This is a genomic window from Streptomyces sp. NPDC053076 (genome assembly GCF_044546845.1).
Taxonomy (GTDB): domain Bacteria; phylum Actinomycetota; class Actinomycetes; order Streptomycetales; family Streptomycetaceae; genus Streptomyces.
In genome coordinates this window covers 225,610-283,280 of sequence record NZ_JBITZL010000002.1, presented here as the reverse complement: position 1 = coordinate 283,280, position 57,671 = coordinate 225,610, and the positions used below count along the sequence as shown (strand labels likewise).

Below are 57,671 nucleotides of genomic sequence, written 5' to 3'. Positions count from 1 at the left end.
AGCCCAGATGTGTCGGGGCGAACATTCGCAGCACCGCCGGGAGGACGACCACCGAGGGGCCGGGCGCAGACAGTGTCTTCGCCAGGTCCGCCTCCAGGGCCTCCGGCGTCGTACGCACCCCCGGCACCCCGAAGGACTCGGCCAGCGCCACATTGTCGGGGCGGGTCAGTTCCGTCGCCGTCGCCTCGCCGAACGCGTCGGTTATGTACTCGCGCAGGATGCCGTAGCCGCCGTCGTCGACGATCAGCCAGGTGACGTTCAGGTCGTACTGGCGGGCCGTGGCCAGCTCGGCGATCGAGTACAGGGCGCCGCCGTCGCCCGACACCGCCAGCACCGGGCGGGTCGGGTCGACGGCGGTAGGAGTAGGGGGACGCGATATGGCAGCCATTGCTATACCGGAACGCCCTGTCCATGCATCATGTTCAGCCAGGGACTACCGAATATCACCCATCCAGAGCCGCCGCCCCAGCTCGTCGAGGTCCGCCCGCCGCTCTTCGTACTCGGGCAGCGCGATCCGCAGCAGTCGCCAGAAGTCCTCCCGGTGCCCGGACACTTTCACGTGGGCCAGTTCGTGGGCGAGGACGTAGTCGATCAGATGCATGGGCAGCTGGAAGAGCGGCCACCCGAGACTCATCAGCCCCTTGGCGCCCGCCGCGTCCTGCGGCGGCCGATAAGAACCCCACCGGTCCCCCAGGTCCCGCACCTCGAATTCCGGCTCGGTCACACCCATGCGGGCTGCCCAGGGCTGAAGCCGGTGTCCCGTCCAGTTCCGGCCGGCCCTGCAGTACCAGTCGATCAGCGCCGCCCGTCCCGCCTGGGGCTCCGCCGCCAGATCCGGGCCCATGACGAGGCGCCCCGCGATCAGCCGGACTCCTCCGCCCACCCCCTCCTCACCGGACACGGCCAGTCGGTACGTCCTCCCCAGGTAGCGGAAGACCTCTCCGTCGGCGAGCTGCTTGACGGGGCTGAGCGGGCGCGTGCGCTCCCGCTCCCGCCGCTTGGTGAGCAGCCAGTCCCGGTGCGCGCGGACGAACTGCTCCGCCTCGGCCGTCGAGCGCCCGGCCGGGGTGTGCAGGGTGAGGGTCGCGTCGGTCTCGACGGTCAGTGCGAACCGTTTCCTTCGCGCGCTGGCACACACCCGAAGAGACAGCCCGTCCACAGTGAGGTGGGATTCGGGGGCGGGGTACGTCGAGGGATCGGCAGGCGCGGTCACCCGCCTATTCTCCCCTCGCCCTGCTCCGGAACTGCCGCAGGTTGTCCTGCGCGAAGGACGCCAGGCGCTCGGCCGCATTCTCCAACGACGCCCAGTCCCCGCCCACGGGCCGGACATCGGTACTGAGCAAGACTTCCTGGAGGTCCCCGGCCAGCATGCTGATGTCCTGGTGCTGCCCTTGGTACGACGCCCTGGCCATGACCCCGGTGGCGACGTCGCACACCTTGCCCGTGAGCCGCCTGACGTCTCCGCCACCGGCGAGCCTGATCCCGGGGGTGTCCTCCAGGATCTGCTCCACCAGTCGGTACACCCTCTGTTCGAGCGGCGTGAGACCGGCGAGTTCCGGGGACTCCTCCTGCTCCTGCCTGGCCTCCTCGATCAGCGGGCCGAACTCCTCGATCTGCTCCTCGAAGCGACCCGGCATCGTGCGCAGGATCTCTTCCAGGCGCTTGGAGAGCCGCTCGTACTTCGCGGGGTCCTCCCGCTTCGTCCGCTCCTCCAGGTGGAAGCGGAGCGCATGGCCCATCTCCGCCGCAGCCTCCTGCGGCGGCAGCCGTCGCACGGCATCGTCGAAGGTGAGAGCCGTGAGCGAGACCGGCGGGATGACCTGGTCGATCTCCGGCCCTTCGAGGTGATCCGCGATCATCGCCCGGACCTTGCGCCCGTACCGGCGCAGGGTGAACGTGCCGCCCTCATCGTCCCGGCACAGCCGCCGCACCCGCTTCTGGAGCAGGCTCCAACGCCGGGCGTCCGCCACGTAGTCCAGGGCCTCCTCGTGCGGAAGGACGCGTTCGAGGGTGGCGAGGAACTCGTGCAGCACCTCGTCGAAGCCGAACCGTAGGTCTTCGGGTTGCAGTGCGAGGGCAGCGGGCCCCAGCTTGGCGAGCTGGTCGAGCTGCGCGTCGTCGATGCCGTTCTGCCGCAAGAAGTCGCGGACCTCCTGGGCGGCGGGGCCGAGTTTGTCCACCTCGTAGGACAGATCGCGCATGGTGTCGGTGACGTCGGCATTCCGGTACCCGGCAAGTGCACTGGAGAGGTGCTCGAAGACGCCGTAGTAGTCGACGACGTAACCGACCTCCTTGCCGGGTGAGGTGCGGTTGACACGTGCGACGGCCTGAAGTAGCTCGGCGTCCCGGATCGGCCGGTCCAGGTAGAGCACCTGTTCGCGCGGGGCGTCGAACCCCGTGAGCAGCATGGACTTCACGATCAGAAACGCGATGGGGCTGTCAGGGTGCACGGGGTCGGGCACCGAGGTGGGGAGCGACGGCGGTTCGCTGTTCGCGGCCTCGGACCACGGGGTGTGCATACCGCCGGCGGGACCGGTGGGCGGAGTCGAGGTCTGCGGTGGATTGAAGGGGGTGACCGCGACCCACTCCGGATCGGGCGCCAGCTCTGGGAACGCCTTCTGGAAGCGCTCGGTGTACGCCTCCTGGCGACCGGCGTCCGTCCACTCCCTCCATTCCCCGCGCTTGTGGCCGGAGCCCGGGGAGATGACGGGAACGAAGTCGATCCGCCGCAGCAGCGCCCGGAACCGGTAAGCCTGGTGGAGATAGCGCTGTCTGGCGGACAGCTTCTCCGGAGGTATCCCCGTCACCGACTCGGGGTCGAACTCGGCCAACCGCGCGAGCAGTTCGTCACGGGCCTTGCGCAGAGCGTGGTGGTACTGCACGGCCGCCTTCCGGCTGACGGCCGCGACCTGTGCCTTGAAGCCGCCGGGCAGCACGGTGGTCACCCAGTGCTCCAGCATGTCCTCGGCCTTCGCCTCGATCAGGGGAACGGACTCGGCGACGTCCCGCTCGGTGGGCCACCGCTTGAGCAGCGCGGCCCGCTCCTCGGGGGTGCGGTCCCGGACGAGGTCGTCGAACCCCCTGTCGAGGACCTCCCCGTCACGGACCTCGCCCTCCCCGGTCCGCCCCTCGTAGCGGATGCGGACAACGACGCCGTCGTGCTCGGCGTCCTCCATCCGGTACTCGTCGAGGAAGCCCCGCGGCGAGTCCCCCCGCCCGAAGATCCGGCGCGTGTCCTCCTCACGCCCGGTGATGATCGGCGTACCCGTGAACCCGATCTTTGCGGCGTTCGGGATCGCCTTGCGCAGGGCGGCGTGTAGGACGCTGGTGTGGGAGCGGTGTGCCTCGTCGACGAGGACGAGGATGTCCGGTGAGGTGTTGCACTCGGGGAAGTCCGGTACGGGGCCTGGACCTTTGTCCTCGCTCGGGTCCGTTCCCTCTCCCGTCAGGTCCCGGTCGTCCCCGCTGCCTTCGGCGTCTCCGGCGAAGGTGAAACCGTTCCCGTACTTCTGGATCATGCCGAAGACGACGCGCCGCCCGCCGTCGCGCAGCAGCCCCTCCATCTGCGTCCGGGTTTCCGCCGTCTCGACGTCGGACTCGCTGAGTTTCAGCGTCCGTGAGAGTTGGGTCTGCAACTGGGTGCGGTCAGTGACCACGACCACCATGAACTCGCTGAGCCGATGGTGTAGATGCACTCGCCGCACCAGGAACGTCATGGTCAGCGACTTGCCGGAGCCCTGCGTGTGCCAGATGACACCGCCGCGCTCGTCCTCGGTGTCACGCCCGGTCCGGACTCGTCCGGTCAGCAGTCTGCGTACGGCCTTCTCGGCGGCCCGGTACTGCTGGTGCCGGGCGACGGCCTTCACGGTCCGCACGGCCCCGCCGTCCGCCCCCGACTCGATGGCCATCGGGATCACGTAGTGCCGTACGACGTTGAGCAAGGCGGCCGGCCGCAGGACCACACCGACGAGCTTCTGCTGCTCGCCGAGCGGCGCGGGCGCGGCCGGGTCGGCGCCGTCCGCGAGCAGCCCCGCGGCACGCAGCTCCCGCCGCAGGGTGCTCTCCTCCTCCGGTTCGACGCTGCGCCACGGGTGAAAGTGCTCGGGCTCGGAGGTGACGGTGCCCAGGTGGGCGGTCTCGCCGGTCGCGGCGACCAAGAGCTGCACCGTCCGGAACAGTTCCGGCACACCGGCGGGGACCGGGGCACCGGTGGCGCCGAGGTCCAGAACGGGATTTCCGGCGTAGTGCCGGAGATCGAGCACGGCGCTGCGGACGGGCTCGGCGAGATCGGGGCTCTTGCACTCGACGGCCACGAGCGGAATGCCGTTCACGAAGAGGACGACGTCGAGTATCGACAGCTCACCGGAGCGGCTGCGCACGCGGAGCTGGTCGACGACGGTGAAGGTGTTGCGCGTGACAAGGTCCGGATGCCACTCGACGTACTGGACGGTGGCGGACGGACCGCCGTGCGCGGCGGAGGGCGAGGGAAGCGTCCAGCCGTGGAGCAGCATGTCGGTGGCGGCGAGGTTCGCATGCACGACGCCCTTGCCGAGGGAGAGGGAGGCAAGTTCGCCGACCGCCCGCCGGATGTCGTCCTCGCCCATCCAGGGCTGGCCGTCACTGCCCCGGAGGTTGATCCTCCGCAGCGCGGGTCCGAGCTGGTCGACGAGGAGCGGCACGGCCGCGTCGAGCGTGTCCAGCTCCACCCCCGGGACGTGCGTCCATCCCATGGCCTCCAACTGCGCGATTAACGGCCGCTCCACCTCGTCCCGCTCGACGTGCACCACCACAGCCCCGCGCCTCTCCGTATGTCCAGCAATTCCCGGAGATCCATTCTGCGCCCAGGAGGCGGGGTGAGGGGAAGAGCGTCAGCCGTAGGACGTGGCTGAGCGCGGACGTACGGGGCTTTGTGCTGGTACGGCCGCACGTTCGGCGCGGGCGGGCGGGTCAGGTGCCGAGGTCCTCTTCCGGGACGGCGCCGGAGGCCTCGTCGTTCCGGGGCGCTGGGAGACGCGCTCCCCTGCTGCGGGCGATGCGATGCACGTCGTGGAGCGATTCGACCAAGCGAGCAGCCAGGAAGCGGAGTTGTGGCGCAGTGGCCTTGTCGTCACTCAGGAGGTCGGCGGCATGGCCGAGAAGGTCGTCGGCCATGTCGAGCTGGACGGCTTCGACCTTGTCGGCAACGCGGGACAGATAGCCAGTGCCTGCGTTGTCGGTGAGGAGATAGCACGGGTTGCCGTCGAGGTTGGACCAGGGGAGGAGGCGGGGCCGGCTGACCGTCGTGGCGGCGGGGTCATGGCTCTCATAGATCATGCAGCGACCACCTCGGCGCTGCGGCTTAGGAGCGGGCCGACGTCGACACCATGGATGCGCCTTGGCCCTGTGTCGACGCCGTGCACGGCGATCCAGAGGGCCCGGCGCCGTGGGCGCTGCCGCCTGGCCTGCTCACGGCGTTCGTGGGCGAGGAGGTAGGGGCGGACGAGCCGGGAGTCCTCGCCGTGAAGGAGGGTCTCGTGCGGGGAGGGGCGGCGGCTGGGCTCGACGGGGACGGTCGGCACAGGGGTGGGCCGCGCCGCTCCCCCGGCGCGGTGCCGGTTCCGGTGCCGGTGCCGCCCGGAAGCGGGCCACAGCAGCCGCAGCATCGGCTCGACGAGGCGGGCGATACGGTGCAACACGTCTTCAACTCCGGTGAGATTGAGGGCCATGCCCCCGGGCCGTCGGTAGCGGACGCGGGGGTCTTCCGTACCCGAAGGCAAGTCGACATGCATGGACATCGCTGTGTAGCGATCCACTCACAGAGTGAGACCGGCCGGACTAGGCTCGCCAGGGGGTCGGAGGTGACAACGCATCTGTCACACGGGAGTTGACGATGAGTAACATCTATGGGGAGTGGTTGAAGGCGCAGCGCGAAGCGGCCGGGCTGACGCAACAGGAGCTGGCGACGGCCGCCGTCATGACGCGTTCGCACATCGCCCACATCGAGGCGGGCCGGCGCACCCCGTCCAAGGAGGACGCAAGACGCCTCGACAGGGCGCTGAACACGGGCGATGTGCTCAGCAGCTTCCTGCCGGATGCCGACAGCGCGGTGGCGAAGCACTTCGAAGCGGCCCACGCACTCGAACAACAGGCTGTCGAGATCCGAGAGTTCGCTCTCTCCTTCGTGCCCGGCATCCTCCAGACCGAAGGGTACGCGCGTGCGGTCCTGAGCCCCTCTTACCCACCAGTGAGCGAAGAGGAATGTGACAGGCTCGTTGTCACACGGCTGGAGCGGGCGAAGATCCTTGAGGACCCCGTGTCACCAGTAGTGTGGGCGCTTCTGGACCAGAGCGTCCTGGACCGGCCGATCGGCGGCCCAGAGGTCATGGCCGAGCAGATCACACACATCGTCAGGCTGGCGGAGTCAAGACGGGTACGCGTGCACGTACTACCGCGCTCTCTGGGGTTCCACCCCCTGTTGGAGAGCATGCTGACGCTGATGTGGTTCGACGATCAGCCGCCGGTGGCATACAGCGAGGGGGTTCGCATGGGGAAGGTGCACGACTCCCCGGCCATGGTTCAGGAGCTGCAAGGCCGTTACGATCTTGCACTGAGCGACGCACTGCCACTCAAGGAGTCACTGGCCCTACTGAGGGCGACAGCAAAGGATTACGGACGTCATGACTGAACCGATCATCTCGAACACTGCTGCGCTGACCGGCTGGCGGAGGTCCACCTACAGCGGCAGCGAGGGCGGCAGCTGCCTGGAGGTCCTGGACAACCACCCCGCAGGTGTACCTGTTCGCGACTCCAAGGTCCCGGCGGGGCCCGCATTGGTCTTCCAGTCAGCTGGGTGGGTGTCGTTCGTCGCAGCGGTCAAGGTCGGAACCCTTCCCTCCTGACCACTCCCCACCACTATGCGTGCAGCCTTTCGCCCCACAGCTAGGGCCGGACGTTGCTCAGGCCGCCACAGCGGAATCCACGGCCCGGCCCGACAGCAGGTCGTCCATGAGCCCCTGCTTCAGTTTGCTCAACTTACCGAGTTCACTAGTTTCACGGCTGATCTGCTTGTCGCAAACAGCGAGTGCTCCAACCACTCGCTCCTGCTCGGGCAGTGGCGGGTAGGGAACTGGCATCGCCTTAAGTTGCGAAGAACTAATGGATGCCAGGTTAGTCGTCTGCTTCGCCACGCTTAGGAAGTAGGCGCGCCCGACCTGAGATGCCATGTAGGCAGCAAGGAAGTCCGGAATTACGAGCTTATCATTACAGCGAACACGGAACACGTGATTCTGATGCAGACACGGTTCAATTCGCCCGTCCCAAACCGCCCCACGACCGACTTTGTCGAGATCCCCTCCCTCTGTTACTAGTACATCACCAGCCTGCAGCCGGTACCTCTTCGCGTCACCAGGAGTAACGCGAACCCTCTTCATTTCAGCGGTTGAAACAAATCCGTCCTGAACATTCGCAACTCGCAAATACGGAAGCTCAACCGAGCCGCCAGCCGCCGTTCCTCCGAGAGCAAGACCGCCACCTACCTCAGCAACTGACTCTAGGGGCCTCACGGCCCAGGCGCCCTGCCCTGCCCCAGCGGGAGAGAACAACGATGACACCAGTCCCTGGCGAACGCTGCGGAGCTTGGCGACCGATGCCGCGATAGCCCGCTCCAGCGCTGTGACGCTGTCGAACACGTCAACGATTCGCTTCTGCGCAGCCACCGGAATCAACGGGAACGGCAGCGCCCCGAATCGGTCGCCTCCCAGGTGAGCAATGCTGGTCGTCTGTTTGGCGATCGCCGCGAAGACCCCGGTTGCTAGCCAGCGCTCGAAGACCACCTGGGCATACGCCGGAATAACATCAGCACTTGGCCGGAAGCGGATAAGAGTGTTCTGAAAGCAGAAAGCTCCCTCCGCTCGGTCGTAGATTGCGCTGCGGCCAACGAGCTCCAGACTCTGCCCCTCATTCAGCAGGATATCACCAGGCTTGAGTCCATATGTCTCGCGCTCCGCATTAGTGAATCCCATCGTATTCACATTCGCATAGTCGATCCGCCCCAGATGAACGTTCGCCACGCGCAAATAAGGGAATTGCCCAGGAAGGTCCCGAGCTGCCGGTGAGAGCTGCTTTCCCATGCGCACTTCACCAACGTCCCGAACTTTGGGCCACTGGATCTCGACGCTATCCCGCATAACCCAGCTCCTCCAGGTAGCTATCCAACTTCCCCGCCGCAGCTTCCCGCCCCGCTCGAATCTCCCTCAACGAAACGGCGTACTTCTGCTCCCACGTCTCATAAGACGCCGCCAGCTCCCGCTGCCACCGCACCACGTGCCCGTCCAGCTTCGCCGCCAGGTCGTCCCGCAGCAGGTCGAGCACCACCCGGCGCTCCCCCTCCGCGTCCAGCTCCGCCCGCGCCCGGAACAACCGCGGCGACTCCTCCCCCAGCGTCGGCGGGTCGCTCGGGTACGGATAGCGGTGGAAGTCCGCCTCAAGGCGTTTGATGTCGGCGCCCGCCTTCGTGCGCGCCTTCTTCACCTTTGCCAGCTCAGCCGTGAGCTTGGCCAACTCCTCTGCACTCAGCACGACTTCCTCCGCGTTGACCTCGCCCTCGGCCTGGTCGCCGTCGGCCTCCGCTTCCTCCCCACCCCCCGAAAGTCGCGCGCTCAGCTCCTTGAACCGTGCGTCCGCCTCCGCCTTGCGCGCGTCCGCCTCCGCCAGCTCCTCCAGGAACTGCGGGACGATCGCGGCGACCACCTTGTGGTCGTACGCCTGACGTCGTTCCGCGGCCGTCCGCGGCCGCAGTTTCTTCGTCCGCGCGTCCTGTTCCGGCGAGAGCATCGTGTCGACGTTCTCGACCCACCCGTCGACGACGCCCCCGAATCCGTTCTCCGACAGCGCGAGCAGGTCGTACTTGGCGTCGTACCACCAGCCCGCGACCGCGCCCGCCAACGCATACCGGTCCAGCAGACCGACCCGTCCCAGCCGTTCCCCGAACGACTTCATCAGCTGTCCCCGCACCGCCATCAGCGCGGCCTTGCGCTCGGAGGACGTAGACGAAGCGAGAGCTTCGGGTTTGGCCGCCACCGCCTCCAGCCGGAGGGCGGCCTCCTCCTCCCACCACTTGCCGAACTCCGCCCGCAGCGCCTCCTCCCGGGGCCGGGCCAGTTCGCCCAGATCGGGACGGCCGCCCGCCGCCTCGTCCCGGAAGTCGACGTAGGCCGGGTCCGCCGGCTCCCGTTCCATGAACAGATCGGTCATCCCGATCCCGTACGAGTCGAGCAGCGGCTTCTTCGCCTCGATCTCCGCGCGCGGCACCCCGCCCACCAAGTGTGCCCGCACGTCCTGCGGCTCGGGCGGCGGCGTGTTGTCTACGTACCGGCGGATGTTGAGGTTGTCGTCGTTGGCGGCGAGTTCCTCGCGGGTCATGATCCGCGAGAAGCCGGGTACCTCCTCGTACGCGTGGAACGTCGAGACGATCTTCTCGGCGTGCTCGGGGAGCAGGACGTTCTGCGCCCGCTCCGCGTGGAACTCGCGGTCGGCGTTGATGAACAGCACCTTGCCCTCCCGCGCCGGGTCCTTCCGGCCCGGCGGCCGGAGCACCAGGATGCAGGCCGGGATGCCGGTCCCGTAGAAGAGGTTCGGGGCGAGGCCGATGACCGCCTCGATGGTGTCCTTCTCCAGCAGCTCCGTGCGGATAGTCTTCTCACCGCCGCCACGGAAAAGCACCCCGTGCGGCATGACCGTGATCACCATGCCGCCGCGGGAGCCCTCCCGCTTGGTCTCCCACAGCATGTGCTGGAGGAACATCAGGTCGGCCTTGCCGCGCTCGCTCGTCGCCCCGTACTTGCCACGCTCGGCCGGGTGCGCCAGGTCCGCAAGGGTGTAGTCCAATGAGAACGGGGGATTACTCAGTACTCCGTCGAAGCGGTCCTCGTCCGAGCGCGGAACGTGCGCCGGCTGCGAGAGCGTGTCCCCGGTGGCCAGGTCGAAGCGGCGCACCCCATGCAGGACCATGTTCATCGTCGACATGATCCAGGAGCCGGAGTTGGCGTCCTGCCCGGCGAAGAACATCGACGACGTGTCGCCGCCGTGCTCCTCCACATACTCTGCCGCATGGATGAGCATGCCGCCCGAGCCGACGCACGGGTCGTAGATCCTCATGTTCTCGGTGGGGGCGAGGAGCTCGACCATCATGCGGACCACGGCGCGCGGGGTGTAGAACTCGCCGCCCTTGCGCCCGGCGGTGTCCGCGAACTCCTTGATCAGGTACTCGTACGCGGCACCGATCAGGTCGGGGAACTCGAAGTCCTCCGTGCGCAGTCGGATCCGCCCGAAGTGCGCGATGAGGAGCTGCAGGCGCTGGTCGGCGAGCTTGGCCGCGCCGGACGCAGCGCCCGATCCACCGATGCGGTTGAAATCGAGGTGATCGAAGAGGCCCTTGAGTTTCGCGTTCTGGCTCTCGAGCGCTTGCAGCGCGGGACGCAGCGCCTTCTCGTTGATGTTGTAGGGGACGGCGGAGATCCTGCGCCAACGAGCCTCCTCCGGCACGTACAGCACATCGCGCTTGCGGTAGGGGCCCGGCTGCTCCAGGTAACCGGGAACGTCCTCGTCGGCAAGCTTCAGCTCCTCGACGGCGTACCGCTTGATCCGTTCCCTGGCCGCCTCGAACTCGTCGTTGGCCCGCTTCAGGAAGAGCAGTCCGAAGATGTAGTCCTTGTACTCGGAGGCGTCCATCGTGCCGCGCAGAATGTCCGCAGCAGCCCACAGATGCCGTTCCAGCTGGGCGAGCGTGAGCTTGGCCACTTACGAGACTCCCTACGACCAGACCTGAGATGACGGAGAGACCCTATGACCCCGCCGGGGCCATACCGAAATCAGCTCGTGATCATGGCCGGGAAGGGTCAGTACGTGTCGATGTGCAGCGCCTTCTCCACGAACTCGTGCACGTCCGTGTACGGATCCTTGTCCCACTTGTTCGCATGTGCCGGGTGCTGGTTGTTCATCCGCTCGGCGTTCTCCCGCGCCGTCTTGTAGCGCTTCAGAATCTGGTGCGGCAGGACGACCTTGGGAGTCTTGGCATCCTGAGAGCCCCGCTGGAACGGGAGCCGCTCGGCCGCCCCGTCGCACACCCCGGCAAACGAGCCGCTGACCGGCTTGTAGTGCGCGAGGCGCCACACCTCGAAGCACGGATGCGAGAAGGCGACGCCGATGCCCGCCTTCTCCGCCTGCTTCAGCGCGTCGCGGATGTACTTGTAGTTGTCGTGGTCGAAGAGGCACCAGACCTGAGGCAGGTACTTCTCCTCCAGCTTGGCCCGCTTCGCCTTGCGGTCCTCTTCACGCTTCAGTCTGATCGCCTGCTCCACGAGGTCGAGCGGCTTGCGCCCACTGTCCGCCCTGCGGTTGGCGATGTGCATCTCCACCAGGACTTCGTCGGCGAGGGGGACGCCCTGGTCCTTGAGGATGTCGAGATACGAGGGCTCGGTCACCTTGCCCTCGGTGAAAATGAAGACTTGGCGCTTGCGCTGTCCGCCCCGCCGGGCCGGACGCTCCCAGGAGTCCTTGCCTTTCTGCGCCCGCCCCATCAGTCGCGCCCCGCCCCGTCCGCTCGCTCACCTGTCTCGTCGTACGTGCCGGCCTCGCGCGCCACCAGCAGCCGCCGCGCGATCTGTCCTTCCAGAAGGGCCGGAACCCCACCGAAGGCCCCCGCGAGATAGGACTGCGTGAGGTCCTCGTCCTCACCCGGCTCCACATCGGTGAGCGGATACAGCTCGGTCGCCCCGTCCTTGTCCTTCTCCGTCAGCCACACCTGCGCCGGGTCGAGGAGCCGCTCACCGCTCGGGGTGGTGAGCACCGTCGCGTCGTGCGACGTGAAGACCAGCTGGGCGCCCTTCGGGTTTGCGTACGGGTCGTGGAAGAGCCTGACGACCTCGGCTGCGAAGCGGGAGTGCAGGCTGGCGTCGAGTTCGTCGATGAGCAGGACCGCGCCCTCGTCGAGGGCGAGGAGCAGAGGGCCCAGGAGGGCGAACCAGGACCGGGTGCCGTAGGACTCCTCCTGCCAGTCGAAGGACACGTCCCCGGCGGCCGAGTGGTGCGTCAGCTTCACCGTGTCCTGGCCCGGGCGCTCCTGGACGACCGTCGCTCCCGTGATGCCGAGGTCGGCGACCCTCAGCAGCTCCTGGATCCTGGTGGCCCTCGGACCGGACAGTTCCTTCGTGGTGTACCGCGCGCGCTCGTCCCGCTCGACCTCCGGGCTGATCATCCAGAAGTTGCGGCGGAACCAGTGGAAGAGCGGCGAGAGCTGCGGGTGGTTGTCCGTCCCGGCCGTGGAGAGCAGCAGCGCGTTCGGCCGCGTGCGCCGTACGAGCTGGGCGCGGTCCCTGACCCGTCCACCGGGCCACTTGAAGACGTCCGGACGGGAGGCGTCGCGGTCGAGCCATTCCTGACGGCGACCGCGCGGGTAGCTGTGCAGCCATTCGGACTCGACACGGGTGGCGCCGAGCTCGAAGCCGTACGTCCAGCGGACCGAGTCCATGACGACGTCGACCTCGAAGAAGGAGGGTTCACTCTCGCTCTTGGGACTCAGGGCGAAGACCTGGCGCGGGATGCCGTCGTAAGAGGCCCAGCGGGCATAGGAGTTGAGGACCGCGTTACGCATGTCGGTCATCGCGGTCAGCACGTTCGACTTACCGGAGGCGTTGGCCCCGAAGATGCCGATCAGCGGGAGGACGGAGATGGATCCTCCGCCCGCAAGATCCACCGGATTCGCCGACCCGCCCTGCTCGTCGGCAGGCGCGACGAAGGACAGCTCCTGCTCGTCTCGCAGGGACCGTACGTTCCCGACGCGGAACCTCAGCAGCACGCTGTCCTCCTCTCCGGGCCCAGGGTAATGGCCGCAGCTGACATCGGCCCTGCCGGGACGCCTGCGACCTCACGGAACATATCCCTTCAAGGTCACCGCGAACAGCCGATCGTGTGATCAGTTCGAGCCCATATGCGTCGGCGCGAACATCCGCAGCACCGCCGGCAGGACGACCACCGACGGACCCGGGGCCGCCAGGGCCTTCGTCAGGTCCTCCTCCAGCGCCTCCGGGGTGGTACGGACGCCCGGTACGCCGAAGGACTCCGCCAGGGCCACGTAGTCCGGACGGGTCAGTTCCGTCGCTGTCGGCTGGCCGAAGGCGTCCGTCATGTACTCGCGGAGGATGCCGTAGCCGCCGTCGTCGATGATCAGCCAGGTGACGTTCAGGTCGTACTGCTTCGCCGTCGCGAGCTCGGCGATCGAGTACAGGGCGCCGCCGTCTCCCGAGACCGCCAGCACCGGGCGGGTCGGGTCCGCCGTTGCCGCGCCGAGGGCCGCGGGGAAGCCGTAGCCGAGGCCGCCCGCGCCCTGGGCCGAGTGCATCGTGTTGGGGCCCTGCGCGTCGAAGGCGGACCAGGCCCAGTAGGCCAGGATCGTCATGTCCCAGAAGGACGGGGAGCCGGCGGGCAGGGCGCGGCGGACCGCCGCCAGCACGTTCTGCTCCAGGGTGAGTTCCTGGCTCGCGATGCGGCCGGCGACCTCGGCCAGAAGCTCCCGCACCCGCTGCGGTGCCGTGTCGTCCGCGCGCCCCTCCACCGTCTCCAGCAGCGCCTGGAGGGCGAGGCGGGCGTCCGCGTGGATGCCGAGGGCCGGGTGGTTGGACTCCAGTTTGCCGAGGTCCGCCTCGATCTGGATCACCCGGCCCCGGGGCTGGAACGTGTGGTAGTTGGAGGACAGTTCGCCAAGGCCCGAGCCGACCACCAGGAGCACGTCCGCGTCCTCCAGGAAGTCCGTCGTGTGCCGGTCCTCCAGCCAGGACTGCAACGACAGGGGGTGGTTCCAGGGGAACGCGCCCTTGCCGCCGAAGGTCGTCACGACCGGTGCCTGAAGCCTCTCGGCCAGCCGGAGCAGCTTGCCCGACGCGTCGGCACGTACGACCCCGCCGCCCGCGATGATCGCCGGGCGGGCCGCGCGGGACAGCAGGTCGGCGGCCACCGCGGTGAGTTCGGGGCGCGGGGCCAGGTCGTCCGGGGTCGCGTCCATCGCCGTCACCACCGGCAGCGCGGTCTCCGCCAGCAGGACGTCCTGCGGGATCTCCACCCACACCGGGCCGTGCGGCACGGTCAGCGCCGACTTCCAGGCCGCCGCGATCGCGGAGGGGATCTGTGACGGGGTGCGGACGGTGTGGACCGACTTGACCACGCCCCGGAAGGAGGCCGCCTGGTCCGGGAGTTCGTGCAGGTAGCCGTGCCGGCCGCCGCCCAGACCGGCCGTCGGGATCTGACTGCTGATCGCCAGGACGGGGGCGGAGGCCGCCGCCGCCTCCTGGAGCGCCGCCAGCGAGGTCAGCGCGCCCGGGCCCGTCGAGAGCAGGAGCGGGGCCGCCTCGCCGGTGATCCTGCCGTACGCGTCGGCCGCGAAGCCCGCGTTGTTCTCCACCCGCAGGCCGATGTAGCGCAGCGAGGAGCGGCGCAGGGCGTCGAACATGCCGAGGGCGTGCTGGCCGGGCAGGCCGAAGACGGTGGTCGCGCCGAGCCCGGCCAGTGTCTCCACGACCAGGTCTCCGCCGTTGCGCCCCGGGGGAGGGTTCAGGGCGGCGGTGATCTGCGCCTGCGTCGGGCGGAGTACCAGGTCGTGGTCGTGAGTCACTTCGCTTCCGCGTCCTTCCGGGCCGCCGCGATCTGGCGGCTCATGATGGTGGTCAGTTCGTACGCCGTGTGGGAGGCCGCGACCGAGGTGATCTCGGCGTGGTCGTAGGCGGGGGCCACCTCGACGACGTCCGCGGAGACCAGGTTGCAGGAGGCCAGGCCGCGCAGGATCTCCAGCAGCTCGCGGGAGGTCATGCCGCCCGCCTCCGGGGTGCCGGTGCCGGGGGCGTGGGCCGGGTCGAGGCAGTCGATGTCGATGGAGATGTACAGCGGGCGGTCGCCGATGCGCTGGCGCAGCTGGTCGGCGACCTCGTCGGCGCCGCGGCGGTAGACGTCCGCGGAGGTGACGATGCCGAAGCCCATCTTCTCGTCGTCGGTGAGGTCCTGCTTGCCGTACAGCGGGCCGCGGGTGCCGACGTGGGAGAGGGCGGAGGTGTCGAGGATGCCCTCCTCCACCGCGCGGCGGAACGGGGTGCCGTGCGTGTACTCGGCGCCGAAGTAGGTGTCCCAGGTGTCCAGGTGCGCGTCGAAGTGCAGCAGGGCGACCGGGCCGTGCTTCTTCGCCACCGAGCGCAGCAGCGGCAGGGCGATGGTGTGGTCGCCGCCGAGGGTCATCAGGCGGGCGCCGGTGCCGAGCAGGTCGTCGGCGGCGGCCTCGATGGTGTCCACGGCCTCGTTGATGTTGAACGGGTTCACGGCGATGTCACCGCCGTCCGCGACCTGGGCGAGGGCGAAGGGGGAGGCGTCCTGGGCCGGGTTGTAGGGGCGCAGCAGCCGGGACGCCTCGCGGATGGCGTTGCCGCCGAAGCGGGCGCCCGGCCGGTACGAGACGCCGGAGTCGAACGGCACGCCCACGACGGCGACGTCGGCGGTGCCGACCTCGTCCAGACGGGGCAGCCGGGCGAAGGTCGCGGGGCCGGCGTACCGCGGGACGCGGGAGGAGTCGACAGGGCCGCGGGGCGTCTCGTTGCTGCTCATGATGAAATGCCTTCTTTCTTGCGCTTCGTCGCGCATGCACTGCTTTTCATACGACTCTACTGGTGAGCCGGTACCGGTTCGGACGCGAGTTCGGGAGATCGTCCGGCGAGGCGGTCGCGCCAGGCGGCGAGGACCGTCTCATCGGTGGGCTTCGTCGCCAGGGAGACGGCGACGTAGACCGCGAGGGAGGCCAGCAGGCCGTAGTAGACGGGCTCGTTGGCGAGGATGCCGTAGCCGGCCATCAGGCCGATGACGGCGAGGCCGCCGACCACGACGGAGGCCAGCGCGCCCTGGACGGTGCCGCGCTTCCACAGCAGGCCGCCGAGGATGGGGACGAGCAGCCCGCCGACGAGGAGGTCGTAGGCCAGGGTCAGCGCCTCGACCACGTTGTTCAGCGCGATCGCGGTGCCGATCACGGCCACGCCCATGACCAGGATGAAGGCGCGGTTGCCCGCGACCTCGTCATGCTGGTCGCCGTCCCGCCGTACGATCCCGCGCACCCGCGACCAGATGTCGTTGTTGGCGACGGTGGCGCAGGCGATCAGGGCGCCGGAGGAGGTCGACATCACGGCGGCCAGGGCGGCGGCCAGCACCAGGCCGCGCACACCGACGGGGAGTTCGTCCTTGACGATGGTGGCGAAGGCGTCGTCGGGGCTGCCGAGCTTCGGATAGATCACCTTGGCGGCCGTGCCGATCACCGCGCCGGCGAGGGCGTAGACCAGACAGTAGGTCCCGGCCACCGTGCCGCCCCACCTGGCGGTCCTGTCGCTGCGGGCGGTGAACACGCGCTGCCAGATGTCCTGGCCGATCAGCATGCCGAACGTGTAGATCAGGACGTAGGTGAAGATCGTCTCGCCGCCGATGCCCAGCGGGTCGAAGTACTCGGTCGGCAGCTTGGCCTTCATCTCACCGAAGCCGCCCGCCTTGACGACGGCGATCGGCAGCAGGAGCAGCAGCACGCCGATGGTCTTGACGACGAACTGGACCATGTCGGTCAGCGTGATGGACCACATCCCGCCGAGGGTCGAGTACGCGACGACGATCGAGCCGCCGAGGATGATCGCGATCGTCCGGTTCAGGTCGAACAGGACGTCGAAGATCGTGGCGTAGGCGATGGTGGAGGTCACCGCGAGCATGAGGGTGTACGCCCACATGACCACGCCGGAGATGACGCCGGCCCGGCCGCCGTAGCGCAGGTCGAGCATCTCGGAGACGGTGTAGACCTTCAGCCGGGCGATGCGCGCGGAGAAGAAGACGGACAGGGCGAGCAGGCCGAGGCCGATGGTGAAGACCATCCAGGCGCCGGAGAGGCCGTACTGGTAGCCGAGGCCCACACCGCCGATGGTGGACGCGCCGCCGAGAACGATCGCCGCCATGGTGCCGGAGTACATGGCGGGGCCGAGGCGTCGGCCGGCCACCAGGAACTCGCTCTTGGACCTGGCGCGGCGCATGCCCCACCAGCCCATGGCCAGCATGCCGGCGAGATAGACGACGATCACTGTGTAGTCGACGGCCATGTGGGGCCCTCCTTCGCGCACTGTCCGGTGGCGTGTCGTGCAGATGCTTCGGGGATGTGCCGGCAGCGGCTGCGGGGACATCCGCCCGTACCCGCGGCTGCCGTGCTCACTTGACAGTAGGTGGCCGGAAAGCGACTGCGAAGTGTACGTTTCATCCATATGCACGGGGCGGGATGGAGGGAACGCACACCATGCCGGAAACGATCGCCCCAGCGGTCCCACCGACCCCACCGGTAGCGCTTCAGGCGCTGCTGGCCCGGGAGGATCTCGCCCTGCGGCAGATCGCCGGACCGGCCGGCCCGGAGACGGTGATCCACTGGGCGCACACCTCGGAGATGGCCGACCCGTACCCCTATCTGCTGGGCGGCGAGCTACTGCTCACCGCCGGGGTGCACGTCCCGGAAACGGCTGTCACCGCCACCGGCACCGGCACCACCGACACCGGCACCGACACAGCCACCGGCACCGAAGCCACGGGCACCACCGGCACCACCGGCACCACCGGCACCAGCACCTACTTCGACGACTACGTCTCGCGGATCGTGGCGGCGGGCGGCGCGGCCCTCGGCTTCGGGGTGGCCCCGGTGCACGACACGGTCCCGCGCGCCCTGGTCGCCGCCTGCGACCGCCACGGCCTGCCGCTGCTGGAGGTCCCGCCGCAGACCACGTTCTCCGGCGTGGCCCGCGCGGTCTGGCAGCTGATGGCGCAGGCCCGGCTGGCCGAGCTGCGCCGCGTCACCGAGGCCCAGCAGAGCCTCGCGGCAGCCGCCTCCCGGCCGGATCCGGTGCCTTCGGTACTGCGCCAGCTGGCCCAGCGCCTGGGTGGCCGCGCGGTGCTGTACGGCCCGGACGGCACGGAGGTCGCGGCGGCGGGCCGGGAGACACCGGAGGGCGCGGGGGCGGCACTGGCGGAGCTGGCCGCCGTGGTCCGGCCGACGGCCCACCCCGACCGCTCCACGACCACCGCACCGACCACCTCCACGGCCGGCCCACAGCGCACCCCCGCCCCACCGGCCACCCGACCACAGCCCTCCTCCACCACCCCACCGACCGCCCCCACCGCCGGCCCACAGCGCACCCCCGCCCCACCACCCATCCCCACCGCCCGACCACAGCGCGCCACCGCCGCACCGACCACCCCCACCGCCCCGGCCGCTCCCGGGCCCCGGCCGCAGCCCGGCTCTTCCGCCCCGGCCGCCGTCGGCCGGCCGCAGCCCACCTCCGCCACCGACGCCTTCGGGGACGCTCATCTCGCCGTGTACGCCCTCGGTGCCGGTGAGGGGTTCGTGCTCGGGGTGGCCACCTCGCGGCGTGAGCCCGGCGATCACACCATCGCCTCCGTCGCCTCCGTGCTGCTGGCCCTGCTGACCGGGGAGCATCACAGCGGAGCCGGCGCCGCCCGGTCCTCCGCGCTCGTGCGGCTGCTGCTGGGCGCCCCGCCGGATGAGGTGGCCCCCCTGCTCGGCACCGGCCGGTGGCTCGTCGTGCACGCCCGGCCGGAGACCCAGGCGCCGGACCCGGTCGCCGCCTCCGCGCTCGGCGCCGCCCTGGGTTCGGCGCTGGTCGACCTCGGCCGTGAGGTCGTACGGGTGCTGGTGCCCGCGGACCGGGACCCGGCCCCGCAGCCCGGCTGGACGGTCGGCGTGAGCGCCCCGGCCGAGCCGCACGACTGGCCGGCCGCCGACACCCAGGCCGCCCGCGCCCTCGCCCGGGCCCGCGCCACCCGTGCCCCGCTGCTCAGGCACGCCGCCCGGCCGGCGCTGGCGGACCTGGTGCCGCGGGCGGACGCCGAGACGCACGCCCGCACCCTGCTCGCACCCCTCGCGGCACAGCCCGCGCTCGCCGAGACCTTGCGCACCTGGCTCTCACTGCACGGCAGTTGGGACCGTACGGCGGTGGCGCTGGGCGTGCACCGCAACACCGTGCGGCAGCGGATCGCCCGCTGCGCCGCGCAGTTGGCCGCCGACCTGGACGACCCGGACGTACGCATGGAGCTGTGGTTCGCGCTGCGGCGGGGCTGACGGCAGGGGCGAGTGAGACCCGTCCCAGCGGGCGATATGCCGAAGACTCCCGCGACCCACTGCCCCACAATGGAAGGCATGCCGATATCCGGGACACCCAGCCGCGCCCAGCTCGTCGATCACCTGGTGCGAACCCGTATCGCGGGGGACGTCGCCACGCCCCGCGAGAACAACCTCTCCCACTACCGTCAGCTCGCCAACGGGGTCCGCAACTTCTGGCTCGGCCTCGAGTTGGGCGACCGCTGGACGGACGAGCAGGACGTGCTCGCGGTCATGGCCGAGCGGGTGGGTGTCAACGACGACCCGGAGTACCGGTACGGGCAGGACACCATCGACCCCGAACTGACGGTGGACGCGCTGGAGCGGATGGCGGCGCGGCTGCGCAAGGCGGCCGAGGGGTGCCAGCGGGTGCTGTTCGCGACCGGCCACCCGGGTGGCCTGCTGGACGTGCACCGGGCCACGGCCGCCGCGCTGCGCGCGGCCGGCTGCGAGATCGTGGTCATCCCGGACGGGCTGCAGACGGACGAGGGTTACGTGATGCAGTTCGCGGACGTGGCCGTGCTGGAGCACGGGGCGACGCTGTGGCACACCCACTCCGGGGAGCCGATGCGGGCCATTCTGACGGGACTTGAGCGCGAGGGACGCCCGCTGCCGGACCTGGTGGTCGCCGACCACGGCTGGGCCGGGTACGCGGGACAGCACGGTGTCGACTCCGTGGGGTACGCCGACTGCAACGACCCGGCCCTGTTCCTCGCCGAGGCCGAGGGCACCGTGCAGGTGGTGGTGCCGCTCGACGACCATGTGGTCAGCCCGCGCCACTACGACCCCATGACGGCGTATCTGCTCGCCGCGGCGAACCTGTCCTGACGGGGCGGCAGCATGCGGTGCGGCCCCGCTGACGGGGCCGCACATGATGGTCAGTTCGTGGTCGGGTCAGTGACCGCCACCTCCTCCACCACCACCGTGGCCGCCGCCACCGCCGCCGTGGCCGCCGCCACCGCCGCCGTGGTCGCCACCGCCGCCGTGGTCGCCGCCACCGTAGCCGCCATCGCCGTGGTCGCCACCGTAGCCGCCGTGGTCGCCACCGTAGCCGCCGTCGTCTCCGCCGTAGCCGCCGTTGTCGCCCCAGCCGTAGTCGTCGTCATCGTCGTCCGACCAGCTGTTGTTGCCGTGGTCGCCCCAGTCAGAGCTGTAGGAACCGTGGTCGCTGTGGTCGGAGGCGAAGGCGCTTCCGGCTGTGCCGAGCGCGGCCCCGCCGGCCAGCAGAAGGCCGGAGGCGGACAACGCGACAAGACGCCTCGTGCGCTGTGATCCCATGGGTATACCTTCTATCTCCATCGTCTCTCGCGGCTCCGGGAAGAGGAGCGAGGTGGATGGCCGTCGCCGCGGCAAACCGAGAAACGTGCGGCGCGGTCTTCAGATGTCACCGCAGGATTTTCGAACGGAACGGCGCACTCGCCGAGGCCCTCACAGCCCACCCGCGCGTGGTCACGCCATCGGGTACTGCGGCCGGGGCACCGAGGTTCCGGAAACCCGTGTAGGGAGCATGCCGTTCGCTGCGGCTCTCACTCGAAGAGCCTAGTCCCGCTCGCGTCACACGTCATCTCGAACGGCGCCCCCGTCACAGCTGTCTCGGGACCCGGACCACACCCTCCTGGATGACCGTGATGGCGAGCCGTCCGTCCTGGGTGTAGATGCGCGCCTGGCCGAGGCCGCGACCGCCGTGCGCGGAGGGCGACTCCTGGTCGTACAGCAGCCACTCGTCGGCACGGAAGGGCCGGTGGAACCACATCGCGTGGTCCAGCGAGGCGCCCACCACGTCGCCGACGGCCCAGCCGCCGCGTCCGTGTGCGAGCAGCACGGAGTCCAGCAGGGTCATGTCGGAGACATAGGTGGCGAGGACGATGTGCAGCAGGGGTTCGTCTATGGCGCCTTCGAGCTTGCCGTTGGTGCGGAACCACACCTGGGAGTGCGGTTCGCGCGGCTCGCCGTACTGCCCGTACGGCGGCTCGTCCACGTACCTGAGGTCGATCGCCTCGCGGGCCTCCAGGAACCTCTCGACGACGTCGGGGGCCAGGTGGCCGTAGCCGCGCAGTCGCTCCTGGGAGGTGGGCAGGGTCGCCGGGTCGGACGAGGCGGGCATCGGCGTCTGGTGCTCCAGCCCCTCCTCGTACACCTGGAAGGACGCCGAGAGGTGGAAGATCGGCTTGCCGTGCTGGACGGCGACCACGCGGCGGGTGGTGAAGGACCGGCCGTCACGGATGCGGTCCACGGTGTAGACGATCGGCGCACCGGGGTCGCCGGGGCGCAGGAAGTACGCGTGCAGCGAGTGGGCGGGCCGGTCCGCGGGGACCGTCCGCCCGGCGGCGACCAGCGCCTGCGCCGCCACCTGTCCGCCGAAGACGCGGGGGACGACGGCGGAGCGGGACTGGCCGCGGAAGATGTTCTCCTCGATCTGCTCCAGGTCGAGCAGATCGAGGAGATCCTGAAGTGCCTGGCTCATGGCTCGTAGGTGTACCGGCCGGCGATCGCGGGGACCTTACAGACCCATGTCCTTGGCGATGATCGTCTTCATGATCTCGCTGGTGCCGCCGTAGATGCGGTTGACACGGTTGTCCGCGTACAGGCGGGCGATCGGGTACTCGTTCATGTAGCCGTAGCCGCCGTGCAGCTGGAGGCAGCGGTCGATGACGCGGTGGGCGACCTCGGTGCAGAAGAGCTTCGCGGAGGCGGCCTCGGCGGGGGTCAGCTCACCGGCGTCCAGTGCCTCCGTCGCGCGGTCGGCGACCGCCTCGGCGGCGTCCACCTCGGCCTGGCAGGCGGCCAGCTCGAACTTGGTGTTCTGGAAGTGGGCGACCGGCTTGCCGAAGACGGTGCGCTCCTGCACGTACTGCTTGGCGAACCGGACGGCGGCCTTGGCCTGCGCGTAGGCGCCGAAGGCGATGCCCCAGCGCTCGGAGGCCAGGTTGTGGCCGAGGTAGTAGAAGCCCTTGTTCTCCTCGCCCAGCAGGTCCTCGACCGGCACCTTGACGTCGACGAAGGCCAGCTCGGCGGTGTCGGAGGTCTTCAGGCCCAGCTTGTCGAGCTTGCGGCCGACGGAGTAGCCCTCGGACTTGGTGTCCACGGCGAACAGGGAGATGCCGTGGCGGCGGTCCTCGGCGGTGGGCGCGGCGGTGCGGGCGCAGACGATGACCTTGTCGGCGTGCACGCCGCCGGTGATGAAGGTCTTCGCGCCGTTGAGGACGTAGTGCGTGCCGTCCTCGGAGAGCTTGGCGGTGGACTTCATGCCCGCGAGGTCGGAGCCGGTGCCCGGCTCCGTCATCGCGATGGCCCACATCTCCTCGCCGGTGACGAACTTCGGCAGGTAGCGCTTCTTCTGCTCGTCGGTGGCGAGCATCTTGATGTACGGCAGGGCGAGCAGCACGTGCACGCCGGAGCCGCCGAACTGGACGCCCGCACGGGCCGTCTCCTCGTACAGGACGGCCTCGAACTTGTGGCTGTCCAGGCCCGCGCCGCCGAACTCCTCGGGCACGTTGATGCCGAAGATGCCCAGCTCGCCCAGCTTGTAGTAGAAGTCGCGCGGCGCCTGACCGGCGGCGAACCACTCGTCGTAGACGGGGACGACCTCGGCCTCGATGAAGGCGCGAAGGGTCTCCCGGAACGCCTCGTGATCCTCGTTGAACACCGTACGGCGCACGCCGCCCACCTCCACGTCTGTCTAAGCGCTTGCTCAGACTCGAAGATACCGGTGAGTAGGGGGAGGCGTCCAGGGTGAGCTGTGCCACCCGCCCGGCACGGGCGGGCGATGTCCCCACGCCGGGTGCGCACCGGCGCTGACCGCCGGTGCCAGGCGCGCCGGCCCGCCTGGGCTCAGCCCCCGGCCGTCCCCGCCGCCGCGAACGCCCCCCGCGCCATCCGGTGCAGCAGCTCCGCCGTGGTCCCCCGGCCGGGGAGCGTGCCCGCGCGCCCCAGGTGGGGCGTGGAGTTCAGCAGGCCGAAGACCGAGTGGACGGCCGAGCGGGCGGCCGGCTCGGTCAGCGCCGGGTACACCTCGCGGACCACCTCCACCCACAGCTCGACGTACTGCCGCTGGAGCTGCCGCACCAGCTTGCGGTCGCTGTCGCGCAGCCGGTCCAGCTCCCGGTCGTGCAGGGTGATCAGGGGCCGGTCGTCGAGCGCGAAGTCGATGTGGCCCTCGATCAGCGAGTCCAGGACCGCCGGGGCGCCGGTGGCCCCGTCCGCCTCCGCCAGACGGCGCTTGGCCCCGGTGAGCAGCTGCCCGCTGATGCCGACCAGCAACTCGGCGAGCATCGCGTCCTTGCCCGGGAAGTGCCGGTACAGACCGGGGCCGCTGATGCCGACCGCGGCGCCTATCTCGTCGACCCCCACGCCGTGGAAACCGCGCTCGGCGAAGAGCCGGGCGGCCTCCTTCAGGATCTGCTCGCGGCGGGTCGGGGCGTCGGTTCTGCTGACCATGCCGACAATTCTAGACAGCGAGGTTAGCGGTCGTTAACCTGAAGGAAATGGTTAACGCTCATTAACCGGTTCGATCACCGGGTGAGGGGACCGCAGGATGCACGAGGCACCGGAGCTTCACAGCGCGGCAGATCCCGCGTCGGAAGCGTGGCGGGCCAACGAGGAAGCCCATCTCGCACTCGTCGGGGAGCTGCGCGCCAAACTGGCCGCCGCGGCCCTCGGCGGCGGTGAGAAAGCGCGAGCCCGGCACACGGCGCGCGGCAAGCTGCTGCCCAGGGACAGGGTGGACACCCTGCTCGACCCGGGCTCGCCCTTCCTCGAGCTGGCCCCGCTCGCGGCCGACGGGATGTACGACGGGCAGGCGCCGGCCGCCGGGGTGATCGCCGGGATCGGGCGGGTCGCCGGGCGCGAGTGCGTGATCGTCGCCAACGACGCCACGGTCAAGGGCGGCACGTACTACCCGATGACGGTCAAGAAGCACCTGCGCGCCCAGGAGGTGGCCCTGGACAACCGGCTGCCGTGCGTCTACCTGGTCGACTCCGGCGGAGCCTTCCTGCCCATGCAGGACGAGGTCTTCCCCGACCGGGACCACTTCGGCCGGATCTTCTACAACCAGGCCCGGATGTCCGGCGCCGGGATCCCGCAGATCGCGGCGGTGCTCGGCTCGTGCACGGCCGGCGGCGCGTACGTCCCGGCGATGAGCGACGAGGCGGTGATCGTCCGCGACCAGGGGACGATCTTCCTCGGCGGGCCCCCGCTGGTGAAGGCGGCCACCGGTGAGGTCGTGACGGCGGAGGAGCTGGGCGGCGGCGAGGTGCACTCGCGGATCTCGGGCGTCACCGACCACCTCGCCGAGGACGACGCGCACGCCCTCAGGATCGTCCGGAACATCGTGGCCACGCTCCCGGCCCGGCAGCCGCTGCCCTGGGAGGTGCGGGCGTCCGTCGAGCCGAAGGTGGATCCGTACGGGCTCTACGGCGCGGTCCCGGTCGACTCCCGCACCCCCTACGACGTCCGCGAGATCATCGCGCGCGTGGTCGACGGCTCGCGTTTCTCCGAGTTCAAGAGCGAGTTCGGGCAGACGCTGATCACCGGGTTCGCCCGGATCCACGGCCACCCGGTCGGGATCGTCGCCAACAACGGCATCCTGTTCTCCGAGTCCGCCCAGAAGGGCGCCCACTTCATCGAGCTGTGCGACCAGCGCGGGATCCCGCTGGTGTTCCTGCAGAACATCTCCGGGTTCATGGTCGGCAAGGACTACGAGGCGGGCGGCATCGCCAAGCACGGCGCCAAGATGGTGACAGCGGTGGCCTGCACGCGCGTGCCGAAGCTGACGGTCGTCGTCGGCGGCTCGTACGGCGCGGGCAACTACTCGATGTGCGGCCGGGCCTACTCCCCCCGGTTCCTGTGGATGTGGCCCAACGCCAAGATCTCGGTCATGGGCGGCGAGCAGGCCGCGTCCGTGCTGGCGACCGTCAAGCGGGACCAGCTTCAGGCGCGCGGCGAGGAGTGGCCCGTCGAGGACGAGGAGTCCTTCAAGGCGCCGATCCGCGCGCAGTACGAGCACCAGGGCAACGCCTACTACGCCACCGCCCGGCTCTGGGACGACGGCGTGATCGACCCGCTGGACACCCGTCAGGTGCTGGGACTCGCCCTGACGGCCTGTGCCAACGCGCCGCTGGGAGATCCCCAGTTCGGCGTCTTCCGGATGTGAGGAGGGGAACCGTGTTCGACACAGTGCTGGTCGCCAACCGGGGCGAGATCGCCGTACGCGTCATCCGTACGCTCCGCTCGCTGGGCGTGCGCTCGGTGGCGGTCTTCTCCGACGCCGACGCGGACGCGCGGCACGTCCGGGAGGCCGACACGGCGGTACGGATCGGTCCGGCGCCGGCCGCCGAGAGCTATCTGTCGGTGGAGCGGCTGCTCGAGGCCGCCGCCCGCACCGGCGCCCAGGCGGTGCACCCGGGTTACGGCTTCCTCGCCGAGAACGCGGGTTTCGCGCGCGCGTGCGAGGAGGCGGGTCTGGTGTTCATCGGCCCGTCGGCGGACGCGATCGCGCTCATGGGCGACAAGATCCGCGCCAAGGAGACGGTGCAGGCGGCCGGGGTGCCGGTGGTGCCCGGCTCCAGCGGCAGCGGGCTGAGCGACGATCAACTCGCCGATGCGGCGCGGGAGATCGGGATGCCGGTACTGCTGAAGCCGTCCGCCGGCGGTGGCGGCAAGGGCATGCGGCTCGTGCGGGACGCCGGCAGGCTGGCCGACGAGATCGCCGCCGCCCGCCGCGAGGCCCGCGCCTCCTTCGGCGACGACACGCTCCTGGTGGAGCGGTGGATCGACCGCCCCCGGCACATCGAGATCCAGGTGCTGGCCGACGGCCACGGGAACGTCGTCCACCTCGGCGAGCGCGAGTGCTCGCTCCAGCGGCGCCACCAGAAGATCATCGAGGAGGCGCCCAGCGTGCTCCTCGACGAGGCGACCCGGGCCGCGATGGGCGAGGCGGCCGTGCAGGCGGCCCGCTCGTGCGGCTACCGGGGCGCGGGCACGGTGGAGTTCATCGTGCCGGGCGGGGACCCGTCGCAGTACTACTTCATGGAGATGAACACCCGTCTCCAGGTGGAGCACCCGGTCACCGAGCTGATCACGGGCCTGGACCTGGTGGAATGGCAGCTGCGGGTGGCGGCCGGGGAGAAGCTGGGCTTCGCGCAGGAGGACGTGACCCTGACGGGGCACGCGGTCGAGGCGCGGATCTGCGCCGAGGACCCCGCGCGCGGCTTCCTGCCGTCCGGCGGCACGGTGCTGCTGCTGAACGAGCCGCAGGGCGAGGGCGTCCGCACCGACTCCGGGCTCAGCGAGGGCACCGAGGTGGGCAGCCTGTACGACCCGATGCTGTCCAAGGTGATCGCCTACGGCCCCGACCGCGAGACGGCGCTGCGCAGGCTCCGGGCGGCCCTCGCGGAGACGGTCACGCTGGGCGTGCAGACCAACGCGGGCTTCCTGCGCAGGCTGCTGGCCCACCCGTCCGTCGTCCAGGGGGACCTGGACACCGGGCTGGTGGAGCGGGTGGTGGACGAGCTCGTCCCGGCCGAGGTGCCGGAGGAGGTGTACGAGGCGGCGGCGGCCGTACGGATGCAGCAGCTGCAGCCCCGTACGGACGGCTGGACCGACCCCTTCTCGGTGCCGAGCGGCTGGCGGCTGGGCGGCACCCCGAAGCCGCCCGCCTTCCACCTGCGGGTGCAGGACCCGGTGACGTACCTCCCGCGCGGCAGCCACACCGTGGGCGAGGACCGGGTGAGCGTCACCCTGGACGGCGTCCGGCACGCCTTCCGCCGCGCCGGTGACTGGATCGGCCGGGACGGCGACGCCTGGCACGTGCGGGACCACGACCCGGTGGCGGACTCGCTGGGCCGCGCGGCCCACGCGGGCGCCGACTCGCTGACCGCGCCCATGCCCGGCACGGTCACCGTGGTCAAGGTGGCCGTCGGCGACGAGGTGGCCGCCGGCCAGAGCCTGCTGGTGGTGGAGGCGATGAAGATGGAGCACGTCATCTCCGCCCCGCACGCCGGCACGGTCGCCGAGCTGGACGTGGCGCCCGGCACGACGGTCGCCATGGACCAGGTGCTGGCCGTCATCGCACCGCACGAGGAGGTGGCGCAGTGACCGCCGAGGGACTGCCCATGGTCGTACCGGCGCCGGACCTGCCCGAGCGGGTGCGGATCTACGAGGTCGGCGCGCGTGACGGACTGCAGAACGAGAAGCGGACCGTGCCGGCCGAGATCAAGGCGGAGTTCATCCGCCGGCTCGCCGACGCGGGCCTGACCACCATCGAGGCGACGAGCTTCGTGCACCCCAAGTGGGTGCCCCAGCTCGCCGACGCCGAGCAGCTGTTCCCGATGGTCAGTGACCTGCCGGGCGTCGCGCTGCCGGTGCTGGTGCCCAACCAGCGGGGCCTTGACCGGGCACTGGCGCTCGGCGCCGACCGGGTCGCCGTGTTCGCCAGCGCCACCGAGTCCTTCGCCAAGGCCAACCTCAACCGCACGGTGGACGAGTCGCTGGCCGTGTTCGCGCCGGTGGTCCGGCAGGCGAAGGACCGGGGCGTGCACGTGCGCGGCTATGTGTCGATGTGCTTCGGCGACCCCTGGGAGGGTGCCGTCCCGCCGCACCAGGTCGCCCGGGTCTGCGCGGCCCTGCGGGACATGGGCTGCGACGAGCTGAGCCTCGGCGACACGATCGGCGTGGCCACCCCGGGCCATGTGCGCGAACTGCTCGGCCTGCTCACCGAGGAGGGCGTGCCGACCCACATGATCGGCGTGCACTTCCACGACACCTACGGCCAGGCGCTCGCCAACACCCTGGCAGCCCTCCAGCACGGTGTGACCACGGTGGACGCCTCCGCCGGCGGTCTCGGCGGCTGCCCGTACGCCAAGTCCGCCACCGGCAACCTCGCCACCGAAGACCTCGTATGGATGCTGCACGGACTCGGCATCGAGACAGGGGTCGATCTCGGCCGTCTGACCGCCACCAGCGTGTGGATGGCCGCCCATCTGGACCGGCCCAGCCCGTCCCGTACCGTCCGCGCTCTCTCCCACAAGGACCAGTGATCAGCATGGACCACCGTCTCAGCCCCGAGCTGGAGGAACTCCGCCGCACGGTGGAGGAGTTCGCGCACGACGTCGTGGCGCCGAAGATCGGCGACTTCTACGAGCGGCACGAGTTCCCCTACGAGATCGTCCGCGAGATGGGCCGCATGGGCCTGTTCGGGCTGCCGTTCCCGGAGGAGTACGGCGGGATGGGCGGCGACTATCTGGCGCTCGGCATCGCCCTGGAGGAGCTGGCCCGGGTGGACTCCTCGGTGGCCATCACCCTGGAGGCGGGTGTCTCGCTGGGCGCGATGCCCCTGCACCTCTTCGGCACGCAGGAGCAGAAGCGCGAGTGGCTGCCCCGCCTGTGCGCCGGCGAGATCCTGGGCGCGTTCGGCCTGACCGAGCCGGACGGCGGCAGCGACGCCGGGGCGACCCGCACCACGGCCCGCCTGGACCCGGACACGGACGAGTGGGTGATCAACGGCACGAAGTGCTTCATCACCAACTCCGGCACGGACATCACGGGTCTGGTCACGGTCACCGCGGTCACCGGCCGCAAGCCGGACGGCCGCCCGGAGATCTCGGCGATCATCGTCCCGTCCGGCACGCCGGGCTTCACGGTGGCGGCGCCCTACTCGAAGGTCGGCTGGAACGCCTCGGACACCCGTGAGCTGTCCTTCCAGGACGTGCGGGTGCCGGCTGCGAACCTGCTCGGTGAAGAGGGGCGTGGCTACGCCCAGTTCCTGCGCATCCTGGACGAGGGCCGCATCGCGATCGCGGCGCTCGGGACGGGGCTGGCCCAGGGCTGCGTGGACGAGTCGGTGAAGTACGCGAAGGAGCGCCACGCCTTCGGCCGTCCGATCGGCGCCAACCAGGCCATCCAGTTCAAGATCGCCGACATGGAGATGAAGGCCCACACGGCCCGGCTGGCCTGGCGCGACGCCGCCTCCCGCCTGGTGGCGGGCGAGCCGTTCAAGAAGGAGGCGGCCCTGGCCAAGCTGTACTCCTCCACGGTCGCCGTCGACAACGCCCGCGAGGCCACCCAGATCCACGGCGGCTACGGCTTCATGAACGAGTACCCGGTGGCCCGCATGTGGCGCGACTCCAAGATCCTGGAGATCGGCGAGGGCACGAGCGAGGTCCAGCGGATGCTGATCGCCCGGGAGCTGGGGCTCGTGGGCTGAGGGCGACGACCGACGGCCCGGACACCCGTGAAGGGGTGTCCGGGCCGTCGGCGTGCCCGGGACTCACCGGGTCACGGACCGTGCGGTCGCCGGGGTCACTTGCGCCGGGTGAAGCGGACGTCGAGGCCGCAGGGGGTGTCGGGGTCGTCGGTGGCGCACAGGGTCTTGCCGTCGTCGACGACCGCGAGGAGCAGGGCACACTGCCAGGACTTCCGCTCGAAGCCGAGACCGATCCATGAACCGGACTTCGTCGTCTTCGAGACCTGGGTGCCGGAGTCGCCGTCCGTGAAGAAGCCCCAGCTGCCCTTGGAGGGGCCGCCCGGGCACTTGCTGTCCGCGAGCTTCCCGGAGTCGAGACCGGACGACGTGAACGTCCGGTCGGACGAGAAGGACAGCGCTTCGCCGTCGGCCCCCTGCCACCGGCCGACGATCCGGTCCAGCGGTACCGTCGCGGTCTCCTCGGACGCACACGCGGCGAGGAGCAGGAGCGGTACGGCGAGGACGGCGGCGCGGCGGGGACGGGTCAGCATTCTGAGCACGTTTTTCATCCTAGAGGTGGGGCGGGACCCGGGGGGCCGGGGTCCGTCGGGACCCCGGCCCCCCGGGTCACCGGGGTGCGCCGGTCATTCGAGCCAGTCGGAATAGTTGACGCAACTGTTGAGCGGCCACTTCTCCTCCCAGGAGAAGTCCTCCTTCACCGCGGCGCCGAAGGTGTCGGTGAACGCGGGGTTCCAGGACCGGGGGATGACGTGGGTCGCCGACCGCCAGTCGGATGTGTTGTTCACGTGGAAACTCAGCGTGACGGACTTGTCCTTCTTGTTGATCGACTTGATCTGGGCGGATCCGCTGTAGGAGCCGAGGAAGGCGTCCGCCTGGTTCTCCGTCCCCAGACCGCCGTTGGTCAGCACGCCGAGCACGTCGTTGGCCGCTCCGCGCAGCGAGTTGAAGTGGTACCAGGGGCTGCCCGGATCAGGGCCCTTGTCCTGGTACACCAGCGGCGCGGCCTCCTTGGCGAAGGGAGCCTTCATCCCCTTGTCCCGGGCCTGTCCCACGAGCTTCGCCCGCAGGTCGGAGACCGTCGGGTCGACCGCCAGGATCGCCGTGAAGGCGTCGCCGCCGCGGAAGTCCTGGTGGTCGCTGAGCGGGTAGCCGCCGCCCCACAGCCAGCCGAGGAACAGCGAGCGCGAGTGCTCCCACTGGTTGGCGGCCTTCGGGTCCGAGGTGATGCCCCAGTCAGGGATGCCGGCGAACAGGTCGACGGGCTTGCCGATCGGATTGAACGGCAGGTCCCACGACTTGGTGATGTAGTTGTACGTCGCTCCCGGCTGCCAGCGCTGACCGCTGCCGACCCAGCCGCTGGAGCCGGTCGGCGCGGTGCCGTAGCCGCCTCCGCCGCCTCCGCCCCCGGAACCGATCGTGTCGATCACGGCGCCGAGCACACCGAGCACACCGCCGAGGACGCCGCCGAGCACGGCGCCGATGGCCCCGAGGATGCCGCCGAGGCCGTCCGAGGTGCCGCTCGGGTCGGAGTTGGTCACCGGAGTGTTGCTGGCGTAGGCGTACCCGTTGAGCGTCTGCGGCTTGTCCGGTTCCAGCAGCGGGTCGACGCTGAGGAACCGGCCGGTGGCCGGGTCGTACTGCCGGGCGCCGAGCTGGGTGAGCCCGGTCGTCGTGTCCGCGGGCTTGCCGAGGAAGCCCTTGTCGTCGGGCCAGCTGCCGGACGCCGTGCCGCGCGGTGCGCCGAAGGGCGCCGTGTAGCGCTTGACGTAGGCCAGCGTGTCCGAGGCGATCGCGAGGCTCGACGTGCCGTGGTTGTCGCCGGCGAGGAAGCAGAGCTTCGTGCCGGTCTGCCCCGGGGTCGAGGTGCGGACGCCGATGACGGTCTCGCCCGCCTTGTAGCTGCGGGCGCCGGACAGCGCCTTGGTGGCGCCGTTGCCGCTGACCTTGAGCCGGACCTCGGTCGTGCCGAGGTAGAGGACGGTCTCGCCGTCCGTGGTGGTGGGCCGCCGGACGAGCAGCTCCCCGCCGGCGTCGTACAGGTAGCCGGTGCCGGTCGCGGGCTTGCCGCCGGCGGCGGGCTCGCTCGCGGAGGCCACGGCGCCCTCGGCGTTCCAGACCAGGGTCTGGGTGCCCTGCGTACCGGGCCTCGTCTCGGTGTTGCCGGTGTTGTCGTAGGTGTACGGCACCGTCTTCGAGCCGCTCACCGTCGAGGAGAGGGCGTGCGGCTGGCCCTTGGCCGTGCCGTACTTGTAGTCGGTGGTGACGTCACCCGAGGCGCTGTGCTCCACCTGCTGGGAGCGCAGTCCGGAGTCGTTGTACTGGTAGCTCGTCCAGTACGGGGCGGCCCCGCCGAGGTTGGCCGTGCTGCGGCCGGAGGCGGCGCAGTCGGCGGTCTTCGGCGTCCATGCCTCGCTCAGCCGGCGGTAGCCGTCGTAGGCGAAGCACTGGTAGTCCTCCTTGCCCGCCCCGCCCAGCGTGGTGCCGTCGAAGACGGACGTGATGTTGCCGGCGTCGTCCTGGCCGTACTTCAGCTCCTGGAGCATGTAGCCGTGCACGTCGTCGGTGACGTACGACCGGGTCAGGCGGCGGGTGCCGGCCTCGTAGTCGTTGTTGAGATAGACCTTCTTCGCGTTGGTGGGGTCGGTGGCCAGCGTCAGCTGGCGCGCGTCACCGAGCGGCGAGTAGGCGACCCCCTGGAGGTAGCCCGTGGTGCCCTTGGCGGTCTGTACCTGGCCGAGGGCGTCGTAGGTGTACGACACGGTCTCGGCGGGCAGCCCGGCCACGGCGGGCGCGGCGGCCTGCTTCACGGTGCCGTCGAGGTTGTAGCCGGTGGAGAAGGACAGGGTGCTGGGCACACCCGCGGCGACCAGCGGGTCACCGGAGGGCAGGACCAGCTTGTTCCCGGTCACCTTGTAGAGGGCGTCGAAGGCCGTGACCTGCTGGGTGTACGCCTTGCCGGTGACTCCGCCGTCGTAGCGCACGGCCGTGTCCTGCTGGCCCTTGGCGAGCTGGTCGAAGGTCCAGGCCGCCAGCTTGTTGCCGTCGGTCTTGGACGTCTGCCACATGCCGGTCTTGCGACCGAGGACGTCGTACTCGAACAGCAGCGACTTGCCGCGACTATCGGTGGACTTGACCGCCTGGTCCAGCTCGTCGTACTCGGTGACGGTCTCGCCCTTGTCGGGGTCGGTGACCGACACCTGACGGCCGAAGAGGTCGTACTTGTACGTCCACGCGGACTTGTCCTGCGCGGTGATCGTCTTCTGCCGGTCCGCGCCGTCGTAGCCGTAGAGCGTGGTCATGAAGTCGGTACCGGTCGGCTTGGGTCCGGCGTAGTCGCGGCGCTCGACCGTCTTGCCGAGCGCGTTGGTGACGACGGCACCGGCCGAGCCGCCCGCCGGGGCACTGGTGAGGACCGTGTCGCCCAGGTAGGTGGTGTCGACCGACCACTTGGCGACCCCGTAGGTCCTGGTGGTCGCCTTGACCGCGCGCCCCATGCCGTCGTAGACCGTGTCGGTCTGCTTGGGCGCCTGGCCGCCGTCGATCTGGACCAGTGTGCCGGAGGGGGCGGACTTGTCGTCCCAGATGTCCGACTGGGCGGTCACGGCCAGGCCGCGTCCGTCGTACAGGGTCTGGGCGATGATCCGGCCGCCCACGCCGGACGGCGCCTGCACCTGGCGGGTGCGCAGCAGGGAGTCGTAGATCTCGTAGGTGGTGTTGTAGCCGGAGCCGTCGCCCTTGATCGAGGCGCTGGACACCCAGGGCAGCGAGGTCGACTTGACGCTGTAGCCGTAGACGTAGTTGGCGGACTTGTTCAGGGCCCGGGAGCGGTTGGGCAGCCACACGCCGGTGACCCGGCCCAGGCTGTCGTACTCCGTCTCGGTGACCTTGCCGTTGGCGTCGGTGACCTTCAGGTCCGCGCCGGTGGCGAAGTCCTTGGCGGTGACCGTCTGGAACTTCTTGGCGTTGCCGACCGTCGTCCTGGTCAGCGGGCCGGCGGCCGGCGGGTCGTAGGCCGTGGTGGAGACGGTCACGTCGTCGGCGTTCTTGACCAGGGTGGGCCGGCCGAGCGCGTCGTACTCGGTGACGGCCGTCTGCTGCCACTGCGGCTGGTCGTCGCCGCCGTACCCCTGGACGCGGCCGGCCCAGCGGGCGTCGCCCTTGGTGGGCTTCTGCGTGGGCGACCAGGTGAGGGTGTCGTAGGCGGTGGCCTTGTCGGACACCACGTCACCGGCACGGCTGTGGTCGGCGGGCAGATCGAGCGCCGAGTCGGCGACCGAGCAGGCCCTGGCGACGATCCGGGTCCGCGAGACCAGCGCGATCAGTCCGGTGTCCTCGTTGCGGGCGTACCAGGTGCGGGTGCACTTCTCGTCGCCGGTCACCGAGTCGTCGCCGCGGTCCTCCACGGTGACGGGCATGCCGTAGTCGTCGTACGTGGTGGCCGTGGTGCGCACCCGGTCGTACGGCGTCAGCTTGCTGGTGATGCGGTTGCGGGCGTGGGAGGCACCGACGCGCAGGTAGTACGCCTCGGTGTCGGCGTACGACTTGTGCTGGGTGGCCGTGCGCTTGGACCAGGGGTCGTTGACGGTGCCGGACACCTCGTCGGCGCCGTCGTAGGAGACGGACTCCCGCGTGAAGCCGGCGTACTGGTCGGAGTCGGTGATCTCGGCGGCCTTCACACCGGTGACCGTGACGGTCTTGCGCTTGTCCGGGTCGACGGTCTTGCCGTCGGAGCCGAGCACGCGGTCGCCGTCCATGCCCCGCAGGAACACCGACACCGTCTTGGACTGGACGCCGTCGGACGGGCCGGTGAGGTGGGTGACCCGGCTGAAGCCGCGCCACTGGGACCAGGTGCGCTCCTTGGCGGGGGTCAGCGGGTCGTCGTTGTAGTGCCAGGCGCCGCCGCCGGAGTACTGGTAGGTGTGCTGCACTGCCTCGGAGCCGCCCAGCGGGTCCGTGGTCCGCACCGCGCTGACCGGGTACTTCTGGAACCAGTCGAGGATCGGGGTCTGCTCGCCGTTGGGCGACCAGTAGACGGGGTAGCAGCGCTTGGTGTTCTCGTCGGGCTGCGGCATGGTCTGCCCGGCCACGCAGTCGGCCGGCATGTAGTCGACGATCGTCTGCGCGCCGGTCTCGGACACGATCGTCTTCAGCCGCGGCCGTTCGAAGGACAGGATGTCGTCGCTCGGGCTGTCCACCCGGTTGGGCAGGAAGACGTGCGAGAACTTGACCGGGTCGAGGGCGATGTCGGTGCCGTGCTTGCCGGTGTGCCTGATCTCGTCCAGCCACAGCGACTGGTCGGTGGAGTCACCGGTGTCGCCCGGGTCGAGGTAGAGCTGCTTGAGTTCCCAGCTGTCCACGGGCGCGAAGGCGGGGGTGGCCGCCGCCGCGTCCCAGGCGTAGGTGCTGACGCCGGTGAGCCGCTTGCGGGTGAAGAACGTCGGGCTGTCCAGGTACGGGCACTTGTCGCCGTCCTTGCAGATCCGGTCGAACGGCACGTCGGGCCAGTTGTCCCGGGTGTCCTCGGTCAGCGAGTCGCAGCCCGTGCCGGAGGCGACGCAGCGCTCGGCGTAGGAGAGGACGACCTTGTGCGAGGCGGCGGGGGTGGCGGAGAACAGGGCCCCGGCGCGCTGGCCGTAGCGGATCTCCTTCAGGTAGCCGCCACGGGTGTACGGCGTACCGGTGTTGTCGTCGCCCAGCAAGTCGTAGTTGTTGGTCTCGTCCTCGTACCAGTACGACATGGCGTTGCCGTGGGTGTCCTCGACGTAGTCGAGGTTCCAGCGCCAGGCCTGCTTCTTGTCGCGGCCCGAGAACGACGTGCCGTCGGAGTAGCCCGGTTCGCCCTCGTCGTCACCGAACACGGGGACGGTCCACACCGACTTGGTGCGGTCGTCGGTGCCCGCGCCGTCGAGCTTGTTCAGGCCGAAGACGTACTTGGTGCCGTCGCCGGTGACGACGGTCCAGTACTCGCCGTTGTCGTCGCCGTTGGACGCGCCGGTGGAGTGCGTGACCTTCGAGGCGTCGTCGTTCTTCAGCCGCCACTCGCCGGTCGTGTCGTCCTTGACCAGCTCGGTGGCCTTGCCGTTGAGCACCAGCGAGGCGTTGTCGTACTTCCAGCACAGGTCGTACTTGCCGTCCTGGCCGTCGTCGTCGCAGGAGCCGTACTTGCGCTCGACGTACGACGAGGTGATGTCGAAGCCCTCGCCGACCTGGGTGCCCTGGTTGTTCGTGGTCGCGGTACGGCCGTCCACGCTGCCCGAGTCGTAGGAGATCTCCAGCTGCGGGGCCGGTCCGGCGGCGGCCTGAGGCGCCTTGAGCGGGTAACTCCAGGTGAAGGTACCGGAGCTGTTGCCGGCCTCCCAGGTGGAGGACGCGGACAGCGGGGTCGCCTTGTAGTCGCCGTCGGCGGAGGCGCTGCCGGCGGCCACGGCCAGCATCATCGTCTGCCCGCCGGCCAGGGCGGCCGGCGCGGACCCGGTGGACTTCGCGGCGGGCTTGGCGGAGGCACCCGCGCTGAACGCCAGGTCCGCGGTGACGCGTTCGGTGTCACGGGAGTTGACGGTGCGGACCGGCGTCGCGGAACGGCACTTGCCCGTCTTCACCGAGGCCGGATCGGCGGCGCAGTCGGGCAGGCGGAGCACGGAGAGCCGGCCGGCCCAGTCACCGCCGTAGGCGGAGGCGAAGTCCGAGTAGTCGATGCCGAGCCTGGCCCGGCCACCGCCCCGGGGACCGGTCACCTTGAGCACGACGCCCTTGACGCCGAGAGCCCTGGCGGTCTTCTGGTCCAGCACCTCGACGGAGACGGAGGCGGCGCGCGGCTTGCCCCGTCCGGCCGGCGGGGCGAGGGTGACGGGCAGTCCGCCGGCCTCGGCGTTCGCGGCGCCGGCGGCGGGCAGGGTCAGCCGGGTGGTGCCGTGAGCGGGCCAGGCGGTCTTGCGGGCCCGGTCCTTCTCGGCGCGCGCGGCGGCCTTGCGGTCCGCCTCCGCGGCGGACTTCACGGTCGCCGCGGACCTGGCGTCGTTCCTGGCCTTGAACGGCACCACGTCCTGGGCGTGCGGCGCCGACAGCTCGGGGCGGCCCAGCGGGTCACGGTCGGCGGCTATCGCCGCGGCGGGCGCGAGCAGACCGGGCAGCATGCTCAGGCTGACGATCGTGCTGACCCGGCGCAGCCAGGGCACCCGGGCGGGCCCGGTGCGATCCGGTACGAGCCGCACCGGTGGTCGATATGGCATGGAATCCCTTGTCTGAAAAGGTCAAATGGGGTGCAGCGCGGGGCCCGGCGTGACGGTGTGTGCAGGGCCCGCGTGGAATCGGGACGCGCTCATCGGCGCGCGGACGCGTCCGGCCGGCCCGGGCGGGTTCTCCGCCCGGGCCGGCCGGTGGCGGGTCAGCCGTCGAGGACCTGCGAGCGGATCTGGTCGGCGGTCATCGCGCCGGTCCACACCCGCAGGGTCTCCAGGGCGCCGGGCAGGTAGTGCCCGGTGGTGCCGCCTTGGCTGCCGCGGCCCACGGAGAGGGAGCCGGAGCCGTACTGCGGGGCGGTGAAGCCGGCCGCGCCCTCGGAGGGCTGGTCGAACTCGCCGACGTACAGGTGGAGCTTGCCGTAGCGGGTCTCCGTCTTGGTGGCGTCGTTCGGGTCGGTCCACTCCCAGGCTTCCTGGGCGTCGAAGACGCCGGTGACCTGGACCCAGGTGTCGGTCTCGGCGACGTCACCGGCGGGCACCTCGGCGCTCTGGGTGACCTTTCCGTCGCTGCCGACGGCGGTGCGGGTGAACTTCCACTGGTAGACGCCGTCAGCGGGCTTGACCACCCACAGCGCCCAGGAGGACTCGCCCGCGCCGGCCTGCTGCGCGGCGACCTGGGCCTGGTAGCCGACCGGCTTGCCGGCCAGCTTGGCGGCGTCGAGCCTGACCCGGGTGGAGACGGTGAAGGAGCCGCTCTCGTCCACGACCGGTCCGGTCATGGCCGCGTAGCCGGTGCTGCCGTCCAGGACCAGGGCGTTGTTCTCGCCGTCCAGGGTGGCGCCGGAGCCCGACAGCGTCATGTTCCCGACGCCGTACGACGAGACCTCCTTGACCTGGGTCCCGGTGGAGGCGCCCGCGTCCCAGGCGGCCACCAACTCGTTGGCGGGCACGCCGTCCTGCAGCAACTGCGCCTGCTCGGCGATCTCGTCCGGGGTCAGCACGCGCTGCCAGACGTTGACCTCGTCGATACGACCGCGGAAGTGCTCGCCCCACGTACCGCCGACCAGCGAGCGGCCGATCTGCAGACCACCGGTGGAGACCCAGGGCTGGTAGGCACTCGACAGCGAGTTGAGCACCACCGGCTTGCCCTGCGGCCGGCCGTTGACGAACAGCTGGATGGTGTCGTTCGTCTTGTCGGTGTCGTTCTTGGTGTCGAAGACCGCGGACAGGTGCGTCCACACCTTCAGCGGCGGGTTGGTGGCGTCGCCGAGCGAGCGCAGGTAGACGGGGCTGTCCTTGACGTCACCGGCCGTCCGGTTGAACACCCACTTCTTGTAGCTCGCCGAGTAGTAGAGGGTGAACGCCGACCCGTAGGTGCCCGGAGCCGTCATCACCACCCGGGTCTGTGAGGCGTCCGTGAGGTAGACCCAGCTGGAGACGGTGAAGGAGTCCTTCGTGTTCACCGCCGGTGCGGCGGTGGCCGCGTAGCCCTGCTGCTTGGCCGGGTCGGTGCTGTCCAGCCACAGGGAGGAGTCGGCGTCGCCACGGCGGGCCAGCGAGGACCATCCGGCGCCGGCGGTGTAGAGGGTGGCGTCGTGCCGGGTGCCCTCGGTCGCGGTGTCCTTGGCGAGGGTCGCGGTGGAGCCGGACTGGGCGTCGTCGAAGTGCCAGGTGCCGGTCGGCCCGGCCGCCGGGGCCACCTTGAAGGTGAACTCGGCCGGTGAGCCCCAGCGGTTGCGTACGTCCTTGGCCTCGACCGACAGCACCTGCGTGCCCGACAGCGACGGTGTCACGTTGCCGACGGTGACCTTGGACCCGGTGACCTCCTTGGTGTCCTTGGCCGACGTGGTCAGCAGCCGCCAGCGGTAGCCGCTGATGTCCTTGTCCGCGGCGTTGGGGGCGAAGGTGAAGCTGCCCGGTGTACCCGGACCGCCCTTGCCCTCGCAGAGGTTGGCCGTGCACTGGGTGTACGGGGTGCCCGTGGTGATGGTGGGGGCCTTCGGCGCCGTCGAGTCGATCTTGAAGTAGCACCAGGAGGAGTACGACGAGAACAGATCACCGGACTTGCCGCCGTAGGACCAGTGCGACTGGGTGCGCGAGCGCAGCCGGTACAGGCCGCCGTCGGCCCGGTTGGAGGTGCGCAGCTTCTCCAGGGTCTCGTCCGGGTCCCAGCCGCTGTCCGGGCGGTATCCCGTCCACACCTCGTGCCAGGCCGCGTCGTCCCCGCGTTCCACGACGAACTCCGCCTGCAGCGAGCCCTCCTCGTCACCCAGGTGCGCCTCGACCTGGGTCTGCACCCGGGCCTGGACCATCGGGTCGACCCGCGTGACGATGAGCGGGTCGGAGGAGGACGTCTTGCAGTACGCGGTGGTGCCGTCGCCCGGGATCACCCCGACGCTGCTCGGCACACCCGGCTTGAAGGCGTAGTTCACCTTGAGCTCGGCGTTGTCGTCGAACCGCTTCCACGCCTCGGGGTCCGACTCGTCCTTGGCCCGCAGCATCAGCGTCAGCCGCGAGATCTTGCCGTCGGCGAAGCTGCGCACGGTGGAGGCGAGGTTCTCGTCGGACTCGTCCGGGTTGTCGTTGAACTCGATCCACTCATCGGGCTGGTCCGGGCTGCACTGGGTGCCCCGGCCCGCCGAGACCAGCCGGTCACCCATCTGGTCCAGCTGCGACGGCCCCGGCCACCGGGTGCCCTCGGAGATGTTGTCGGTGCGCTCCAGGTCGACCCACTTGGGGTCGCAGCTGAAGGACCACGTCTCGTGGGCACGGAAGGTGGCGTCCAGGATGTACTTGCCGGCCAGCTTCGAGGGCGAGAACTCGAAGTACATGCGGTTGGTGTAGTTGCTGCCGCAGTAGTACGGGCCCGACACGCTGCACCGGCCGACGCCGTAGTCACCGTCGAACTGCCAGAACTTGTCACCGTCGGAGGACAGCACGGTCCGCTCCGACACCCCCAGACCGACCGAGGGGTCGATCCGCACCGGGTACACGGTGTCGTCACCGCGCAGCAGCCCCAGGTCGGGCTTGACGCTGACCGAGTCACCGGTGACCTTCACCGGCATCACCGCACTGGCGTCACCGGCACCGGGCTGGGTGCCCTCCTCGACCGGATCGGGCACCTCCCCCGAGGCGGTGCCGGCGGCCTTCGCGGAGTCCGCGGCGCCCGTGCCGGCCACGGCGACCCGTGCCAGTTGGGTGTGCGCGCCGTCCGCGGCGTCCGCGGTCCGGCCCGCGGAGTCCCACATCTGCCCGGCCGGGCCCTTGAACACGGTGTTGCCGTCCGCGTCGACCGCCCGCAGACCACCGCCGGCACCCGGCGTCAGTTCCAGGTCGGTCGTCGAGGCCGACAGCCGGATCTGCTCCAGCGCCGGATTGGCCGCCGCCTGGGCGGACTTGACGACGAGCACCTCTCGGTAGCCCTCCGCCGTGGCCGTCAGCTCCAGGTCGACACCGTTCAGCACCTCCGGGTACACGGCCCTCGCGCCCTCCAGGCGCGGCTCGGGCAGCTTGCCCGGCCAGTTCAGCCGCAGCGAGCCCCGCTCGTTGCCCAGGCGAACCATGCCGGTGTCGCCGCCCCCGGAGAACGACAGGTCCACCACCGCGGCCCTGGGGCCCACGGTTCCGTCCGCGTGCCGCACCAGCGTGGCGTCCACCGGGTCCCACGAGCCGTCTTCGTCGTGCACCCGCTGGGGTACCGCGGACTGCGTCAGCGTGAACGTGCCGTCCGGGTTCGCCATCGTCGTCGAGTACTCCGTCCGCTCGGCGGTGACCTCGACCTGCTCACCGGTGGCAGCCGCGCGGGCGGCGGCGGTGCCGTGGTCGAGTCCGGCCCGGCCGGCCGCGGCCGTCGCCGTGCCCGCGAGCGCCGCGGCGCTCGCCGTGAACGGCCCCAGGGACGCGAGGAGGGCCATCGAAGTGACGCCCGTCGTCAGGGCGAGCACGCCTCGACTTCGTCTTCGTCGTTCCGTTATTTCACGTATGTGCAACCGCATTGGCTCATCTCCCCCACATTTTCATGTGATCTTCATAAGGCCGGGATATTCAACACCGGCGTGATCACGGGGACAAGGGGGAGCGATCACGATCGCAATGCAGCCGGGGGGCGACCGTTCGACCCGGCCCCGGGCCCTGGACAGCAAGTGAGGTTAGGCTAACCTGACCTCTGAACTCGTCCGGCGGGCAGACCGCCCCGTTCGAAAGCAGTCATACCCATGTCCCAAGCCCGTGCCACCCACTTCACTCGCCGCGGCATCCTCGCCGCGGGAGGCGCCCTCGGACTCGGTGCCGCGCTCGCCGCCTGCGGGGACGACAAGGGCAAAGACAGTGACTCCGGCACGGCCGCCAAGAACGGCGAGTCGGGCCCCTGGGCCTTCAAGGACGACCGCGGCACGGCGGTGAAGCTGGACAAGGTCCCCGCGAACATCGTCGCGTTCACCGGCGTGGGCGCCGCGCTGTACGACTACGGCATCCAGGTCAAGGGTGTCTTCGGCCCGACGAAGACCACCGCGGGCAAGCCCGACGTGCAGGCCGGCGACATGGACATCAGCAAGGTGACGGTCCTCGGCAACACCTGGGGCCAGTTCAACATCGAGAAGTACGCGTCGCTCGCGCCGGACGTGCTCATCTCGACCATGTTCGACGACGCCGGCACCCTCTGGTACGTCCCCGACGAGTCGAAGAAGAAGATCGCCCAACTGGCCCCCAGCGTCGGCATCTCCGTCTACGACCGCCAGCTCACCCAGCCGTTGCAGCGCATGTGGGACCTCGCCGCGTCGCTCGGCGCGGACATGAAGGCCACCGAGGTGACCGGCGCCAAGAAGCGGTTCGAGGACGCCGCGGCCCGGCTGCGCGCCGCCGCCAAGGCCAAGCCCGACGTGAAGGTGATGGCGGGCAGCGCCAGCGACCAGCTGTTCTACGTCTCCGGCACCGACCTCTCCATCGACCTGGAGTACTTCAAGGCCCTCGGCGTGAACTTCGTGGAGCCGCCGGAGAGTGCCAAGAAGCAGGGCGGCGGCTGGTACGAGTCGCTCAGCTGGGAGAACGTCGACAAGTACCGGGCCGACATCATCATGATGGACGACCGCACCTCGGCCATCCAGCCCGCCGACATCACCAAGGCGACCTGGAAGAAGCTGCCCGCGGTCAAGGCCGGCCAGGTCATCGCCCGCTCCCCGGAGCCGATCCTGTCCTACGACAAGTGCGTGCCGCTGCTCACGAGCCTGGCCGAGGCCCTGGAGAAGGCCGAGAAGGTCGGCTAGGCGCTTCGCCGCGAGGACCGACCGAGCGCCGGGTCCCTCCTCGCAGCCGTTGAACTGCCGGCCGGCCGTGGCCGGTCGCGCCCGGTACGACCCCGCGCCCCTCCGGGGCGCGCCCCACCGCCCTCTGGAGCCCCCTCAGGAGCCGCAGATGACAACGGCCGTAGCCGCCCCGTTCCGTTTCTTCTCCCTTCAGGTCGTACGGACGAGGCGGCTCGGCCCGTCTCTGCTCCGGGTCACCTTCGCCGGTGCCGATCTGCACGCCTTCCGTTCCGACGGTCATGACCAGTCGCTCTCACTGTTCCTGCCGCACCCGGGCCAGCCCGAGCCGGTCGTCCCGCTGGAGCTGGGCGACGGCTGGTGGCAGGGCTGGCGTGAACTGCCGGACGACGTACGGGCGGTGATGCGCTCGTACACCCTGCGGGCCCTGCGGCGGGACGCCCTGGGCCACACGGCCGAGATCGACATCGACTTCGCCCTGCACGGCGTCGGGCCCGGCGCCTCCGCCGCGCCCGCCGGCCCGGCCTCCCGCTGGGCCGCGCGCGCCGCCGCCGGCGACCGGGTCCTGCTGCTCGGACCGGCCGTCGCCGACAACCGCGCGATCCGCTTCCGTCCGCCCGAGGGCACCGACCTCGTCGTGCTGTGCGGCGACGAGACGGCCGTGCCGGCCGCGACCGCGATCCTCGAGTCGCTCCCCGCCGGGACCCGGGTCCGCGCCTGGCTGGAGGTCCCGCACGCCGGTGACATCCAGGACGTACGCACGGAGGCGGACGCGGAGATCACGTGGCTCGTACGGCACGACGGGTCCCCCACGGCCGTCGACGCCGTACGGGCCGCCCGGCTGCCGGAAGCCGAACGGCCGTACGTGTGGATCGCCGGCGAGTCCGGTCAAGTCAAGGCGCTGCGACGGTACTTCGTCGGAGAGCGCGCGGTGGACAGGCGGCGCGTCATCTTCGTCGGCTACTGGCGGCAGGGAATGACGGAGGAACAGCTCCGCGCCGCCGAGTAGCCCGGCGGCCCCCGCGCCTCGAAGTGACGCCGGTCACTGGAGAGGCACGCCTCGACGCCATGAACTTAGGTTAGGCTTACCTAAGTTGATCCCCGTATGGACCGTCCCTCGGAGGACCCCCACATGCGCTCGCACCTGCTCAATGGCCTCACCGCGGAGCACTACCGCCGCTCCGTGACCGAAGGAGTCGAGCGGGTGGCGGCCAAACTCGCCACCACCGACCGTCCGTTCACCGGCGTCACCGTGGACGCCCTCGCCCCCCGCATCGACGGGATCGACCTCGACCGTCCACTGGGGGACACCGCCGCCGTCCTGGACGAACTGGAGGACGTCTACCTGCGGGACGCCGTCTACTTCCACCACCCCCGCTACCTCGCCCATCTCAACTGCCCGGTCGTGATCCCGGCGGTGCTCGGCGAGGCCGTGCTCTCGGCGGTCAACTCCTCGCTGGACACCTGGGACCAGTCCGCCGGCGGCACCCTCATCGAGCGCAAACTCATCGACTGGACGGCCGCCCGCATCGGCCTCGGCCCGGCCGCCGACGGCGTCTTCACCTCCGGCGGCACCCAGTCCAACCTCCAGGCCCTGCTCCTCGCCCGGGAGGAGGCCAAGAGCGACAGCCTCGCCCGACTGCGCATCTTCGCTTCCGAGGTCAGCCACTTCAGCGTGCAGAAGTCCGCCAAACTGCTCGGCCTCGGGCCGGACGCCGTCGTCGCGATCCCCGTCGACCACGACAAGCGCATGCAGACGGTCGGCCTCGCCCACGAACTCGAGCGCTGCGCGAAGGACGGCCTGGTCCCCATGGCCGTCGTCGCCACCGCCGGCAGCACCGACTTCGGCTCCATCGACCCGCTGCCGGAGATCGCCGAGCTGTGCGCCCGGCACGGCGTCTGGATGCACGTGGACGCGGCCTACGGCTGCGGACTGCTCACCTCACTGAAGTACCGGGACCGCATCGACGGCATCGAGCGCGCCGACTCCGTCACCGTCGACTACCACAAGTCGTTTTTCCAGCCGGTCAGTTCCTCCGCCGTACTGGTCCGGGACGCGGCCACCCTGCGGCACGCCACCTACCACGCCGAGTACCTCAACCCGCGCCGCATGGTGCAGGAACGTATTCCCAACCAGGTGGACAAGTCCCTCCAGACCACCCGCCGCTTCGACGCCCTCAAGCTGTGGATGACCCTGCGCACGATGGGCGCCGACGGCATCGGACAGCTCTTCGACGAGGTGTGCGACCTGGCCCGGGCGGGCTGGCAGCTGCTGGCGGCCGACCCCCGCTACGACGTCGTCGTCGAGCCCAGCCTGTCCACCCTCGTCTTCCGGTACATCCCGGCAGCCGTCACCGACCCGGCCGAGACCGACCGCGCCAACCTCTACGCCCGCAAGGCCCTGTTCGCCTCCGGCGACGCCGTGGTCGCGGGCACCAGGGTGGCCGGCCGCCAGTACCTGAAGTTCACCCTGCTCAACCCCGAGACCACGACGGCCGACATCGCCGCCGTCCTCGATCTGATCGCCGGCCACGCCGAGCAGTACCTGGGAGTGTCCCTTGACCGCGCGTCCTGAAAGCCCGACCAAGACCTACGACTTCGTGGGGATCGGGCTCGGCCCCTTCAACCTCGGCCTCGCCTGCCTCACCGAACCGATCGCCGAACTGGACGGCGTCTTCCTGGATTCCAAGCCGGATTTCGAGTGGCACGCCGGGATGTTCCTGGACGGCGCGCACCTCCAGACCCCGTTCATGTCGGACCTGGTCACCCTGGCCGACCCGACCTCGCCGTACTCCTTCCTGAACTACCTGAAGGAGAAGGGCAGACTGTACTCGTTCTACATCCGCGAGAACTTCTACCCGCTGCGGGTCGAGTACGACGACTACTGCCGCTGGGCGGCCGGCAAGCTGAGCAGCGTCCGCTTCGGCACCACGGTCACCGAGGTGACGTACGAGGACGAGCTGTACGCCGTCCGCACCGAGGCCGGGGACACCTACCGCGCCCGCCACCTGGTCCTCGGCACGGGCACGGCCCCCTACGTCCCGCCGGCCTGCCAGGGACTGGACGGGGACGTCCTGCACACCTCCCAGTACATGCACCGCAAAGCGGAGTTGCGGAAGAAGAAGTCCGTCACGGTCGTCGGCAGCGGCCAGAGCGCGGCCGAGATCTACCACGAGCTGCTCGCCGAGATCGACGTGCACGGCTACCAGCTCAACTGGGTCACCCGCTCCCCGCGGTTCTTCCCGCTGGAGTACACCAAGCTGACCCTGGAGATGACCTCCCCGGACTACATCGACTACTTCCGCGCGCTGCCCGAGGAGACCCGCTACCGGCTGGAGATACAACAGAAGGGCCTGTTCAAGGGCATCAACGCGGACCTGATCGACTCGATCTTCGACCTGCTCTACCAGAAGCACGTGGAGAGCGGCGACCGCCCGGTCCCGACCCGGCTGCTCACCAACTCCACGCTGCGCACGGCGACGTACCAGGACGGCACGTACGCCCTGGGCCTGCACCAGGACGAGCAGGACAAGGACTTCGAGATCCGCACGGAGGGCCTGGTCCTGGCCACCGGCTACCACTACACGCCGCCGGCCTTCCTCGCCCCGGTCCAGGGCCGCCTCCGCTTCGACGGCCGGGGCCGCTTCGACGTCGCCCGCAACTACGCCATCGACGTCACCGGCCGTGGCGTCTTCCTCCAGAACGCCGGCGTCCACACCCACAGCATCACCAGCCCCGACCTGGGCATGGGGGCCTACCGCAACTCGTACATCATCCGCGAGCTGCTCGGCACCGAGTACTACCCGGTCGAGAAGACCATCGCGTTCCAGGAGTTCGCCGTATGACTTTCACCTTCCGTACCGTCGATCCGCTGAAGGACGGCGAACTGCTGCACTCCTGGGTGACCCACCCCAAGGCGGCCTTCTGGATGATGCGGGACGCGAAACTCGAGGACGTCGAGCGCGCCTACATGGAGATCGCGGCGGACGAGCACCACCACGCGCTGCTCGGACTGCGCGACGGCCAACCCGCCTTCCTGATGGAGAAGTACGACCCCGCGCACCGGGAACTGGTGGGGCTGTACGAACCGCGGCCCGGTGACGTCGGCATGCACTTCCTGACCCCCGCCACGGACACCCCCGAGCACGGTTTCACCAAGGCCGTCATCACCGCCGTCATGGCCCGCCTCTTCGAGGACCCGGCCGTGGAGCGCGTCGTCGTCGAGCCGGACGTCCGCAACAAGGCCGTGCACGCCCTGAACGAGGCCGTCGGCTTCGTGGCCGAGCGGGAGATCGACAAGCCGGAGAAGCGGGCCCTGCTCAGTTTCTGCACCCGCGAACAGTTCCGGAAGGCGGTGACCGTATGACCCTCGCCGACGCCGTGGCCCACCTGTCCCCCGAGCGCTGGGCGACCGCCAACCGGCTGCTGCTGCGCAAGGCGCTCGCCGAGTTCGCGCACGAGCGCCTGATCACGCCCGAGGAGGAGGGCGACCGGTACGCCGTCCGCAGCGACGACGGGCTCACCTGCTACCGGTTCAGCGCCGTACGCCGGGCCCTGGACCACTGGCAGATCGACCCCGCGTCGATCACCCGGCACCGTGACGGCGCGCAACTGCCGCTGGTGGCACTGGACTTCTTCATCGAGCTGAAGGACGCCCTGGGGCTGAGCGACGAGATCCTGCCGGTCTACCTGGAGGAGATCTCCTCCACCCTCTCGGGCACCTGCTACAAGCTCACCAAGCCCCGCGTCACCTCCGCGGAGCTCGCGTCGAGCGGCTTCCAGGCGATCGAGACCGGGATGACCGAGGGACACCCGTGCTTCGTCGCGAACAACGGGCGGCTCGGCTTCGGCATCCACGAGTACCTGTCGTACGCGCCCGAGACGGCGAGCCCGGTCCGGCTGGTGTGGCTGGCCGCGCACCGCTCGCGGGCCGTGTTCACGGCGGGCGTCGGGATCGAGTACGAGTCGTTCCTGCGGGAGGAGCTGGGCGAGGAGACGGTGCGGCGGTTCCGCGCCGCCCTCACCGGCCAGGGCCTCGACCCCGCCGACTACCTGTTCATACCCGTCCACCCCTGGCAGTGGTGGAACAAGCTCAGTGTCACGTTCGCCGCCGAGGTGGCCCGCCGCCACCTCGTCTGCCTCGGTGAGGGCGACGACGAGTACCTGGCCCAGCAGTCGATCCGGACCTTCTTCAACGCCAGCGCCCCGCACAAGCACTACGTGAAGACCGCCCTGTCGGTCATCAACATGGGCTTCATGCGGGGTCTGTCGGCCGCCTACATGGAGGCGACCCCGGCCATCAACGACTGGCTGGCCCAGCTCATCGAGAACGACCCGGTGCTGAAGTCGACCGGTCTCACGATCATCCGCGAGCGGGCCGCCGTCGGCTACCGGCACCTGGAGTACGAGCGGGCCACCGACCGCCACTCCCCCTACCGCAAGATGCTGGCCGCGCTGTGGCGGGAGAGCCCGGTGCCCTCGCTCCAGGACGGCGAGTCCCTCGCGACCATGGCCTCCCTGCTGCACGTGGACCACCAGGGCGCCTCCTTCGCCGGTGCGCTGATCGCCCGCTCCGGCCTGACGCCCACCGCGTGGCTGCGCGGGTATCTGCGGGCCTACTACACCCCGTTGCTGCACAGCTTCTACGCCTACGACCTGGTGTTCATGCCGCACGGCGAGAACGTCATCCTGGTCCTGAAGGACGGCGTGGTGCGGCGGGCGGTCTACAAGGACATCGCCGAGGAGATCGCCGTCATGGCCCCGGACGCGGCGCTGCCGCCCGAGGTGCGGCGGATCCGTGTCGAGGTCCCGGAGGACAAGAAGCTGCTGTCCGTCTTCACGGACGTCTTCGACTGCTTCTTCCGTTTCCTCGCCGCCCATCTCGCCACCGAGGGCATCCTGGAGGAGGACGGCTTCTGGCGCACGGTCGCCGAGGTCACCCGCGAGTACCAGGAGGCGCACCCCGAACTGGCCGAGAAGTTCCGCCAGTACGACATGTTCGCCCCCGAGTTCGCACTGTCCTGCCTCAACCGGCTCCAGCTGCGCGACAACAAGCAGATGGTGGACCTCGCCGATCCGTCCGGCGCGCTCCAGCTGGCCGGGAACCTGAAGAACCCCCTCTCCGGGTTCTGATCCCCGGCAGACGGACGGGCACCCCGGAGACGGTCCTGCGGGGTGCCCGTCAGCATGTGGTCAGCGCTTCGGCCAGGGCACCTGCGGCGACCGGTAGTAGTGGATGCCGAGGGCGTCCCAGCGCGGCCCCTGCGCGGCCAGCCGCACCTGGTAGGCGTTCCAGTCATGGCCTGCCGCCGGCGACCAGCCCAGCTCGGCCGCTCCGGCGAGCCGCGGGAACGCCAGGTACTCGATGTCGGCGGACCTCTTCACGGTCTCCGTCCACAGGGGCGCCTCGACCCCCTTGACGGCCGAGGCGGGAACACCGGCGAGATAGGCGCCCGGGTTCCAGTCGTAGGACCGCCTCACCTCCACCAGACCCGCCCAGTCCGTGCCGAGTTTCGTCGTCCTCGTGTACTTCATGTCGAGGTAGAGCCGGTCGGCCGGGGACAGGATCAGCCCGGTGCCCTTCCGGGCCGCCTCGGCCACCTGTGCCTTCTCCGCCGCGCCGGTGCCGTCCAGGCCCCAGTACTGGGCGAGGGCGCCTCGGGCCGGATGGGCGCCGGTGAGCTGGTGCCAGCCGATGACCGTCTTGCCGTACCGGGCGACGACCGGCTGCACGCGGTCCATGAACCTCACGTAGTCGGTGTGGCCGGTGGAGTGCGCCTCGTCACCGCCGATGTGCAGATAGCGGCCGGGGGTGAGGGCGGCCAGCTCCCGGACCACGTCGTCCACGAAGTCGTAGGTGACCCCCTTGGACACGCACAGCGAGCTGAAGCCGACCTGGGTGCCCGTGTACAGCGGGGGCGCGGTGCCGTCGCAGTTGAGCTTGGCGTAGGAGGCGAGGGCCGCGTTGGTGTGGCCGGGCATGTCGATCTCGGGCACGACCTCCAGATAGCGGGAGGCCGCGTAGCGGACGATCTCCCGGTAGTCGGCCTTGGTGTAGTGGCCGCCCCGGCCGCCGCCGACCTGGGTGGAGCCGCCGTAGGAGGCCAGGCGCGGCCAGGAGTCGACCGCGATGCGCCAGCCCTGGTCGTCGCTGAGGTGCAGATGCAGCTCGTTGACCTTGTAGAGGGCCAACTGGTCGATGTAGCGCTTGACCTGGGCGACCGTGAAGAAGTGCCGGGAGACGTCCAGCATGGCGCCCCGGTAGGCGTAGCGGGGGCGGTCCTGCACGGTGCCGCCGGTGATCTGCCAGGGGCCGCGCTGGACGGTCTTCTTCTCGACGGCCGCCGGGAGGAGCTGGCGCAGGGTCTGGACGCCGTGGAAGAGCCCGGCGGGGGTGCTCGCGGTGAGGGTCACGCCACCGGCGCCGCTGTGCAGCCGATACCCCTCGGCGCCGAATTCACCTGCTGCCAGGCGGAGTTGGATGCCACCGGTGCCGTGGTCGGTGACCGCCAGCGGGTAGCCGGTGGAGGGTCGCAGGATGCCGGCCAGGTAGGCACCGACCCGCTGGACCTCGGCGGAGCCGTCGACATGGATGCCGGTCGCGCGGGTGATGCGGTACGGCGTCCCGCCCGGCGAGACCGAGGCGGGTGCCGGGACCACCCGGCCCAGCGGGACCGGAGCGGCGGCCCGCGCCTCGGGGGCCGCGCCGAGGGTGAGGACGCCGGCCGCCGCGAGCAGCAGCAGGGATCCGAGGACGCGGGGGGTTCGGGGAGTCGTGCTGTGGTTCCGTCTCACATGCGCTCCCTTCAGATGTGGTCGACCGTCAGATGTGGTCGAGACCACTGTCCCGCAGATCGGGTGGAACAACCCCCCGCGTGGCCGGAATCCCCCCGACAGGACGGCATCTGGCCGTCGGCGGCGATGCCGTGCGGGTCACCTCCCGGCCGGGACAGGGACGCGGGCCGGCTCCGCCGCGAGCCGGGCGGGTCGCGCCGGGGTGCCGGCGAGGGAGGGGTTCGCCCCGGCCGGGCAGGCGTTCCTCCAGCGTGCGCGAGGACCGCCCGCCCCCCGGACGCCTACTTGGCCCTGCGGGACACCGTGAAGTGGTCGATGCGGTTGCCGGTCTCGGCGATGCCCGACACCCTCAGCGTGGTCTGGCGGCCCCGCGGCGCGGGCGTGACGTCCACGCGCAGGAAGGAGTAGTTGAGGTAGCGCACCCGGGACCAGCCGACGGTCTCGTCGACCTTGCCGTCCTTGGTGTTGATGAAGGAGGCCACGGAGTCGGTCTCGTGCTCGTGGCCCTCGTAGGAGTCCGGGGCGGAGAAGGCGTACAGACTGCGGCCCGCGGCGCCCGCGGTGACGTAGACCACACCCTCGGTCTCGGGGTAGGCCGTGCCGCCGATCGGCAGCTTCTTGGTGACCTTGTCGCCCTTGATGACGTCGGTGCGCTCGTACTGGTGGTTGTGGCCGTTGATGACCAGGTCCACCGTGTACTTCTCGAACAGCGGCACCCACTCCTGGCGCACACCCCCCTCCGAGGCGTGCGCGGTGGAGGTGCAGTAGGCGCAGTGGTGGAAGAAGACGACGATGAAGTCGACGTCCTTCGCCGCCCGGTACTTCTTCAGCTGGGCTTCCAGCCATGTCGTCTGGGTTCCGCCGGAGATGCCCAGGTTTGCCGGTATCTCGAAGGAGATGTCGTTGGCGTCGAGGGAGATGACCGCCGTGTTGCCGTAGACGAAGGAGTAGACGCCCGGCAGGTTCTTCTTGTCGGGCCCGTTGTCCGGGAGGGTCCAGCGGGCTTCCTCGCCGCCGTAGCCGTTGGGCGAGTACCAGGCCTCCATGTCGTGGTTGCCGTACGCCGGCATCCACGGGACCTGCTTGGCGACCGACTCCGTCTGGTACAGGAACTGGTCCCAGGTGCGCGAGTCGAACCCGGTGTCGGTGGTCTTGCCCGCGCCGGAGGGGTCGCCGTAGGCGATGTCACCGGCGTGCAGGTGGAAGGCCGGGTTCTGGCCGAGGATCAGAACGTTGTTGGCCAGGCCGTGATAGCCGACACCCTCGTCGCCGAAGGCGGTGAAGGTGAACGGCGCCTTGTGGGCCGGGGCGGTGGTGAAGGTGCCCACGGTGCCCAGCAGGCGCGGCTCGGCCGGGTCGAAGCCCTGGTGGCCGACGCCGTAGTAGTAGGTCCTGCCGGGGCGCAGGTGGGTGAGCTTGGCGTGCAGGTAGTACTGGGTGTGGTCGCCGCTCGCGCCGACACCGGCCGGAGTGTAGAGGGTGCGCACCTCGGCCTCGATCTTGCGCGAGAGGTCCCACGGGTGGGCGCCGACGCGGATGAACGGCTTCTTGACGGCGACCGGCACCTGCCAGGAGACGGTGATCTCGGTGCGCGGGTCGTTGCCCCAGGCCAGGTGGCGGCCGAAGGGCGCGACGAGGGAGCCGTCGACCGTCTCGGAGGCGGAGGAGGTGCCCTGCGTGGGCACGGCGGCCTGGGCGGTGGCGCCCGGCACGAACGCGCCACCCGTGACGGCGCCGAGCGTGACCGCGCCGCCCCTGATCATGGTGCGCCGCGAGAATCTGGCGCGCAGGTACTCATGCTGCTCGGCCATGCTCATGCGCTCGGCCAGCTTCTCGGGTACGCCCATACGAGGAATGTCCATGGCGTCTGAAACTCGCCGGTTCGGGCAACGAGACGCAAGACACAGGATGGACAGTCCGCGAACAAAGATCCATAAGAGTTTCAATAGCCCTCTGCCCGAAATCGGGCACGATTCTTGCGAAACGGCCGCCGGTGCCCCAGGATCTACCGGGTGCACGACGAACTTCTTGATCACCTGACGCGGTCCACGGCCCTGAACCGGGGCGAGGCGCTACGGGTGGTCCAGGACGTGCTCGCCTATTTCGACGAGACGACCCAGGAGTTCGTCCGTCGCCGCCACCGCGAGCTCCAGGCCCAGGGCCTGGTGAACGCGGAGATCTTCGGACGGATCGAGGCGGACCTGAAATACCGGGCGGTGGCGCCGCCGGAGCTGACGCTCAGGCAGCTGCGCCGCATGGTCTACGGCTGAGAACAGCCGGACCGGACCAGCGACAGCCAAGGGATACCTCTATACATGTGCGGAATTGTCGGTTACATCGGGAAGCGTGACGTCGCTCCTCTCCTCCTGGAGGGCCTGCAGCGGCTGGAGTACCGCGGCTACGACTCCGCGGGCATCGTCGTCACCTCCCCGAAGACGCCCGGCCTGAAGATGGTCAAGGCCAAGGGCCGGGTGCGCGACCTGGAGGCCAAGGTCCCGGCGCGCTTCAAGGGCACCACCGGCATCGCCCACACCCGCTGGGCCACCCACGGCGCCCCCTCCGACCTGAACGCCCACCCGCACATGTCGGCCGACAGCAAGGTCGCCGTCGTCCACAACGGCATCATCGACAACGCCGCCGACCTGCGCCGCAAGCTGGAGGCGGACGGTGTCGAGTTCCTCTCCGAGACCGACACCGAGGTCCTCGTCCACCTCATCGCCCGCTCGGGCGCCGAGAAGCTGGAGGACAAGGTCCGCGAGACCCTCCGGGTGGTCGAGGGCACGTACGGCATCGCCGTGATGCACGCCGACTTCAACGACCGCATCGTGGTGGCCCGCAACGGCTCCCCGGTGGTCCTCGGCATCGGCGAGAAGGAGATGTTCGTCGCGTCCGACATCGCCGCCCTGGTCGCCCACACCCGGCAGATAGTGACCCTCGACGACGGCGAGATGGCCACCCTCAAGGCCGACGACTTCCGTACGTACACCACCGAGGGCACCCGTACCACCGCCGAGCCGACCACCGTGGAGTGGGAGGCGGCCTCGTACGACATGGGCGGCCACGACACCTACATGCACAAGGAGATCCACGAGCAGGCCGACGCCGTGGACCGTGTGCTGCGCGGGCGCATCGACGACCGGTTCTCCACCGTGCACCTCGGCGGCCTCAACCTGGACGCCCGCGAGGCCCGGCAGATCCGCCGCGTGAAGATCCTCGGCTGCGGCACCTCGTACCACGCGGGCATGATCGGCGCCCAGATGATCGAGGAACTGGCCCGCATCCCCGCCGACGCGGAGCCCGCCTCCGAGTTCCGGTACCGCAACGCGGTGGTCGACCCCGACACCCTGTACATCGCGGTCTCCCAGTCCGGTGAGACGTACGACGTCCTCGCGGCCGTGCAGGAGCTCAAGCGCAAGGGCGCCCGGGTCCTCGGCGTGGTCAACGTGGTCGGCTCGGCGATCGCCCGTGAGGCGGACGGCGGCATCTACGTGCACGCGGGCCCGGAGGTCTGCGTGGTGTCCACCAAGTGCTTCACCAACACCACGGTCGCCTTCGCCCTGCTCGCCCTGCACCTGGGCCGCACCCGCGACCTCTCCGTCCGCGACGGCAAGCGGATCATCGAGGGGCTGCGCAAGCTGCCCGACCAGATCACCGAGATCCTCAAGCAGGAAGAGGACATCAAGCAGCTGGCGGAGACCTACGCCGACGCCCGCTCGATGCTCTTCATCGGCCGTGTCCGGGGCTACCCGGTGGCCCGCGAGGCGTCCCTGAAGCTGAAGGAGGTCTCCTACATCCACGCCGAGGCGTACCCGGCCTCCGAGCTCAAGCACGGACCGCTGGCCCTCATCGAGCCGGCCCTCCCCACGGTCGCGATCGTCCCCGACGACGACCTGCTGGAGAAGAACCGCGCGGCGCTGGAGGAGATCAAGGCGCGCGAGGGCAAGATCCTCGCCGTGGCCCACCAGCACCAGGAGAAGGCCGACCAGACGATCCTCGTCCCGAAGAACGAGGACGAACTGGACCCGATCCTGATGGGCATCCCGCTCCAGCTCCTCGCCTACCACACGGCGCTGGCCCTGGGCCGCGACATCGACAAGCCGCGGAACCTCGCGAAGTCGGTGACGGTCGAGTAGGACGCACCCCCGGCTAGGGACGCGGGGAACCGCGCCCCCTCAGGGGGCACAGGGAACCGCACGCCGCCAGGCGCACGGAGGACCGCGCCCCGCAAGGGGCGCGGGGAACCGCGCGAGCAGCCACAACGCACCCGCACGGGCGCGACAACGGAACGGACCCCCACGTGTGCCACCAGACACGCGGGGGTCCTTCCAGTGCCGCTGAGTGTCAGCCGGTGGCCGTCACCCCCCGGCCGGCGGCACGCCCGGAAAGGGCTGTCGGCCAGTGCGCGAGCGCCGCGGTCGCCGCGTACCAGGCCACCGCCCCCGACACGACGGCCACCCAGCCCCCGGCCTTCGCGAGAGCGGAACTGTCGGTGAAGGCCGCGACGGCCAGCACCACCATCGCCAGGAACAGCAGCCCGTACATGACCTGTCCGAGGCCGTCCCCGCCCGCGAGGGTCAGAGTCAGAGCCACGAGGGCGAACAGAAGCAGGAACAGCCCGGCCGCGTCGGCGGACGAGTGACCGCCGGCCGCCCAGGTGAACCACAGCGCGCCGAGGGCCACGAAGCCGGTGCCGGACACGCCGTCGCCGCCGCGGAAGGCCACCAGGCCGACGAGGAACAGGGCAACTCCGCCCACGTAGTGGGCCACTGAGACGGCGTCGGACGTGGCCACGCCGTCGATGACACCGGTCGTACCGAGCCCGAACGCCAACAGGGTGATCCCCAGGGCGAGTCGGCCGACCACAACAGTGCTTCCGTTTCCCGCGGAGACTTCGTTGTCCACGGCGGGCTCCCTTCGTGCTGTGCAGTTGCGCGGTGACCGGTATATGCCCTTCACAAGGGCACAACCCACCTCTACGCGCGAGTAGTTTCGCGTTGCACAAAGGGAGTTGGAGGGGGCGGGTGACGCGGGTCAGGGGATGACGATCACGGGCCGCTTCGCCCGTTTGGCGAGCCGCCCCGCGACGGAGCCGAAGATCCGGCCGACGATGCCGTGCGTGGAGCCCACGACGATCGCGTCGGCCTCGTACTCCCGGCCCACCTCTTCGAGTTCGTGGCAGATGTCCCCGCCCCGCTCGACCAGGATCCACGGAACCTCGGCCAGGTACTCCGCACAGGCCAGTTCCAGCCCCAGGACCTCGGTGCGGTGGTCCGGCACGTCGACGAAGACGGGCGGCTCGCAGCCGGCCCACACGGTCGTGGGCAACCGGTTGGCGACATGCACGATGATCAGGCCGGAGTGGGAGCGGTGGGCCATGCCGATCGCGTAGGCGAGGGCGCGCTCGCTCGAGGTGGAGCCGTCGAAGCCGACGACGACTCCGTGCCGGAAGGCGGGGTCGCAGGAAGGGCGTGACTCTTCCGCCGCCAGGGGATCGGCCGCCGTGGGATCGGCGACCGGCCGCTTGCGGTCCGCGGGTTCGAAGAATTCGTGACCGGCCATGACTGTCTCGGCGTTGTGATCCTTTAGGGAGGGACGACAGTGTGCGGCGGAGCTGTGTCCGGGAAACATCTTCCCAAGCCCATACCCCCAAGGGTACGGCGGCACGCCTCCTGAGCACAGATACCGCGCACGCTCCGTGAGCGGCTCCCCCGACGTCCGTAGGGGTTCACCGGAGCATGCACGAGCCGCGCCCGTAACGCAATGGTTGCTGCCCCGTACAGGCGGTTTGCACGGGATTCACAGAAGTACCGTCGGTGACCGACCGGTCGAACGGGCGTTGAACCGGGGTGAGCCACCGCCACAGGGAGTACGAGATGCCCGGACCCGGATCCAGCAGCGAACCGCGCCCCGCGCCGGACACCGCGAGCGATGTGATCCGCTGGGCCGCCTTCAGCTGCGTGCTCGTGCCCGTGGTGCTGCTCTGGTACGGCACCTCGCTGGCCGGCGCGGCGGGAACCGCGCTGGGCCTCGCCGCCGTCACGGCTGTGTGCCGGGTGCTGCTGCGCCGCTCGGAGCGGGGTGCCGCGCGTTGCGCCGCGCAAAGAGGCGGACGTCACACGCGAGGGCAGACACCGGTCGACTGACCTGTTTCCGCGCCTCTAAGCGCTGGTTTTCGGCCAACTTCTGGATATCGACCAGGAGGGGTCCCGACCACCCCCCAACCCCCGTTCCACCTGCACGGAAAGGGTCCAGGGACCGCTGCGCACCCTACGCGGTTTGGCCACTGCGACAAGGCGCACTTCCCTGCACGCCTCACGAGTGCAACGCTTCGTGATCGAATGCTTCACGCCAAGTTGTCATGTCGACAATGTCCGGCGTGTCGAACTGGTCACCGCGGGATCGCGGGACCCAGTAAATTCGATCTTGACTGTTGTACGGCGGGGGACTCGTGCAGGACCGAGGGGAAACGTGCAGGAGCGACACAACCGAGGAGCCGCGACCACCGAGGGGGGCTTAGCAGGATGAGCCACGACTCCACTGCCGCGCCGGATGCCGCGGCCCGGAAACTCTCCGGGCGACGCCGCAAGGAGATCGTCGCGGTGCTGCTGTTCAGCGGCGGTCCCATTTTCGAGAGTTCCATTCCGCTGTCGGTGTTCGGGATCGACCGCCAGGACGCCGGCGTGCCGCGCTACCGCCTGTTGGTGTGTGCCGGCGAGGAAGGCCCGCTGCGGACCACAGGGGGCCTGGAACTCACCGCGCCGCATGGACTGGAGGCGATCTCCCGCGCCGGGACGGTCGTCGTACCGGCCTGGCGTTCGATCACATCACCGCCACCGGAGGAAGCACTCGACGCGCTGCGCCGGGCACACGAGGAAGGCGCCCGCATCGTCGGGCTGTGCACGGGCGCTTTCGTGCTCGCGGCGGCCGGACTGCTGGACGGCCGCCCGGCGACCACCCACTGGATGTACGCACCGACGCTGGCCAAGCGCTATCCGTCGGTGCACGTCGATCCACGGGAGCTGTTCGTCGACGACGGCGACGTGCTCACATCGGCGGGTACGGCGGCCGGAATCGATCTCTGTCTCCACATCGTGCGGACGGACCACGGCAACGAGGCGGCCGGTGCGCTCGCCCGGCGCCTGGTGGTCCCGCCGCGCCGGTCGGGCGGCCAGGAGCGCTATCTCGACCGGTCTTTACCGGAGGAGATCGGCGCCGACCCGCTCGCCGAGGTCGTCGCCTGGGCGCTGGAACACCTCCACGAGCAGTTCGACGTGGAGACGCTGGCGGCACGCGCCTATATGAGCCGCCGTACGTTCGACCGCCGTTTCCGCTCGCTGACCGGAAGCGCTCCGCTGCAATGGCTGATCACACAGCGGGTGCTCCAGGCGCAGCGGCTGCTGGAGACGTCGGACTACTCCGTGGACGAGGTGGCGGGCCGGTGCGGCTTCCGCTCCCCCGTCGCGCTGCGCGGGCACTTCCGCCGTCAGCTCGGCTCGTCCCCCGCCGCCTACCGGGCCGCCTACCGGGCCCGCCGGCCGCAGGGCGACAGGCCGGGTGAGACGGAGCCGGCGATGCCGGCGCCCGGACAGCAGGGCGCGCCCGCGGGCCTGCCCGGCCCCGGGCCGGTGCCCCCGGCCTCCGCCCTGCTGCACGACCACCGGGACGGCGGGGTGCCGATGCAGAGCCGTCGGGCCGCGGCCGGCGCGGTGGGCCTGCTGCCGGGGCCGCGCAGCGGCAGCTGAGGGACGGCCGGACAGGGAAACGAAGGGGGCGGAGCCGGACTCCGCCCCCTTCGCCGTGTCCGCGCACCGAGAGGTCGCCGCACGGTCGGTCCAGCTCAGCGCCGCTCACCGTAAGGTGAGACACATGAACGATCGCATGGTGTGGATCGACTGCGAGATGACCGGCCTCTCGCTGTCCGACGACGCGCTCATCGAGGTGGCCGCCCTCGTCACCGACTCCGAGCTGAACGTACTCGGCGAAGGGGTGGACATCGTCATCCGCCCGCCGGCCCGGGCACTGGAGACGATGCCGGAGGTGGT

At 70.1% G+C, this 57,671-nt stretch carries 41 protein-coding genes and 1 pseudogene (2 of these 42 only partly in view); 19 read left to right on the top strand and 23 right to left on the bottom strand.

Features of this window, described 5'->3' with window-relative positions:
- From ACIGYR_RS08555 to ACIGYR_RS08535, 5 genes and pseudogenes are all read right to left on the bottom strand, one after another.
- Positions 1-349 (bottom strand): annotated as a pseudogene (locus ACIGYR_RS08555) (thiamine pyrophosphate-dependent enzyme); its annotated part reaches 2 nt to the left of the window's first position; the annotation flags it as partial.
- 84 nt (positions 350-433) lie between these two features.
- Positions 434-1,213: a M48 family metallopeptidase gene (locus ACIGYR_RS08550; protein ID WP_399596235.1), complete on the bottom strand. Its 780-nt coding sequence runs from the start codon at positions 1,211-1,213 to the stop codon at positions 434-436.
- Positions 1,214-1,217: 4 nt separating this feature from the next.
- Positions 1,218-4,790: a type I restriction endonuclease gene (locus ACIGYR_RS08545; protein WP_399596237.1), complete on the bottom strand. Its 3,573-nt coding sequence runs from the start codon at positions 4,788-4,790 to the stop codon at positions 1,218-1,220.
- Positions 4,791-4,947: 157 nt separating this feature from the next.
- Positions 4,948-5,313 carry a hypothetical protein gene (locus ACIGYR_RS08540; RefSeq protein ID WP_399596239.1) on the bottom strand — a complete coding sequence of 122 codons (366 nt, stop codon included), beginning with the start codon at positions 5,311-5,313 and terminating at the stop codon, positions 4,948-4,950.
- Positions 5,310-5,675, bottom strand: coding sequence for a hypothetical protein (locus tag ACIGYR_RS08535; protein ID WP_399596240.1), 366 nt, complete (start codon positions 5,673-5,675; stop codon positions 5,310-5,312). The genes ACIGYR_RS08540 and ACIGYR_RS08535 overlap by 4 nt, the downstream gene beginning before the upstream one ends.
- Positions 5,676-5,869: 194 nt before the next feature.
- Between ACIGYR_RS08535 and ACIGYR_RS08530 the strand changes: the two genes are divergently transcribed.
- Together ACIGYR_RS08530 and ACIGYR_RS08525 are read left to right on the top strand one after the other, a co-directional pair.
- On the top strand, positions 5,870-6,664 hold the full coding sequence (locus ACIGYR_RS08530) for a Scr1 family TA system antitoxin-like transcriptional regulator (protein ID WP_399596242.1): 795 nt from the start codon (positions 5,870-5,872) through the stop codon (positions 6,662-6,664).
- Positions 6,657-6,878 (top strand): DUF397 domain-containing protein, encoded by a 222-nt coding sequence (locus ACIGYR_RS08525; RefSeq protein WP_399596244.1) that lies wholly within the window; start codon positions 6,657-6,659, stop codon positions 6,876-6,878. The genes ACIGYR_RS08530 and ACIGYR_RS08525 overlap by 8 nt, the downstream gene beginning before the upstream one ends.
- A 57-nt stretch (positions 6,879-6,935) precedes the next feature.
- Here ACIGYR_RS08525 and ACIGYR_RS08520 read toward each other — a convergent pair whose 3' ends face one another.
- The 7 genes from ACIGYR_RS08520 to ACIGYR_RS08490 all read right to left on the bottom strand — a co-directional run bounded on the left by ACIGYR_RS08520 (position 6,936) and on the right by ACIGYR_RS08490 (position 17,135).
- Complete coding sequence (locus ACIGYR_RS08520; protein WP_399596246.1) at positions 6,936-8,165, bottom strand: restriction endonuclease subunit S; 1,230 nt, start codon at positions 8,163-8,165, stop codon at positions 6,936-6,938.
- Entirely contained in the window at positions 8,155-10,776 is a 2,622-nt protein-coding gene (locus ACIGYR_RS08515) for an N-6 DNA methylase (RefSeq protein ID WP_399596247.1), read from the bottom strand. The genes ACIGYR_RS08520 and ACIGYR_RS08515 overlap by 11 nt, the downstream gene beginning before the upstream one ends.
- 98 nt (positions 10,777-10,874) lie before the next feature.
- Positions 10,875-11,555, bottom strand: coding sequence for an RloB family protein (locus tag ACIGYR_RS08510; protein WP_399596249.1), 681 nt, complete (start codon positions 11,553-11,555; stop codon positions 10,875-10,877).
- Positions 11,555-12,832, bottom strand: a complete 1,278-nt coding sequence (locus ACIGYR_RS08505) for an ATP/GTP-binding protein (protein WP_399596250.1) — start codon at positions 12,830-12,832, stop codon at positions 11,555-11,557. Before ACIGYR_RS08505 ends, ACIGYR_RS08510 begins: the two co-directional genes overlap by 1 nt.
- Before the next feature lie 117 nt (positions 12,833-12,949).
- On the bottom strand, positions 12,950-14,641 hold the full coding sequence (locus ACIGYR_RS08500) for a thiamine pyrophosphate-binding protein (RefSeq protein WP_399596252.1): 1,692 nt from the start codon (positions 14,639-14,641) through the stop codon (positions 12,950-12,952).
- Positions 14,638-15,618, bottom strand: coding sequence for an agmatinase (gene speB / locus ACIGYR_RS08495; RefSeq protein WP_399596253.1), 981 nt, complete (start codon positions 15,616-15,618; stop codon positions 14,638-14,640). The genes ACIGYR_RS08500 and speB overlap by 4 nt, the downstream gene beginning before the upstream one ends.
- 56 nt (positions 15,619-15,674) lie before the next feature.
- Entirely contained in the window at positions 15,675-17,135 is a 1,461-nt protein-coding gene (locus ACIGYR_RS08490; RefSeq protein WP_399596255.1) for a sodium:solute symporter, read from the bottom strand.
- Positions 17,136-17,326: 191 nt separating this feature from the next.
- On the opposite strand from ACIGYR_RS08490, the gene ACIGYR_RS08485 reads away from it, so the two are divergent.
- Complete coding sequence (locus ACIGYR_RS08485) at positions 17,327-19,156, top strand: PucR family transcriptional regulator ligand-binding domain-containing protein (protein ID WP_399596256.1); 1,830 nt, start codon at positions 17,327-17,329, stop codon at positions 19,154-19,156.
- Between the two features lie 78 nt (positions 19,157-19,234).
- Entirely contained in the window at positions 19,235-20,023 is a 789-nt protein-coding gene (locus ACIGYR_RS08480) for a phosphatase (protein ID WP_399596257.1), read from the top strand.
- A gap of 66 nt (positions 20,024-20,089) precedes the next feature.
- Here the strand turns inward: ACIGYR_RS08480 and ACIGYR_RS08475 are convergent, their stop codons facing one another.
- The 4 genes from ACIGYR_RS08475 to ACIGYR_RS08460 all read right to left on the bottom strand — a co-directional run bounded on the left by ACIGYR_RS08475 (position 20,090) and on the right by ACIGYR_RS08460 (position 23,632).
- Positions 20,090-20,473 (bottom strand): hypothetical protein, encoded by a 384-nt coding sequence (locus tag ACIGYR_RS08475; RefSeq protein ID WP_399596258.1) that lies wholly within the window; start codon positions 20,471-20,473, stop codon positions 20,090-20,092.
- A 304-nt stretch (positions 20,474-20,777) separates the two neighbouring features.
- The gene (locus ACIGYR_RS08470) at positions 20,778-21,659 is read right to left on the bottom strand and encodes an acyl-CoA thioesterase (RefSeq protein ID WP_391845270.1); all 882 of its coding nucleotides are present in this window, start codon (positions 21,657-21,659) and stop codon (positions 20,778-20,780) included.
- A gap of 36 nt (positions 21,660-21,695) precedes the next feature.
- A complete protein-coding gene (locus ACIGYR_RS08465) occupies positions 21,696-22,853 on the bottom strand; it encodes an acyl-CoA dehydrogenase family protein (RefSeq protein WP_228622002.1) in 1,158 nt (385 codons plus the stop codon).
- A gap of 173 nt (positions 22,854-23,026) precedes the next feature.
- Positions 23,027-23,632, bottom strand: a complete 606-nt coding sequence (locus ACIGYR_RS08460) for a TetR/AcrR family transcriptional regulator (RefSeq protein ID WP_391845269.1) — start codon at positions 23,630-23,632, stop codon at positions 23,027-23,029.
- 97 nt (positions 23,633-23,729) lie between these two features.
- Here ACIGYR_RS08460 and ACIGYR_RS08455 point away from each other — a divergent pair, with 97 nt between their 5' ends.
- The 4 genes from ACIGYR_RS08455 to ACIGYR_RS08440 are packed head-to-tail and all read left to right on the top strand — an operon-like array spanning position 23,730 to position 29,396.
- Positions 23,730-25,346 carry a carboxyl transferase domain-containing protein gene (locus ACIGYR_RS08455; protein WP_391845268.1) on the top strand — a complete coding sequence of 539 codons (1,617 nt, stop codon included), beginning with the start codon at positions 23,730-23,732 and terminating at the stop codon, positions 25,344-25,346.
- Positions 25,347-25,357: 11 nt separating this feature from the next.
- Positions 25,358-27,289 carry an acetyl/propionyl/methylcrotonyl-CoA carboxylase subunit alpha gene (locus ACIGYR_RS08450; protein WP_391845267.1) on the top strand — a complete coding sequence of 644 codons (1,932 nt, stop codon included), beginning with the start codon at positions 25,358-25,360 and terminating at the stop codon, positions 27,287-27,289.
- Between the two features lie 17 nt (positions 27,290-27,306).
- The gene (locus tag ACIGYR_RS08445) at positions 27,307-28,230 is read left to right on the top strand and encodes a hydroxymethylglutaryl-CoA lyase (protein WP_399596539.1); all 924 of its coding nucleotides are present in this window, start codon (positions 27,307-27,309) and stop codon (positions 28,228-28,230) included.
- A gap of 5 nt (positions 28,231-28,235) precedes the next feature.
- Complete coding sequence (locus tag ACIGYR_RS08440) at positions 28,236-29,396, top strand: acyl-CoA dehydrogenase family protein (RefSeq protein ID WP_391845265.1); 1,161 nt, start codon at positions 28,236-28,238, stop codon at positions 29,394-29,396.
- A 95-nt stretch (positions 29,397-29,491) separates the two neighbouring features.
- On the opposite strand, the gene ACIGYR_RS08435 is transcribed toward ACIGYR_RS08440, so the two are convergent.
- The 3 genes from ACIGYR_RS08435 to ACIGYR_RS08425 all read right to left on the bottom strand — a co-directional run bounded on the left by ACIGYR_RS08435 (position 29,492) and on the right by ACIGYR_RS08425 (position 40,491).
- Positions 29,492-29,926, bottom strand: coding sequence for a hypothetical protein (locus ACIGYR_RS08435; protein WP_399596540.1), 435 nt, complete (start codon positions 29,924-29,926; stop codon positions 29,492-29,494).
- A 93-nt stretch (positions 29,927-30,019) separates the two neighbouring features.
- Positions 30,020-36,625, bottom strand: a complete 6,606-nt coding sequence (locus ACIGYR_RS08430; RefSeq protein ID WP_399596261.1) for an RHS repeat-associated core domain-containing protein — start codon at positions 36,623-36,625, stop codon at positions 30,020-30,022.
- A 155-nt stretch (positions 36,626-36,780) separates the two neighbouring features.
- Positions 36,781-40,491 (bottom strand): LamG domain-containing protein, encoded by a 3,711-nt coding sequence (locus ACIGYR_RS08425; protein ID WP_399596542.1) that lies wholly within the window; start codon positions 40,489-40,491, stop codon positions 36,781-36,783.
- Between the two features lie 300 nt (positions 40,492-40,791).
- On the opposite strand from ACIGYR_RS08425, the gene ACIGYR_RS08420 reads away from it, so the two are divergent.
- The 6 genes from ACIGYR_RS08420 to ACIGYR_RS08395 all read left to right on the top strand — a co-directional run bounded on the left by ACIGYR_RS08420 (position 40,792) and on the right by ACIGYR_RS08395 (position 47,967).
- Positions 40,792-41,838 carry an ABC transporter substrate-binding protein gene (locus ACIGYR_RS08420; RefSeq protein ID WP_399596263.1) on the top strand — a complete coding sequence of 349 codons (1,047 nt, stop codon included), beginning with the start codon at positions 40,792-40,794 and terminating at the stop codon, positions 41,836-41,838.
- Between the two features lie 148 nt (positions 41,839-41,986).
- The gene (locus ACIGYR_RS08415) at positions 41,987-42,844 is read left to right on the top strand and encodes a siderophore-interacting protein (RefSeq protein WP_399596264.1); all 858 of its coding nucleotides are present in this window, start codon (positions 41,987-41,989) and stop codon (positions 42,842-42,844) included.
- 123 nt (positions 42,845-42,967) lie between these two features.
- The gene (gene desA / locus ACIGYR_RS08410; RefSeq protein WP_399596266.1) at positions 42,968-44,410 is read left to right on the top strand and encodes a lysine decarboxylase DesA; all 1,443 of its coding nucleotides are present in this window, start codon (positions 42,968-42,970) and stop codon (positions 44,408-44,410) included.
- Complete coding sequence (locus tag ACIGYR_RS08405) at positions 44,394-45,680, top strand: lysine N(6)-hydroxylase/L-ornithine N(5)-oxygenase family protein (RefSeq protein ID WP_399596268.1); 1,287 nt, start codon at positions 44,394-44,396, stop codon at positions 45,678-45,680. Before desA ends, ACIGYR_RS08405 begins: the two co-directional genes overlap by 17 nt.
- Positions 45,677-46,201: a GNAT family N-acetyltransferase gene (locus ACIGYR_RS08400; RefSeq protein WP_399596270.1), complete on the top strand. Its 525-nt coding sequence runs from the start codon at positions 45,677-45,679 to the stop codon at positions 46,199-46,201. Before ACIGYR_RS08405 ends, ACIGYR_RS08400 begins: the two co-directional genes overlap by 4 nt.
- A complete protein-coding gene (locus tag ACIGYR_RS08395) occupies positions 46,198-47,967 on the top strand; it encodes an IucA/IucC family protein (RefSeq protein ID WP_399596272.1) in 1,770 nt (589 codons plus the stop codon). The genes ACIGYR_RS08400 and ACIGYR_RS08395 overlap by 4 nt, the downstream gene beginning before the upstream one ends.
- A 60-nt stretch (positions 47,968-48,027) precedes the next feature.
- On the opposite strand, the gene ACIGYR_RS08390 is transcribed toward ACIGYR_RS08395, so the two are convergent.
- Both ACIGYR_RS08390 and ACIGYR_RS08385 read right to left on the bottom strand, forming a co-directional pair.
- Positions 48,028-49,629 carry a beta-N-acetylhexosaminidase gene (locus ACIGYR_RS08390; RefSeq protein WP_399596273.1) on the bottom strand — a complete coding sequence of 534 codons (1,602 nt, stop codon included), beginning with the start codon at positions 49,627-49,629 and terminating at the stop codon, positions 48,028-48,030.
- Positions 49,630-49,910: 281 nt separating this feature from the next.
- The gene (locus tag ACIGYR_RS08385; RefSeq protein WP_399596275.1) at positions 49,911-51,476 is read right to left on the bottom strand and encodes a fibronectin type III domain-containing protein; all 1,566 of its coding nucleotides are present in this window, start codon (positions 51,474-51,476) and stop codon (positions 49,911-49,913) included.
- 165 nt (positions 51,477-51,641) lie between these two features.
- On the opposite strand from ACIGYR_RS08385, the gene ACIGYR_RS08380 reads away from it, so the two are divergent.
- Complete coding sequence (locus ACIGYR_RS08380; RefSeq protein ID WP_391845245.1) at positions 51,642-51,899, top strand: hypothetical protein; 258 nt, start codon at positions 51,642-51,644, stop codon at positions 51,897-51,899.
- Between the two features lie 45 nt (positions 51,900-51,944).
- Positions 51,945-53,762: a glutamine--fructose-6-phosphate transaminase (isomerizing) gene (glmS, locus tag ACIGYR_RS08375; protein WP_391845244.1), complete on the top strand. Its 1,818-nt coding sequence runs from the start codon at positions 51,945-51,947 to the stop codon at positions 53,760-53,762.
- A gap of 208 nt (positions 53,763-53,970) precedes the next feature.
- Here glmS and ACIGYR_RS08370 read toward each other — a convergent pair whose 3' ends face one another.
- Both ACIGYR_RS08370 and ACIGYR_RS08365 read right to left on the bottom strand, forming a co-directional pair.
- The gene (locus tag ACIGYR_RS08370) at positions 53,971-54,531 is read right to left on the bottom strand and encodes a GPR1/FUN34/YaaH family transporter (RefSeq protein WP_399596278.1); all 561 of its coding nucleotides are present in this window, start codon (positions 54,529-54,531) and stop codon (positions 53,971-53,973) included.
- A 129-nt stretch (positions 54,532-54,660) separates the two neighbouring features.
- The gene (locus tag ACIGYR_RS08365; RefSeq protein WP_391845240.1) at positions 54,661-55,188 is read right to left on the bottom strand and encodes a universal stress protein; all 528 of its coding nucleotides are present in this window, start codon (positions 55,186-55,188) and stop codon (positions 54,661-54,663) included.
- Positions 55,189-55,502: 314 nt separating this feature from the next.
- On the opposite strand from ACIGYR_RS08365, the gene ACIGYR_RS08360 reads away from it, so the two are divergent.
- From ACIGYR_RS08360 to orn, 3 genes are all read left to right on the top strand, one after another.
- Entirely contained in the window at positions 55,503-55,772 is a 270-nt protein-coding gene (locus ACIGYR_RS08360; RefSeq protein WP_391845239.1) for a hypothetical protein, read from the top strand.
- Positions 55,773-56,150: 378 nt separating this feature from the next.
- A complete protein-coding gene (locus ACIGYR_RS08355) occupies positions 56,151-57,371 on the top strand; it encodes a helix-turn-helix domain-containing protein (protein ID WP_391845237.1) in 1,221 nt (406 codons plus the stop codon).
- A gap of 124 nt (positions 57,372-57,495) precedes the next feature.
- Positions 57,496-57,671, top strand: partial view of an oligoribonuclease gene (orn, locus tag ACIGYR_RS08350; RefSeq protein WP_399596280.1) — the 5' portion only. It continues 427 nt past the right edge of the window; 176 of the gene's 603 nt are visible here — the first part of the coding sequence; the start codon lies at positions 57,496-57,498; its stop codon lies beyond the right edge, outside the window.

What these genes read in the sequence shown, in the direction of transcription:
- ACIGYR_RS08540 (WP_399596239.1), bottom strand. Translation starts at nt 5,313, where the DNA reads ATGATCTATGAGAGCCATGACCCCGCCGCCACGACGGTCAGCCGGCCC.
- ACIGYR_RS08530 (WP_399596242.1), top strand. Translation starts at nt 5,870, where the DNA reads ATGAGTAACATCTATGGGGAGTGGTTGAAGGCGCAGCGCGAAGCGGCC.
- ACIGYR_RS08525 (WP_399596244.1), top strand. Translation starts at nt 6,657, where the DNA reads ATGACTGAACCGATCATCTCGAACACTGCTGCGCTGACCGGCTGGCGG.
- ACIGYR_RS08520 (WP_399596246.1), bottom strand. Translation starts at nt 8,165, where the DNA reads ATGCGGGATAGCGTCGAGATCCAGTGGCCCAAAGTTCGGGACGTTGGT.
- ACIGYR_RS08510 (WP_399596249.1), bottom strand. Translation starts at nt 11,555, where the DNA reads ATGGGGCGGGCGCAGAAAGGCAAGGACTCCTGGGAGCGTCCGGCCCGG.
- speB (WP_399596253.1), bottom strand. Translation starts at nt 15,618, where the DNA reads ATGAGCAGCAACGAGACGCCCCGCGGCCCTGTCGACTCCTCCCGCGTC.
- ACIGYR_RS08490 (WP_399596255.1), bottom strand. Translation starts at nt 17,135, where the DNA reads ATGGCCGTCGACTACACAGTGATCGTCGTCTATCTCGCCGGCATGCTG.
- ACIGYR_RS08485 (WP_399596256.1), top strand. Translation starts at nt 17,327, where the DNA reads ATGCCGGAAACGATCGCCCCAGCGGTCCCACCGACCCCACCGGTAGCG.
- ACIGYR_RS08480 (WP_399596257.1), top strand. Translation starts at nt 19,235, where the DNA reads ATGCCGATATCCGGGACACCCAGCCGCGCCCAGCTCGTCGATCACCTG.
- ACIGYR_RS08475 (WP_399596258.1), bottom strand. Translation starts at nt 20,473, where the DNA reads ATGGGATCACAGCGCACGAGGCGTCTTGTCGCGTTGTCCGCCTCCGGC.
- ACIGYR_RS08470 (WP_391845270.1), bottom strand. Translation starts at nt 21,659, where the DNA reads ATGAGCCAGGCACTTCAGGATCTCCTCGATCTGCTCGACCTGGAGCAG.
- ACIGYR_RS08460 (WP_391845269.1), bottom strand. Translation starts at nt 23,632, where the DNA reads ATGGTCAGCAGAACCGACGCCCCGACCCGCCGCGAGCAGATCCTGAAG.
- ACIGYR_RS08455 (WP_391845268.1), top strand. Translation starts at nt 23,730, where the DNA reads ATGCACGAGGCACCGGAGCTTCACAGCGCGGCAGATCCCGCGTCGGAA.
- ACIGYR_RS08445 (WP_399596539.1), top strand. Translation starts at nt 27,307, where the DNA reads ATGGTCGTACCGGCGCCGGACCTGCCCGAGCGGGTGCGGATCTACGAG.
- ACIGYR_RS08440 (WP_391845265.1), top strand. Translation starts at nt 28,236, where the DNA reads ATGGACCACCGTCTCAGCCCCGAGCTGGAGGAACTCCGCCGCACGGTG.
- ACIGYR_RS08435 (WP_399596540.1), bottom strand. Translation starts at nt 29,926, where the DNA reads ATGCTGACCCGTCCCCGCCGCGCCGCCGTCCTCGCCGTACCGCTCCTG.
- ACIGYR_RS08430 (WP_399596261.1), bottom strand. Translation starts at nt 36,625, where the DNA reads ATGCCATATCGACCACCGGTGCGGCTCGTACCGGATCGCACCGGGCCC.
- ACIGYR_RS08425 (WP_399596542.1), bottom strand. Translation starts at nt 40,491, where the DNA reads ATGGCCCTCCTCGCGTCCCTGGGGCCGTTCACGGCGAGCGCCGCGGCG.
- ACIGYR_RS08420 (WP_399596263.1), top strand. Translation starts at nt 40,792, where the DNA reads ATGTCCCAAGCCCGTGCCACCCACTTCACTCGCCGCGGCATCCTCGCC.
- ACIGYR_RS08415 (WP_399596264.1), top strand. Translation starts at nt 41,987, where the DNA reads ATGACAACGGCCGTAGCCGCCCCGTTCCGTTTCTTCTCCCTTCAGGTC.
- desA (WP_399596266.1), top strand. Translation starts at nt 42,968, where the DNA reads ATGCGCTCGCACCTGCTCAATGGCCTCACCGCGGAGCACTACCGCCGC.
- ACIGYR_RS08400 (WP_399596270.1), top strand. Translation starts at nt 45,677, where the DNA reads ATGACTTTCACCTTCCGTACCGTCGATCCGCTGAAGGACGGCGAACTG.
- ACIGYR_RS08395 (WP_399596272.1), top strand. Translation starts at nt 46,198, where the DNA reads ATGACCCTCGCCGACGCCGTGGCCCACCTGTCCCCCGAGCGCTGGGCG.
- ACIGYR_RS08385 (WP_399596275.1), bottom strand. Translation starts at nt 51,476, where the DNA reads ATGGGCGTACCCGAGAAGCTGGCCGAGCGCATGAGCATGGCCGAGCAG.
- glmS (WP_391845244.1), top strand. Translation starts at nt 51,945, where the DNA reads ATGTGCGGAATTGTCGGTTACATCGGGAAGCGTGACGTCGCTCCTCTC.
- ACIGYR_RS08365 (WP_391845240.1), bottom strand. Translation starts at nt 55,188, where the DNA reads ATGGCCGGTCACGAATTCTTCGAACCCGCGGACCGCAAGCGGCCGGTC.
- ACIGYR_RS08360 (WP_391845239.1), top strand. Translation starts at nt 55,503, where the DNA reads ATGCCCGGACCCGGATCCAGCAGCGAACCGCGCCCCGCGCCGGACACC.
- ACIGYR_RS08355 (WP_391845237.1), top strand. Translation starts at nt 56,151, where the DNA reads ATGAGCCACGACTCCACTGCCGCGCCGGATGCCGCGGCCCGGAAACTC.